The organism is Brachybacterium sp., assembly GCF_052095815.1.
Taxonomy (GTDB): Bacteria; Actinomycetota; Actinomycetes; order Actinomycetales; family Dermabacteraceae; genus Brachybacterium.
In genome coordinates this window covers 1-57,347 of the sequence record NZ_JBQDLF010000022.1, presented here as the reverse complement: position 1 = coordinate 57,347, position 57,347 = coordinate 1, and the positions used below count along the sequence as shown (strand labels likewise).

47 protein-coding genes and 1 pseudogene (1 of these 48 running past the window's edge) are annotated in these 57,347 nt (G+C 69.8%); 10 read left to right on the top strand and 38 right to left on the bottom strand.

Going from position 1 to position 57,347, the window contains the following annotated elements:
- The 3 genes in view from nirB to cobA are tightly spaced (each overlapping or abutting the next) and all read left to right on the top strand, a layout consistent with a single transcriptional unit that may run on beyond the window.
- On the top strand, positions 1-2,309 hold the 3' portion of the coding sequence (gene nirB, locus ACTH43_RS10315) for a nitrite reductase large subunit NirB (RefSeq protein ID WP_441444810.1). Its footprint begins 376 nt before the window's first position; only the last 2,309 of its 2,685 coding nucleotides appear in the window; its start codon lies beyond the left edge, outside the window; the stop codon is at positions 2,307-2,309.
- Positions 2,309-2,725: a nitrite reductase small subunit NirD gene (gene nirD, locus ACTH43_RS10310; RefSeq protein ID WP_441444809.1), complete on the top strand. Its 417-nt coding sequence runs from the start codon at positions 2,309-2,311 to the stop codon at positions 2,723-2,725. Before nirB ends, nirD begins: the two co-directional genes overlap by 1 nt.
- Complete coding sequence (cobA, locus tag ACTH43_RS10305) at positions 2,722-4,332, top strand: uroporphyrinogen-III C-methyltransferase (protein WP_441444808.1); 1,611 nt, start codon at positions 2,722-2,724, stop codon at positions 4,330-4,332. The genes nirD and cobA overlap by 4 nt, the downstream gene beginning before the upstream one ends.
- Before the next feature lie 231 nt (positions 4,333-4,563).
- On the opposite strand, the gene ilvD is transcribed toward cobA, so the two are convergent.
- The 7 genes from ilvD to ACTH43_RS10270 form a co-directional block, all read right to left on the bottom strand.
- The gene (gene ilvD, locus ACTH43_RS10300; protein WP_441444807.1) at positions 4,564-6,396 is read right to left on the bottom strand and encodes a dihydroxy-acid dehydratase; all 1,833 of its coding nucleotides are present in this window, start codon (positions 6,394-6,396) and stop codon (positions 4,564-4,566) included.
- A 73-nt stretch (positions 6,397-6,469) separates the two neighbouring features.
- A complete protein-coding gene (locus tag ACTH43_RS10295) occupies positions 6,470-7,333 on the bottom strand; it encodes a hypothetical protein (protein WP_441444806.1) in 864 nt (287 codons plus the stop codon).
- 139 nt (positions 7,334-7,472) lie between these two features.
- Entirely contained in the window at positions 7,473-9,194 is a 1,722-nt protein-coding gene (locus tag ACTH43_RS10290) for an alanine/glycine:cation symporter family protein (protein ID WP_441444805.1), read from the bottom strand.
- A 436-nt stretch (positions 9,195-9,630) separates the two neighbouring features.
- The gene (gene gatB, locus ACTH43_RS10285) at positions 9,631-11,145 is read right to left on the bottom strand and encodes an Asp-tRNA(Asn)/Glu-tRNA(Gln) amidotransferase subunit GatB (RefSeq protein ID WP_441444804.1); all 1,515 of its coding nucleotides are present in this window, start codon (positions 11,143-11,145) and stop codon (positions 9,631-9,633) included.
- Positions 11,145-12,665, bottom strand: coding sequence for an Asp-tRNA(Asn)/Glu-tRNA(Gln) amidotransferase subunit GatA (gatA, locus tag ACTH43_RS10280; protein ID WP_441444803.1), 1,521 nt, complete (start codon positions 12,663-12,665; stop codon positions 11,145-11,147). Before gatA ends, gatB begins: the two co-directional genes overlap by 1 nt.
- A gap of 8 nt (positions 12,666-12,673) precedes the next feature.
- A complete protein-coding gene (gene gatC / locus ACTH43_RS10275) occupies positions 12,674-12,970 on the bottom strand; it encodes an Asp-tRNA(Asn)/Glu-tRNA(Gln) amidotransferase subunit GatC (RefSeq protein ID WP_193116046.1) in 297 nt (98 codons plus the stop codon).
- Between the two features lie 198 nt (positions 12,971-13,168).
- On the bottom strand, positions 13,169-14,008 hold the full coding sequence (locus ACTH43_RS10270; protein WP_441444802.1) for a GNAT family N-acetyltransferase: 840 nt from the start codon (positions 14,006-14,008) through the stop codon (positions 13,169-13,171).
- Between the two features lie 110 nt (positions 14,009-14,118).
- Between ACTH43_RS10270 and ACTH43_RS10265 the strand changes: the two genes are divergently transcribed.
- Complete coding sequence (locus ACTH43_RS10265) at positions 14,119-14,337, top strand: hypothetical protein (protein WP_441444801.1); 219 nt, start codon at positions 14,119-14,121, stop codon at positions 14,335-14,337.
- 71 nt (positions 14,338-14,408) lie between these two features.
- Positions 14,409-16,646, top strand: a complete 2,238-nt coding sequence (locus ACTH43_RS10260; RefSeq protein WP_441444800.1) for a RecQ family ATP-dependent DNA helicase — start codon at positions 14,409-14,411, stop codon at positions 16,644-16,646.
- A gap of 33 nt (positions 16,647-16,679) precedes the next feature.
- Here ACTH43_RS10260 and ACTH43_RS10255 read toward each other — a convergent pair whose 3' ends face one another.
- The 10 genes from ACTH43_RS10255 to ACTH43_RS10210 all read right to left on the bottom strand — a co-directional run bounded on the left by ACTH43_RS10255 (position 16,680) and on the right by ACTH43_RS10210 (position 28,371).
- A complete protein-coding gene (locus ACTH43_RS10255; protein WP_441444799.1) occupies positions 16,680-19,229 on the bottom strand; it encodes an NAD-dependent DNA ligase LigA in 2,550 nt (849 codons plus the stop codon).
- 35 nt (positions 19,230-19,264) lie between these two features.
- The gene (locus ACTH43_RS10250) at positions 19,265-20,389 is read right to left on the bottom strand and encodes a hypothetical protein (RefSeq protein WP_441444798.1); all 1,125 of its coding nucleotides are present in this window, start codon (positions 20,387-20,389) and stop codon (positions 19,265-19,267) included.
- A complete protein-coding gene (mnmA, locus tag ACTH43_RS10245) occupies positions 20,386-21,471 on the bottom strand; it encodes a tRNA 2-thiouridine(34) synthase MnmA (protein WP_441444797.1) in 1,086 nt (361 codons plus the stop codon). The genes ACTH43_RS10250 and mnmA overlap by 4 nt, the downstream gene beginning before the upstream one ends.
- Before the next feature lie 188 nt (positions 21,472-21,659).
- Positions 21,660-22,850 (bottom strand): cysteine desulfurase family protein, encoded by a 1,191-nt coding sequence (locus ACTH43_RS10240; RefSeq protein ID WP_441444796.1) that lies wholly within the window; start codon positions 22,848-22,850, stop codon positions 21,660-21,662.
- Entirely contained in the window at positions 22,844-23,785 is a 942-nt protein-coding gene (locus tag ACTH43_RS10235; RefSeq protein WP_441444795.1) for a hypothetical protein, read from the bottom strand. The genes ACTH43_RS10240 and ACTH43_RS10235 overlap by 7 nt, the downstream gene beginning before the upstream one ends.
- Positions 23,782-24,777, bottom strand: a complete 996-nt coding sequence (locus ACTH43_RS10230) for a vWA domain-containing protein (protein WP_441444794.1) — start codon at positions 24,775-24,777, stop codon at positions 23,782-23,784. Before ACTH43_RS10230 ends, ACTH43_RS10235 begins: the two co-directional genes overlap by 4 nt.
- Complete coding sequence (locus ACTH43_RS10225) at positions 24,777-25,793, bottom strand: vWA domain-containing protein (RefSeq protein ID WP_441444815.1); 1,017 nt, start codon at positions 25,791-25,793, stop codon at positions 24,777-24,779. The genes ACTH43_RS10230 and ACTH43_RS10225 overlap by 1 nt, the downstream gene beginning before the upstream one ends.
- Entirely contained in the window at positions 25,790-26,296 is a 507-nt protein-coding gene (locus ACTH43_RS10220; RefSeq protein WP_441444793.1) for a hypothetical protein, read from the bottom strand. The genes ACTH43_RS10225 and ACTH43_RS10220 overlap by 4 nt, the downstream gene beginning before the upstream one ends.
- Positions 26,283-27,179 (bottom strand): DUF58 domain-containing protein, encoded by an 897-nt coding sequence (locus ACTH43_RS10215; protein WP_441444792.1) that lies wholly within the window; start codon positions 27,177-27,179, stop codon positions 26,283-26,285. Before ACTH43_RS10215 ends, ACTH43_RS10220 begins: the two co-directional genes overlap by 14 nt.
- A gap of 55 nt (positions 27,180-27,234) precedes the next feature.
- Complete coding sequence (locus ACTH43_RS10210; RefSeq protein ID WP_441444791.1) at positions 27,235-28,371, bottom strand: AAA family ATPase; 1,137 nt, start codon at positions 28,369-28,371, stop codon at positions 27,235-27,237.
- A 239-nt stretch (positions 28,372-28,610) separates the two neighbouring features.
- Here ACTH43_RS10210 and glgX point away from each other — a divergent pair, with 239 nt between their 5' ends.
- The 3 genes from glgX to glgB all read left to right on the top strand — a co-directional run bounded on the left by glgX (position 28,611) and on the right by glgB (position 35,259).
- Positions 28,611-30,857, top strand: coding sequence for a glycogen debranching protein GlgX (gene glgX / locus ACTH43_RS10205; RefSeq protein ID WP_441444790.1), 2,247 nt, complete (start codon positions 28,611-28,613; stop codon positions 30,855-30,857).
- A gap of 63 nt (positions 30,858-30,920) precedes the next feature.
- Positions 30,921-32,948, top strand: coding sequence for a maltotransferase domain-containing protein (locus ACTH43_RS10200; RefSeq protein ID WP_441444789.1), 2,028 nt, complete (start codon positions 30,921-30,923; stop codon positions 32,946-32,948).
- A 130-nt stretch (positions 32,949-33,078) separates the two neighbouring features.
- Positions 33,079-35,259 (top strand): 1,4-alpha-glucan branching protein GlgB, encoded by a 2,181-nt coding sequence (glgB, locus tag ACTH43_RS10195; RefSeq protein WP_441444814.1) that lies wholly within the window; start codon positions 33,079-33,081, stop codon positions 35,257-35,259.
- Between the two features lie 166 nt (positions 35,260-35,425).
- Here glgB and ACTH43_RS10190 read toward each other — a convergent pair whose 3' ends face one another.
- The 3 genes from ACTH43_RS10190 to ACTH43_RS10180 form a co-directional block, all read right to left on the bottom strand.
- Positions 35,426-36,331, bottom strand: a complete 906-nt coding sequence (locus ACTH43_RS10190; RefSeq protein WP_441444788.1) for a tetratricopeptide repeat protein — start codon at positions 36,329-36,331, stop codon at positions 35,426-35,428.
- A gap of 75 nt (positions 36,332-36,406) precedes the next feature.
- The gene (locus tag ACTH43_RS10185) at positions 36,407-37,498 is read right to left on the bottom strand and encodes a hypothetical protein (RefSeq protein ID WP_441444787.1); all 1,092 of its coding nucleotides are present in this window, start codon (positions 37,496-37,498) and stop codon (positions 36,407-36,409) included.
- Positions 37,495-38,505 carry a hypothetical protein gene (locus tag ACTH43_RS10180; protein WP_441444786.1) on the bottom strand — a complete coding sequence of 337 codons (1,011 nt, stop codon included), beginning with the start codon at positions 38,503-38,505 and terminating at the stop codon, positions 37,495-37,497. The genes ACTH43_RS10185 and ACTH43_RS10180 overlap by 4 nt, the downstream gene beginning before the upstream one ends.
- Before the next feature lie 196 nt (positions 38,506-38,701).
- On the opposite strand from ACTH43_RS10180, the gene nucS reads away from it, so the two are divergent.
- On the top strand, positions 38,702-39,409 hold the full coding sequence (gene nucS, locus ACTH43_RS10175; RefSeq protein WP_441444785.1) for an endonuclease NucS: 708 nt from the start codon (positions 38,702-38,704) through the stop codon (positions 39,407-39,409).
- Positions 39,410-39,555: 146 nt separating this feature from the next.
- Positions 39,556-40,785, top strand: coding sequence for an N-acetylglucosamine-6-phosphate deacetylase (locus ACTH43_RS10170; protein WP_441444784.1), 1,230 nt, complete (start codon positions 39,556-39,558; stop codon positions 40,783-40,785).
- Positions 40,786-40,943: 158 nt separating this feature from the next.
- Here the strand turns inward: ACTH43_RS10170 and ACTH43_RS10165 are convergent, their stop codons facing one another.
- From ACTH43_RS10165 to ACTH43_RS10080, 18 genes and pseudogenes are all read right to left on the bottom strand, one after another.
- Positions 40,944-41,384, bottom strand: coding sequence for a DUF2550 family protein (locus ACTH43_RS10165; protein WP_441444783.1), 441 nt, complete (start codon positions 41,382-41,384; stop codon positions 40,944-40,946).
- A 16-nt stretch (positions 41,385-41,400) separates the two neighbouring features.
- On the bottom strand, positions 41,401-41,682 hold the full coding sequence (locus ACTH43_RS10160) for a F0F1 ATP synthase subunit epsilon (RefSeq protein ID WP_441444782.1): 282 nt from the start codon (positions 41,680-41,682) through the stop codon (positions 41,401-41,403).
- Positions 41,679-43,136 carry a F0F1 ATP synthase subunit beta gene (gene atpD / locus ACTH43_RS10155; RefSeq protein ID WP_441444781.1) on the bottom strand — a complete coding sequence of 486 codons (1,458 nt, stop codon included), beginning with the start codon at positions 43,134-43,136 and terminating at the stop codon, positions 41,679-41,681. Before atpD ends, ACTH43_RS10160 begins: the two co-directional genes overlap by 4 nt.
- A gap of 51 nt (positions 43,137-43,187) precedes the next feature.
- Positions 43,188-44,102, bottom strand: coding sequence for a F0F1 ATP synthase subunit gamma (locus ACTH43_RS10150; RefSeq protein WP_441444780.1), 915 nt, complete (start codon positions 44,100-44,102; stop codon positions 43,188-43,190).
- Between the two features lie 70 nt (positions 44,103-44,172).
- The gene (gene atpA, locus ACTH43_RS10145) at positions 44,173-45,798 is read right to left on the bottom strand and encodes a F0F1 ATP synthase subunit alpha (protein WP_441444779.1); all 1,626 of its coding nucleotides are present in this window, start codon (positions 45,796-45,798) and stop codon (positions 44,173-44,175) included.
- An 85-nt stretch (positions 45,799-45,883) separates the two neighbouring features.
- On the bottom strand, positions 45,884-46,699 hold the full coding sequence (locus tag ACTH43_RS10140) for a F0F1 ATP synthase subunit delta (protein WP_441444778.1): 816 nt from the start codon (positions 46,697-46,699) through the stop codon (positions 45,884-45,886).
- A gap of 9 nt (positions 46,700-46,708) precedes the next feature.
- Positions 46,709-47,254: a F0F1 ATP synthase subunit B gene (locus ACTH43_RS10135; protein ID WP_441444777.1), complete on the bottom strand. Its 546-nt coding sequence runs from the start codon at positions 47,252-47,254 to the stop codon at positions 46,709-46,711.
- 10 nt (positions 47,255-47,264) lie between these two features.
- Entirely contained in the window at positions 47,265-47,492 is a 228-nt protein-coding gene (atpE, locus tag ACTH43_RS10130; protein WP_087485484.1) for an ATP synthase F0 subunit C, read from the bottom strand.
- A gap of 108 nt (positions 47,493-47,600) precedes the next feature.
- Positions 47,601-48,344 carry a F0F1 ATP synthase subunit A gene (gene atpB, locus ACTH43_RS10125; RefSeq protein WP_441444813.1) on the bottom strand — a complete coding sequence of 248 codons (744 nt, stop codon included), beginning with the start codon at positions 48,342-48,344 and terminating at the stop codon, positions 47,601-47,603.
- Positions 48,345-48,603: 259 nt separating this feature from the next.
- Positions 48,604-49,113, bottom strand: coding sequence for a hypothetical protein (locus ACTH43_RS10120; RefSeq protein WP_441444776.1), 510 nt, complete (start codon positions 49,111-49,113; stop codon positions 48,604-48,606).
- Positions 49,097-50,221: an MraY family glycosyltransferase gene (locus tag ACTH43_RS10115; RefSeq protein ID WP_441444775.1), complete on the bottom strand. Its 1,125-nt coding sequence runs from the start codon at positions 50,219-50,221 to the stop codon at positions 49,097-49,099. Before ACTH43_RS10115 ends, ACTH43_RS10120 begins: the two co-directional genes overlap by 17 nt.
- Entirely contained in the window at positions 50,218-51,228 is a 1,011-nt protein-coding gene (locus ACTH43_RS10110; RefSeq protein WP_441444774.1) for an L-threonylcarbamoyladenylate synthase, read from the bottom strand. The genes ACTH43_RS10115 and ACTH43_RS10110 overlap by 4 nt, the downstream gene beginning before the upstream one ends.
- A complete protein-coding gene (locus tag ACTH43_RS10105; RefSeq protein ID WP_441444773.1) occupies positions 51,225-52,130 on the bottom strand; it encodes a N5-glutamine methyltransferase family protein in 906 nt (301 codons plus the stop codon). The genes ACTH43_RS10110 and ACTH43_RS10105 overlap by 4 nt, the downstream gene beginning before the upstream one ends.
- The gene (prfA, locus tag ACTH43_RS10100) at positions 52,130-53,266 is read right to left on the bottom strand and encodes a peptide chain release factor 1 (RefSeq protein WP_441444772.1); all 1,137 of its coding nucleotides are present in this window, start codon (positions 53,264-53,266) and stop codon (positions 52,130-52,132) included. The genes ACTH43_RS10105 and prfA overlap by 1 nt, the downstream gene beginning before the upstream one ends.
- A gap of 94 nt (positions 53,267-53,360) precedes the next feature.
- Positions 53,361-53,570: a 50S ribosomal protein L31 gene (gene rpmE / locus ACTH43_RS10095; RefSeq protein WP_345079107.1), complete on the bottom strand. Its 210-nt coding sequence runs from the start codon at positions 53,568-53,570 to the stop codon at positions 53,361-53,363.
- A gap of 131 nt (positions 53,571-53,701) precedes the next feature.
- The gene (locus ACTH43_RS10090) at positions 53,702-54,676 is read right to left on the bottom strand and encodes a LacI family DNA-binding transcriptional regulator (RefSeq protein ID WP_441444771.1); all 975 of its coding nucleotides are present in this window, start codon (positions 54,674-54,676) and stop codon (positions 53,702-53,704) included.
- A gap of 5 nt (positions 54,677-54,681) precedes the next feature.
- A complete protein-coding gene (locus ACTH43_RS10085; RefSeq protein ID WP_441444770.1) occupies positions 54,682-56,697 on the bottom strand; it encodes an aldo/keto reductase in 2,016 nt (671 codons plus the stop codon).
- 206 nt (positions 56,698-56,903) lie between these two features.
- Positions 56,904-57,347: pseudogene (locus ACTH43_RS10080) on the bottom strand (transcription termination factor Rho); the annotation flags it as partial.

Here is a 57,347-nt window from a genome sequence, read left to right as displayed (position 1 = left end):
GCTCCTGGGCCTGGGCGCCGCGTGCCGACGGAAGCGAGCTGCCGGGGATCTTCTCCTATCGCACCGTGGGCGACGTCGAGCAGATCGCCGAATGGGTGGCGCTCCGCGAGAAGACGCTGGGACGCCAGGTCCGCGGCGTTGTGGTCGGCGGCGGCGTGCTGGGCCTCGAGGCCGCGGCCGCGCTGCAGGATCTCGGTGCCGCCTCGACCGTGGTCGAGTTCGCCGACCGGGTGATGGCGGTCCAGCTCGACCAGGGCGGCGGGGAGATGCTGCGCCTGCTGATCCAGGACAAGGGCATCGACGTGCGCACCGGGGTCGGCGCCTCCCGCTTCCAGCCCGCCGGGGACGGACAGGTCGGCACCGCAGTGCTCTCCGACGACTCCACCCTCGACGCGGACGTGGTCATCTTCTCCACCGGCATCCGCCCCCGGGACCGGCTCGCCCGCGAGGCGGGGCTCGCGATCGGCGAGCGCGGCGGCGTGGTCGTCGGCGATTCCTGCCAGACCTCCGACCCCGCGATCTGGGCGATCGGCGAATGCGCCTCCTTCCAGGAGGCCTGCGCCGGGCTCATCGCCCCGGGCAACGACATGGCCGATGTGGTCGTGGACCGCTTCCTGGGCGGCACCCGCACCCATCAGCGCAAGGACGACGGCACCAAGCTCAAGGGAGTGGGGGTGGACGCCGCCGCCTTCGGCGACGTCAACGCCGTCACCGCCGGAGCCCTCGAGGTCGCCTTCGTTGACCCCGTGAACCGCAAGTACCGCAAGCTGGTGATGTCCGATGATGCGAAGGTGCTGCTGGGCGGCGTGTTCGTGGGAGACATCGAGCTGTTCTCCCAGCTGCGCCCTCTGATCGGCCGCGCCCTGGGCGCGGACCCGTCGGCCGTGATCGCCCCCGAGGGCGGGGACGCGATGGCCGATGCCGAGCTGCCCGACGATGCGGTGGTCTGCTCCTGCAACAACGTCTCCGCAGGCACCATCCGCGCCTCGGTGACCGAGCATGGCTGCACCACGCTCGGCGAGGTCAAGGAGTGCACGACCGCGGGCACGGTGTGCGGCTCGTGCGTGCCCACCCTGACGAAGCTGCTGAACAAGGAGCTCGAGCGCTCTGGCATCGCGGTCTCCACCGCGATGTGCGAGCACTTCGCCCATTCCCGCGCCGAGCTGTACCAGCTGGTCAAGGAGGGCGGTCAGCAGACCTTCACCGAGATCGTCACCGCCTTCGGCCGGGGCCGCGGCTGCGCGGTGTGCAAGCCGGTCGTCGCCTCGCTGCTGTCGAGCCTCGGCACCACCTCCGGGCGCCTGCACTCGCCTGTCGGCGAGCAGCTGGGATCGCTCCAGGACACCAACGACCACGTGATGGCGAACATCCAGAAGAACGGCACCTATTCGGTGATCCCCCGGATGCCCGCCGGAGAGGTCACGCCCGAGCAGCTGCTGGTCCTCGCCCAGGTCGCCATCGACTACGGCCTGTACCTCAAGCTCAACGGCGCCCAGCGGATCGGCATGTTCGGGGCGCGGCTGGATCAGCTGCCCGAGATCTGGCGGCGCCTGGTCGATGCTGGCTTCGAATCCGGCCACGCCTACGGGAAGTCGCTGCGGATGGTGAAGTCCTGTGTGGGCTCCACCTGGTGCCGCTACGGCGTGCAGGACTCCACCTCGATGGCCGTCGCGCTCGAGCGGCGATACCGCGGCCTGCGCTCCCCGCACAAGCTCAAGGTCGGGGTCTCCGGCTGTGCACGCGAGTGTGCCGAGGCCCGCGCGAAGGACGTCGGCGTGATCGCGACGACCAAGGGCTGGAACCTGTACGTCGGCGGCAACGGCGGCGCCCAGCCTGCCCACGCCCAGCTGCTCATCGAGGACCTCGATGACGAGACCCTCGTCAAGTGCATAGACCGCTTCCTGATGCTGTACATCCAAGAGGCCGACAAGGTCCAGCGCACCGCGCGCTGGGTCGAGGACCGCGCGGGCGGGATCGAGGAGCTGCGCCGGGTGATCGTCGAGGACTCCCTCGGCATCGGCGAGGAGCTCGAGGCGCAGATGGCCAACCACGTCGCGACCTATGAGGATGAGTGGACCGCCACCCTCGACGACCCGCAGCGCATGGCCAAGTTCGTCTCCTTCATCAACGCCCCCGGAGTGGCCGATCCGGATCTCGCCTGGGTGCCCGAGCGCGGTCAGATGCGACCGGCGAACGAGATGGACCAGCACACCGCGCCCGACCCTGTCCGGGCACGGGCACTGGCCTCACTCAGCCTGGGGGCGACCAGCCCGCTGGGCGATTCCGTCGACGGCGAGGAGATCCGCTGATGACCACCCAGGACCAGACCATGATCGATGTCTGCGCACTCAGCGACCTCTCGGTCGAGCGCGGTGCCGCGGCGCTGCTCGGAGACGACCAGGTGGCGGTGTTCCGCCTGGTCGACGACTCTGTACGCGCCTGCCAGCAACGCGACCCGTACTCCGGGACCAACGTGCTCTCACGCGGGCTGATCGGCTCGCATGAGGTCAGCAGTGACGGTGAGGAGCCCGGGGAACTGGTGCCCACGATCGCCTCACCGATGTACAAGCAGGCCTGGAACCTCGACACCGGTGAGGTGCTCGACGCCGGCGGCGGCGAAAAGCTCCCGATCGCAGTGCACGAGGCGCAGGTGCGGGACGGCCGGGTGCTGGTCTCCGCCACGCCCCGACCTCTCGCAGCCGGCGCCACCGGGATCGCCCCATGACCGCCGCCCTCCCCTCATTCGACGGGGTGCTGGGCGACGCGACGCTCTCCCCCGGTGCCGTGGCGCTGGTGGGCGGCGGGCCCGGCGCCCTCGACCTGATCACCGTGCGCGGGCTGCACCTGCTGCAGCAGGCGGACGTGGTGGTCGTGGACCGGCTGGGACCGCGCGGCCTCACCGAGCGGCTGGGCACGGAGGTGACGCTGATCGACGTGGGCAAGACCCCCGGGCATCCCTCCCGCGCTCAGGAGCAGATCGGGGCGCTGCTGGTCGAGCACGCCCGGGCCGGCCGTCGCGTGGTGCGGCTCAAGGGCGGGGACCCGTTCCTGCTGGGCCGCGGCGGCGAGGAGGTCCTGGCCTGCCGCGCCGCCGGCATCGAGGTGCAGGTGGTGCCCGGCGTGACCTCCGCCATCGCCGGCCCCGCGGCCGGGGATGTCCCGGTCACCCATCGCGGTGCCGCGGTCGCTCTGCACGTGGTCAACGCCCACGGAGATCTCGGTCCCGCGGATCTCGCGGCGCTCCGGGATCCCGGCACCACCACCGTGCTGATGATGGGCGTGGGGTGGCTGCCCCGGCTGGTCTCCCAAGCGCTGCTGAACGGCGTCGCCCCCGAGACCCCGGTCGCGGTGATCCAGAGCGCGACCCTGCCCGAGCAGCGGAGCGTGCGCGGCACCCTGGCCACGATCGAGAAGACGGTGCGGGAGGCCGGCATCGGCTATCCCGCGGTGATCACGGTGGGCCGCACCTCGGCCGAGGGGTTCCTGGGGGCTCACTCCCCCGGCTCCCCCGGATCCCCCGACTTCCCTGCCGCTCCCGGCGCCACCGACTCCCCTGCCGCTCCGGTACGCGGGGCGGGGCGGGAGGCGCTGCCTGCGACCGAGCTGGCGGACCGCGCCGCGGTGCCCGTGCTCATCGGCTGCGCGCACGGCACCCGGCTGCGCGAGGGCCGTGACGTGATCCGGGCGATCCTGCGCCGGATCGCCGAGCAGCTCCCCTCCGTCGCCGTGCGGGAGGCGTACGTGGATGTGCAGAGCCCGGAGGTCGCCGAGGTCGTGACCCAACTGGCGCCGGCGAGCACCACCGTGCGCACCCGCGAGGAGGACACCCCGCCGGCCGCGGTGGTGGTGCCGCTGCTGCTATCCACCGGTTTCCACGTGGGCGAGGACATCGCCGGCGCTGTCGCCGGTCACGAAGCGCTGGCCGCAGCGCCTCTCGGCCCTGATCCCCGGCTCGCCGAGGTGATGGCCCAGCGACTTCAGGAGGCAGGGGCCCAGCCTGATGACGCAGTGGTGATGGCGGTCGCCGGCACCCGCGACCGGGCGGGGCAGGAGATGGCCGCGCAGATGGGCGCGCTGCTCTCCGCACGGCTCCAGCGCGAGGTGACCGTCGGCTTCATCGCCGCGGCGCAGCCCACGGTCGCCGATGCCGTGACCCAGGCTCGGAAGCGCACCGGAGCCCGGGTGGTGGTCGCCACCTATCTGCTGGCTCCCGGCTACTTCCATGCCCAGCTGCGGCAGGTCGGCGCGGATCTGGTGGCGGCGCCGCTGGGAGACCACCCGTTGATCGCCGAGATCGCGGTGGACCGCTACCGCTCCGTGCTGGGCGCCTGAGGGATGGGATAGCGGGCAGGAGCTGGCGTCCCGCAACGCCGTAGCCCACGCCGTCCACGCTTCCCGCGCCGCACCCCACGCAGCACACGCAACTCACGCAACTCACGCAACTCACGCAACTCACGCAACTCACGAGCATCCCCTCTGAGCTGTCGCCACGGCATGTGCCAGGCGACAGCTCAGAGGGGATGGAGACCTGCTCGGCTCAGTCCAGAGCCTCAGTCCAGAGCCTCAGTCCAGGTGCCGGCGGGTGGCGCCGTAGGTCGCCGAGCGCACCAGGTGGGCGTAGACCTTGAGCGCCTGGGAGACCTTGCGGTCGCGGTTCTCAGGGCGCCACGGCAGCGGGCCCTTCGCCGCGCGGCGGCGCTCGAGCTCGTCCTCGGGCACATCCAGCTCGAGCAGGCGCTTGTCGACATCCATGATGATCTTGTCGCCGTCCTCGATCAGACCGATCAGCCCGCCCTCGGCCGCCTCCGGCGAGATGTGGCCGATGGAGACGCCGCTGGTGCCGCCGGAGAAGCGGCCGTCGGTGATCAGGGCACAGGTCTTACCCAGGCCCCGCCCCTTGAGGAACGAGGTCGGGTAGAGCATCTCCTGCATGCCGGGACCGCCCTGCGGACCCTCGTAGCGGATCACCACGACGTCGCCGGCCTTGACCGTCTTGTCGAGGATCTTCTGGACGGCCACCTCCTGGGAGTCGCAGACCACCGCGGTGCCCTCGAAGTGGAAGAGATCCTCGGTGATGCCGGCGGTCTTGAACACCGCACCGTCCCGCGCGAGGTTGCCCTTGAGCACGGCGAGGCCGCCGTCCTTGGTGTAGGCGTGCGGGACGGAGCGGACCACGCCGTTCTCCCCGTCGGTGTCCAACTCGTCCCAGGTGTTCGTGGTCGAGAAGGCCTGGGTGGTGCGCACTCCGCCGGGGGCGGCGTGGAAGAGCGCCTCGGCCTTCTTCGAGGCGGTGCCGCCGCGGATATCCCACTCCGCGAGCCAGCTGGCGAGGTCCGGGGAGTGGACGGTGTGGATGGAGTGGTCCAGCAGTCCGGCCCGGTCCAACTCGCCGAGGATCGCGGGGATCCCCCCGGCGCGGTGGACGTCCTCCACGTGCGCGGTGCCGTTCGGGGCGACCTTGGACAGGGTGGGCACCAGGCGCGAGATGCGGTCGATGTCGTCCAGGCCGAAGTCGACGCCGCCCTCGATCGCGACGGCGAGTATGTGCAGGATGGTGTTTGTCGAGCCGCCCATCGCCACGTCCATCGCCATGGCGTTCCCGAACGCGGCCTTGGTCGCGATCGAGCGCGGCAGCACCGACTCGTCGCCGTCCTCGTAGTAGCGCTTGGAGAGCTCGACGATCTTCCGCCCGGCCTCGAGGAAGAGCTCCTTGCGGAAGGCGTGCGTGGCGAGCGTGGTGCCGTTGCCCGGCAGGGAGAGGCCGAGCACCTCGGTGAGGCAGTTCATCGAGTTCGCGGTGAACATGCCGGAGCAGGAGCCGCAGGTGGGGCAGGCGTTCTCCTCCACCTCCGCCAGCTGTGCGTCGGTGATGGAGTCATCGGCCGACAGCGACATCGCATCGACCAGGTCGATGCGGTGCTCGGTGACGCCCTCGATCGGCTTGCCGGACTCCGAGGGGCCGCCAGAGACGAACACGACGGGGATGTTCAGCCGCATCGCGGCCATCATGTGGCCCGGGGTGATCTTGTCGCAGTTGGAGATGCACACCAGCGCGTCCGCGGTGTGGGCGTTGACCATGTACTCGATGGAGTCAGCGATGATGTCGCGGCTGGGCAGCGAGTAGAGCATGCCGCCGTGGCCCATGGCGATGCCGTCATCCACGGCGATGGTGTTGAACTCCTTGGAGACACCGCCGGCCTCCTCGATCGCCCCGGCGACCAGGTCCCCCATGTTCTTGAGGTGGACGTGGCCCGGCACGAACTGGGTGTAGGAGTTCGCGATCGCGATGATCGGTTTGCCGAAGTCGCCGCTCTTCATGCCGGTGGCGCGCCACAGGGCGCGAGCGCCGGCCATATTGCGGCCGTGGGTCGAGGTGCGGGAACGGAGCTGAACCATGCAGGCATGCTACGCCGCCATGCGAGATGCCGGTGTCACCATCCGGACAGCGGACGGTGAGGTCTCTGGTCGTCTAACGTCCCGTCTGCTCCACGAAGAGGTAGACCGCCGAGTCCTCGATGAAGCTGTCGTGGCCGATCCCGAACCAGGTGCCCGCGGCGTCGGCGGGTCGCTCGCCCTCGACCTCGCAGACCATCGAGCGCTCGAACTCCTCGCCCTCGTCGCAGGCTGCGGTGATCTCCACATCGGAGGGCCCGTCGCTGACCTGGGTCGCGCGGAAGCCCTCCTCGGTCGCGGCGGCGATCGTCTCGGGGGTCTCGTCCTGGCCCACCAGATAGGCGAAGTGGAAAGTCTGGTCTGCCTGCAGCCGGAGCTCCCCGGCGTCCTCGGCGGCGGCGCGCACGATCAGGGCGGTGTTCCCGTTGGTGGTTCGCACCAGGGCCACATCCCAGGTTTCGGAGACATCCTCAAGGGCGTCTCCTTCGATGCTGCCCCCGGTGCACCTGATCTGCTCCCCGAGGAGAACGTCACCGGGACAGTCCGGGTTGCTCACCGTGGCCTCCAGGAAGGTGCTGACCTGGCTGCCGACCTCCTCGGCGGGGACCTTCTCGGCGCCGTCGAGGAGGGGCAGGAAGAGGTAGTGGCTGCCGGGGTCGGTGGGATCGGCGGTGTGTGCTCCTCCCCCGTCGCTCGCCGCAGGGTCAGCGCCCTCCGCGCCGGGCGCGGTCTCCTCGGACTCGGACGGGGCCGGAGTCGTCGCACCGGGCTGCTGCGTGGTCGTCGGACTCGGCGCGGACGGCTGCGTCGGCTCATCGCCGCCGCGCGTGCAGCCCGCCAGCGCGAGAGCTGCGACAGCGACCAGCGCAGCCCCCCGGGTGGTGCTCCGGCACAGACTGCGCGCAGCTCTGCGCACGCCCCTGGTCCCCTGCATGCTCATGACGGCCGTTCCCCCAGTGCAACGCTGCCGGCCCGTGCTCGTCCCGGACGGTTCCGGGTGGACCTCCGGATGACGGTAATCGGCGTCGCTCGGCGGGTCCACCCGGCAGGGGCCGGCTCAGCACCTCCCCTGCCCGAGGTCACCTCCCGGCCGGGTCCTTCGCGAGAGCATCGCCGTCGAGGTCCGGCGCTGCGTCGAGGTCCTGCGCTGCGTCGGGATCGATCGCCAGGCCCCACCCCTCCGGTGCGCCCATCGGAGAGGTGAGCTCTTCGTCGTGGTGGTCCGCACGAACCGGGAAGTCCGGGTCCTCGGCGAGCTGTCGATGCAGATCCGACAGCCGCAGCTCCTCGGTCAGGGTCCGCACGCGCTCAGCCGCAACCTGCTCGGGGGTGGGCTCATGGTCGCCCATGCCCACCTGGAGCGCGGGTTCGACCTCTTCCAACGCGCCGATGCTCACGCGGTACTTGTGACGCAGGATCTCCAGCCGCAGCACGCGGGCGAGGAAGTAGATGCCGAGCAGGTTCGGGAGGGCCATGAGGAAGAACATGGCGTCGGAGAAGGCGATCACCGAGTCCAGCGAGATCGCTGCACCGACCACGATGGCCAGCACCCAGATGATGCGGAACCCGGTCTTCACGCCGTTGCTGCTGCCGAAGAGGAACATCGCGTTCAGCTCGCCGTAGTAGGCGTAGGCGAGGATCGTCGAGAAGCCGAACAGCGTCACCGCGATGGTGAGCAGGATGGGGAACCAGCCGGTCACCGTCGCGAAGGCGCTCGCGGTGAGGGCCACTCCGTCGGCGTCTCCGGTGGTGTACACGCCGGTGACCACGATCGCGAGGGCGGTAAGCATGCAGATGCCGATCGAGTCGACCAGCGGCTCCCACATCGCGGTGAAGCCCTCGGTGGCGGGCTCCTTGGTCTTCGAGGCGCTGTGCGCCATCCCGGCAGATCCGACACCCGCCGCGTTGGAGAACAGGGCTCGCTGGATGCCGATCACGGCGACGCCGATGATGCCGCCGGTGACTCCGTCCGCCGTGAAGGCACCGGTGAAGATCTGACCGAAGGCCTGCGGGACGGCAGTGATGTTGACAGCCAGGATGATCAGGATGCAGGCGGTGTAGAGCACGGCCATGGCAGGTGTGAGTGCGGAGGTCCAGCGCGCGATCGACTTCACGCCGCCGAGCACCACGGCGCCAGCGAGCACCGCGAGCACCACCCCGATGACCCAGCTGTTCCCCTGCAGGAAGCCGCTGCCCGTCGCGCCGGAGATGATGGCTGCGACCTGATTGGCCTGGAAGAGGTTTCCGGCACCGAACACACCGACCAGGGCGAAGACCGCATACAGGACCGCCAGCACGCCGCCCAGGCGCTTGCGGCCGATCGAGGCGAGGCCATCCCGCAGGTAGTACATGGGGCCGCCCTCGGTGGTCCCGTCCTCGTTGACCTTGCGGAACAGCACTCCAAGGGTGGCTTCGGCCATCTTCACGCTCATCGCGAAGAAGCCGAAGATCGCGATCCACAGCGCCGCACCCGGCCCTCCCGCGCTGATCGCCACCGCGACGCCGGCGATGTTGCCCAGCCCCACCGTGCCCGAGAGCTCGGTGGCCAGCGCCTGGTAGCTCGAGACCTCCCCCGGATCGGTCTTGGCGGTGTATCGCCCGCGGATCACCCGGATCGAGTGCTTGAGCCCGGTGATCGGCTGGAAGCGCAGCCAGACCGTGAGGAACACCGCGGCGGCCATCAGCCAGACCACGATGACGGGCACTCCGCCGAAGACCGGGACCTCGAAGAACACGACGGCGCTGAGCCAGTCCGCGATCGGGCCGAAGTATCGTTCCACGGCTGCGTCTATGCCTGTCATCGGGCGCGTTCTCCTCCGGCGGGATGGTCCGCCTGTGGTGTCGGTGTCATGGCGCCGCTGCCGTCACCCGACGATCCGGGGAGGCGCTGGCGCACGGGCATCGACGACTGTACAGACGCTGAGATACCGGTGAGTCAGTGCTGTGGGCGGCGCAGGAGAGGTGGGTTCTCGCTGGCCACATGGCCGAAGCGTGGCCGGAGGCTCCCCTTTGTCGGACAATCTGGCACCGAGACAATTTACCAAGTCTTGACCTTTGGTATGCGGTCGTTCACAACGACGCCGCCCGTCGGCGGTGCCGGTGCCCGCCACCGCCCCAGAGCCCGAGCCCGAGCCCGAGCCCGAGCAGAGCCCGCACCTGTACCCGGGCCTGGACCCGGAACGGCGGACGGCCCGGCCCCGCCTGAGGCGGGGTCGGGCCGTCCACAGATCACGGACCTCAGCTCACGCCGAGCTTCTCCATGATGATCTCGCGCACGCGGCCGGCGTCGGCCTGGCCGCGGGTGGCCTTCATGATCGGGCCGATGAGGGCGCCGATGGCCTGGACCTTGCCGCTGCGGATCTTCGCGACCACATCGGGGTTGTCGGCGATCGCCTGATCCACGGCGCCGGTGAGCACCGAGTCGTCGGAGACCACTGCGAGGCCCTCGGCCTCGACGATCGCGGTCGGGTCGCCCTGGCCCTCGAGCACCTTGGTGAGGACCTGCTTGGCGATCTTGTCGTTGATCTTCTTCCCGTCGACCAGGCTCTGCAGCTCGGCGACCTGGGCAGGAGTGACGTCGAGGGCTGTGATGTCGAGGTCGCGGTCCTTCGCGATGCGGGCCAGCTCACCCATCCACCACTTGCGGGCGCTCTGCGCACTCGCACCGGCGGCGACGGTCGCCTCGATGAGATCGAGGGCGTCGGCATTGATGACGTCCCGCATCTCGAGGTCGCTGAAGCCCCATTCGCCTCGCAGACGACGCCGACGCGCGGCGGGCAGCTCGGGCAGGCTCGTGCGAATCTCCTCGACCCACTCCCGGCTCGGCGCGACCGGCACGAGGTCCGGCTCGGGGAAGTAGCGGTAGTCCTCCGCATCGGACTTCGGGCGACCCGAGGAGGTGCCGCCGGTGTCCTCGTGGAAGTGGCGCGTCTCCTGGATGACCTTCTGGCCGGCATCGAGCACGCCCGCCTGGCGGGAGATCTCGTAGCGGACCGTGCGCTCGATCGAGCGGAAGGAGTTCACGTTCTTCGTCTCGGTGCGGGTGCCCAGCTCCGCCTCGGGGCTGTCCCGCAGGGAGACGTTGATGTCGGCGCGCACATTGCCGCGCTCCATCTTCGCCTCGGAGACGTCCAGCGCCCGGAAGATGTCGCGCAGGGTGCGCACGTAGGCCGCGGCGACCTCGGGGGCGCGCCCCTTGGTGTTCGGGATCGGCTTGGTGACGATCTCGACCAGCGGCACACCGGCGCGGTTGTAATCGACCTGCGAGTGAGTCGCTCCGTGGATGCGCCCGGTGGAGCCCCCGACGTGGGTGTTCTTGCCGGCGTCCTCCTCCATGTGGGCGCGCTCGATCTCGACCCGGATGATCTCGCCATCCTCCAGCTCGATGTCGACCCAGCCCTCATAGGCGATGGGCTCGTCGTACTGCGAGGTCTGGAAGTTCTTCGTGAGGTCGGGGTAGAAGTACTGCTTGCGCGAGAAGCGGCAGGTCTCGGCGATCGAGCAGTTCAGCGCCAGACCGATCTTGATCGCGTACTCGACGGCCTTGTGGTTCACGACCGGCAGCGCGCCGGGCAGGCCGAGCGAGGTGGGGGTGATCGCCGTGTTCGGCTCGGCCGCGAAGATGTTCGGCGCGCCGTCGAACATCTTGGTGGCGGTGCCCAGCTCGACGTGGACCTCGATGCCGAGCACGGGGTCGAAGCGCGAGATGGCCTCGTCGTAGTCGACGAGTTCGATATCGGATGCAGTGCTCATCAGTTCGCTCCTCCGGTGAGCTCGGGGGCCTTGGCCAGCAGGGGTCCGCCCCAGGAGTCCTCGAGCAGTGCCTCCAGGGCGCCGCCCACGCGGTACAGGCGCTCGTCGGCGCGGGCCGGGGCGAGGAACTGGATGCCGGCGGGCAGGCCGTCCTCGGCGAGGCCGCTGGGCAGCGAGATGCCCGGCACGCCGGCGAGGTTGGCGGGGATGGTGGCGATGTCGTTCATGTACATCGCGGTGGGATCGTCGACCTTCTCGCCGAGGCGGAAGGCGACCGTCGGGGCGGTCGGCGAGGCGAGCACGTCGACCTGTTCGAAGGCGGCGGCGAAGTCGCGCTGGACGAGCGTGCGCACCTTCTGGGCGCTGCCGTAGTAGGCGTCGAAGTAGCCGGCCGACAGGGCGTAGGTGCCCAGCAGGATGCGGCGCTTGACCTCGTCGCCGAAGCCGGCGCCGCGCGTCGCCTTCATGACGTTCTCGGCGGTGGGGTGGTCCTCGGGGACCACGCGCAGGCCGAAGCGCATGCCATCGAACTTCGCGAGGTTGCTCGACGCCTCCGAGGGCATGATCAGGTAGTAGGCGCCCAGCGCGTAGCGGAAGTTCGGGCACGAGACGCGCACGATCTCCGCTCCGGCGCGCTCGAGCTGCTCGAGCGACTCGGCGAAGCGGGCGCTGACCTCGGGGGCGAAGCCCTCGCCCTCGAGCTCCTCGATGACACCCACGCGCAGGCCCTTGACGTCCTTGCTGCGGGCGGCCGCGGCGAAGGGGCCGACGGCATCGGTGAGGGAGGTCGAGTCATGCGGGTCGTGCCCGGCGATCAGCTCATGCAGCAGCGCCGAATCCTCGACGGTGCGGGTCACGGGGCCGGCCTGGTCCAGCGAGCTGGCCATGGCGATCAGCCCGTAGCGGGAGACGGAGCCGTAGGTGGGCTTGACGCCCACGGTGCCGGTGACGGCGCCAGGCTGACGGATCGAGCCGCCGGTGTCGGTGCCGATCGCGAGCGGGGCCTCGTAGGCGCCCACTGCCGCGGCGGAGCCGCCGCCGGAGCCGCCGGGGATCCGGTCGCGGTCCCAAGGGTTGCGGGTGGGGCCGTAGGCGCTGGTCTCGGTGGACGAGCCCATCGCGAACTCGTCCATGTTGGTCTTGCCGAGGATCGGCAGACCGGCCTTGCGCAGGGCCGTGACCAGGGTCGCGTCGTAGGGAGGGATCCACCCCTCGAGGATCTTGGAGCCCGCGGTGGTGGGCTGGCCCTCGGTGACCACGACGTCCTTGACGGCGATGGGGACGCCGGCCAGACCGTGCAGCTGCTCGCCGGCTGCGCGGCGGGTGTCGACCTCGCGGGCGGCGTCGAGGGCCTCGTCGGTGTTGACGTGGAGGAAAGCGTTCAGATCGCCGTCGACGGCGGCGATGCGGTCCAGGTGGGCGCGGGTGAGCTCCTCGGAGGAGATCTCACCGGCGGTCAGCGCGGCGGCCTGGGCGGCGGCGCTGCGGCGGATGATGTCGGTCTGGTTCTGGGGGGTCATCTGTGGGGTCACTCCTCGCCCAGGATCTGCGGGACGGCGAAGCGGCCGTCCTGCGCCTCAGGAGCGCCGGCGAGCGCCTGCTCCTGGGTCAAGGTGGTCTCGACGACGTCCTCACGGAAGACGTTCGTCATGGCAATGGGGTGGGACGTCGCGGGAACATCCTCGGTGGCGACCTCGGACACGGAGGCGACAGCATCCATGATGGAGTCGAACTCGCCGGCGAAGCGGTCGATCTCCTCATCGGTGAGCTGGATCCGTGCGAGGTCGGCGAGGCGTGCGACGTCATCTCGTCCGATCGAAGGCATGTGGGTCATTCTAGGTCGACGCAGTGACCTCGCGGGCCGACGGGCCCCGGCGCACGGGAAGGGAGAGCGGGATCATGGCCCCCGATCCCACCGCGATCCCACCGCCCGGCGCATCCGGCGTGGCGCCGCTGAGCGCCGCTGAGCGCCACGGAGCAGCTGCGACCTGCCACAGAGCTCCGTGAACGAGCCTTCACCCGTTCACTCGCTGAGCGGCGCCCCCGGAACGGCTGCCGCTGCCGGCACCCGGTAGTGATAGCCGCCGATCCGGCGGAAGCCGAGGTCCCGGTACAGGGTGCGGGCAGGGGTGTTGTCCGACTCGACCTCGAGCAGGACCCGCTGCGCTCCCTGGACCGCGGCGAAGGCGAGGAGCGTGCCGGACAGGGCGCGGCCCAGGCCCCGGCGTCGTTGCGCGGGGTCGACCGCGACCATGTTGAGCACCGCGACGGTCTCCTTCCCCACCTCGACCAGGGCGGCGCGGCCCACGGCGGCGTCCGGCGTCTGCCCGGCGGGAAGGCGCACCTGGACCGCGGGAGTGCCGGCGAGGATGTCGTGCATCGTGCGGCGGGAGTCCTCTCCTTCGCGCGGAGCGAGCCGCCAGGCGGCCGCGAACCAGTCCTCGTCGAGTCCGCCGGTGGCGATCACTGCCGAGGGGTGCGGGCGGGGCAGAGCGCCGGACAGCGCCAGCTCCAGGATCTCGCTGCCGCCGACGCTGCGGTCCCCGCGGGCGGCGAGCAGCTCATCCAGCTCCTCCGGGGTGACGCCCTCGATGATCCGGTGGACAGGATGCTCTCCCGCCATCGTGACCAGTGACTCCACCCGGTCCAGCGCTGCGGCGAGCGCTTCGGGGGAGGTCGGGGGGTCGAGCGCGATGATGCTGTGTGCACGCTTGGTGACGCCGCGTGAGCGCAGCAGCGCGAAGCCGTCGACGTCGAGCCGCTGCAACGGCCGCCAGCCGGCGATGAGCGCCTCGCCGAGTCGGGAGCCCGTGAGCGGGCGGGGGGCCGAGGAACGGGAGCTGGAGCGGGTACGTCGGGTCACCGGGCAGAGCCTACCTATCCTGCCGCGGAGCCGCCGGGCTCCCCGCGCGGTGCCGCCCCGTCGCTTCGGTAGACTCCTGCTTCCCCCACCGACCATGAAGGGACCTCGACATGTCCGTCGACCCGAACATCGATTACCACGCCCACGACCCTGAGGACGGCGAGCAGCGGTCGGATGATCCCGTGCTCCGTGAGGCTCAGGAGCTCGAGGCACGGATGCGCCGCGCGCTGGCCACCAAGGAGGATCCGCTGCGCGATGGCGAGTCGACCTCGGAGCGTCTGCGTCGCCTCGAGCAGGAGCAGGCCGCCCAGAGCCCCTCGGAGGACTGACGGCGCGGTGCCGCAGCTCCTCAGCGGAGCGCCGCGACTCATCCGTCGTGCGGACTTGTCACACTGAGGGCATGACTGCCGGCATCGACTCCCCCACCTCCCCTGCACTCTCCCTCCGCGAGGAGGCCCGCGAGGCGCTCGAAGCGCTGACCGGTCACGTGGGGGCAGACTTCCACGACGGGCAGTTCGAGGCGATCTCCGCGCTGGTCCAGGACCGGCGTCGGGTGCTGGTGGTCCAGCGCACCGGCTGGGGCAAGTCCGCGGTGTACTTCCTGGCCGCGCTGCTGCAGCGCCGTCGGGGTGCTGGTCCGGCCCTGATCGTCTCGCCGCTGATCGCCCTCATGCGCGACCAGGTCGCCGCCGCCCGCCGCGCCGGGGTGCGGGCGGAGGCGATCAGCTCCGCGAACCCCACCGAGTGGTCCGATATCGAGCAGGCTCTGGCCGCGGACCAGATCGATGTGCTGCTGGTCTCCCCCGAGCGGCTGGTCAATCCCCGCTTCCGGGAGGAGCAGCTGCCTCGCCTGGTGGAGCGCTGCGGCCTGCTGGTGATCGATGAGGCCCACTGCATCTCCGACTGGGGCCATGACTTCCGGCCCGACTACCGCCGGCTGCGGGATCTGGTCGCCGAGCTCGGCCCGGACGTGCCGGTGCTCGCGACCACCGCGACCGCGAACTCGCGGGTGGTCGCGGATGTCGCCGAGCAGCTGGGCGTCCAGGCACCGCAGGGCACCGACGCCGAGAGCGAGGTGCTCACCCTGCGCGGCCCGCTGACCCGCGCGTCGCTGCGCCTGGGGTCGCTCTCGCTCGATGACGATCGGGCCCGCCTGTCCTATCTGGTGGAGCATCTGGACCAGCTGCCGGGCTCGGGCATCATCTACACCCTCACGGTTTCCGCGGCGGAGGACCTCGCTGAGCTGCTGGACCGCCCGGACCGCCGGGTGCGCGCCTACACCGGCCGCACCGATCCGGAGGAGCGAGCCGAGCTGGAACGGGCGCTGAAGGACAACGAGGTCAAAGCGCTCGCGGCCACCAGCGCGCTGGGCATGGGGTTCGACAAGCCGGATCTGGGGTTCGTGGTCCACCTCGGCGCACCGAGCTCGCCCGTCGCCTACTACCAGCAGGTGGGCCGTGCCGGTCGTGCCACCGAGACCGCGGACGTGCTGCTGCTGCCCGGCCGGGAGGATCGCGCGATCTGGGAGTACTTCGCGACTGCATCGATGCCCTCCCAGGAGAACGCGAGCGCGGTGCTCAGCGCCCTGGCCTCCTCGGAGCGACCGCTGTCCACCCCGGCGCTCGAAGCACGAGTGGACGTGCGCCGCACCGCACTCGAGCTGCTGCTGAAGGTGCTCGCGGTCGACGGAGCGGTGCAGAACGTCAAGGGCGGCTGGATCGCGACCGGAACGCCCTGGACCTACGACGGGCCGCGCTACGAGAACGTCGCCCGAGCACGCCGCGAGGAGCAGCAGGCGATGCTCGAGTACGAGCGGCTGCGCAGCGGGGATCCGCAGCAGTGCCGGATGCTGTTCCTCGCCCGGCAGCTCGATGATGACACCGCGACCCCCTGCGGTCGCTGCGATATCTGCGCGGGCCCCTGGTACCCGGGGCCGGGCACGGGATCAGCGCTGCCCTCCCCGGAGCAGGGCAGCGCTGCGGAGCAGGTCTCCGCGCTGCTGGAGCGGGTCGGGGTGCCGGTGGCTCCGCGCGCGCAGTGGCCCCAGGGGCTGGACCGCCTGGGCGTGGTCGACGAGAACGGGCGCACCCCGCGCGGGAACATCCCGGCGGGACTGCGCGCCGAGGAGGGACGGGCGCTGGCGCGTTCCTCCGACCTCGGCTGGGCTGCTCTGCTGCGTCAGGTGCTGCGCACCGACGAGGAGGGCCGTCCGGTGGACTCCGAGGTGCCGGAGGCGCTGGGACGTCGCATCGTCGAGGTGCTCGCCGCCTGGGACTGGGAGCAGCGCCCGGCGGCCGTGGTCGCGGTCCCGTCGCTGACCCGTCCGCATCTGGTGAGCTCCCTCGCCGCTGGCATCGCGTCCGTGGGCCGGCTCGCCGACCTCGGGCAGCTCGGGCTCGCCCCGGGCGCCGCGCCCCTGCGCGCGGGCGGGAACAGTGCCTTCCGGCTGGCAGACCTCTGGGACCGCTTCGTGGTCACCGAGGAGCTGCAGCAGCAGCTCGAGGCGCAGGAGGGGGCTCCGCTGCTGCTGGTGGACGACACCATCTCCTCGCGCTGGACGATGACCGTCGCCGCCCGCGCGCTGCGACGTGCCGGGTCCGGACCGGTGCTGCCCCTCGCCCTCGCTCTGGAGGCGTGAGCCGCCGGGCGGCGACCCCGTCCGACGGCGCGATCACTCCCCCGGAGTCTCCTCCGCCGCAGAATCATGGAGCTGCTCGGGCTCGAGGGCGACCGCCTCGGCGCCGCCGGCGAGTAGGGCCACAAATCCGGCCTCGTCGAGGATCCGCAGCCCGAGGTCCCGAGCCTTGGTCTCCTTCGTCCCGGCGTTCTCCCCGACCACCACGAAGTCGGTCTTCTTCGAGACCGAGCCGGAGGCCTTCCCGCCCCGGGAGATGATCGCCTCCTTCGCCCCGTCGCGCGTGAATCCCTCGAGGCCGCCGGTGACCACCACGGTCAGGCCCTCGAGGGTCCTCACGAATCCCTCGGCGACCTCATCGGCCATCCGCACGCCCGAGTTCGCCCAGCCGTCGACCAGCTCGCGATGCCAGTCCACGGCGAACCATTCGACGACTGCCTCGGCGATGATCCCGCCGACCCCGTCGGTGTCCGAGAGCTGCTCGACGCTCGCCGCCCGGATCGCCTCCATCGAGCCGTAGGCCGTGGCGAGGGACCGCGCGGCCGCAGGTCCCACATGGCGGATCGAGAGCGCGACCAGCACCCGCCACAGCGGCTGCTCCTTCGCCTTCTCGAGCTCGTTCATCAGCGTCTCGGTGGACTTCAGCACTGCCGGCTGCTTCTGCTGCTTCCAGAGCGCCTCGCGCTTGTAATGGCGGAACTGGGGGCGGGACCAGAAGGCGGGCTGGATCCTCCAATCGCCGGTCGGCTCCCCGTCCCGGCGCTCCGGCTGCCAGACGTACACGTCCTGCAGGGCTGCGGGGGTGAGGTCGAAGAGGTCGGAGCCGGTGGTGATCACGGGCTGCTGGAGGGCGGGCAGCAGCGGATCGTCGACCGCGGTGATCCGCAGCAGCGGCACTCCGTCGGTGCCGTCGGTGACCTCACCGTTCTTGATCACCACGAAGTTGTGCTGCTCGGTGTCCGCGGCATCGCGGATCGGCAGGTGGACGGCATGCCCTGCGGCGAGCGCGGCGAGTGCCTCACCACGGCGCTTGTCGGGATCGGTCAGCGCGATCGCGCTCTCCTCGCCGAGCGACTCGATGTCGAAGGCCCCGCGGGAGCCTGCGTGCTCGACCCTGCCGGCGACCTGGGCGGGGCAGTCCTTCTGATTGGGGCAGCGCCAGTCCTTGTCCCCCTCCTTCTCGGGGCGGATCTCGGTGCCGCAGGCCGGGCAGTGGGTGGGCATCACGAAGAGGCGCTCGCTGCCATCTCGCAGTGACTCGACCGGGCCGAGGATCTCGGGGATCACGTCTCCTGCCTTGCGCAGGATGATGGTGTCGCCGATCAGCACCCCCTTGCGCTCGACGTCGAACTGGTTGTGCAGCGTCGCCTTCTCGACGGTCGATCCCGCCACGGTGACCGGCTCCATCACGCCGAACGGCGTCACCCTGCCGGTACGGCCCACCTGCACCTGGATGTCCAGCAGCTTGGTGGTGACCTCCTCGGGCGGGTACTTGAAAGCCGTCGCCCAGCGCGGGGCACGGGAGGTGGAGCCCAGTGCGCGCTGCTGGGCGAAGGTATCGATCTTGACGACGATCCCGTCGATCTCGTGCTCGACGTCGTGGCGGTGCTCGCCGTGGTGCTCGACGTAGCTGACCACCTCATCGATCGACTCGGTGACGGCCATGTAGCGGCTGGTGGGCAGCCCCCACGAGGCGAGCAGCTCGTACATCTCGCTCTGAGAGGCCACCGGCGGGTCCGGCCAGGCCCCGAGCCCGTGCACCGTGAGCCTCAGCGCGGCCAGCCTGGCCTCCCCGGCCTCTCGCTCCAGGCCGTCCTTCTTCTCCAGCTGCTGGCGCAGTCCGCCGGCAGCTGTGTTCCGCGGATTGGCGAAGCTGGGGAACCGCCGGGTGGCGGCGAGCAGCTCGCGCTGCTCATCGAAGGGCCGACGGCCGCTGGCCTGCCGGGATTCCCAGCGGGTGCGGGACTCCTCGACGGCGCGCTCGCGCAGCTCGAGCTGGAACTCGTTCAGGCGCGTGAAGTCCTCCGTGGGCATGAACACCTCGCCGCGCACCTCGACCAGCGCCGGATGGCCGGTGCCCTCGAGCCGCTGCGGGATCTGGACGATGCGCAGAGCATTTGCGGTGACGTCTTCGCCGGTGCGCCCGTCGCCGCGGGTCGCCGCGGTGATCAGCTCGCCGTGCTCGTAGCGGAGGTTGATGGCGAGTCCGTCGATCTTGAGCTCGGTGAGATAACGGGCCTGTCCACCGAGCTCCGCGGCGGCGTGCGTGCACCACTCCCGCAGCTCGTCGATCGAGAACACGTTGTCCAGGCTCTGCATCCGCTCGGCATGGTCGATCGTGGGCAGGCCCGCGGCGGCGGCCCCGCCGACGGTGCGGGTGGGAGAATCCTCGGCCGCCAGCTGCGGATTCGCCTCCTCGAGCGAGCGCAGCTCCTGCTCGAGCCGGTCGTACTCGGCATCGGCCATGGTGGGCGAATCATGCTCGTAGTAGTCCGCGCGCGCCTGCTCGATCTGCGCGGTGAGAGAGGCGATGCGCTGCTGCGCGGTCTCATCGGCGGTGCGGGGTCCTTGCTCGTTCGTGGTCACCAGAACATTGTGACGCACGGGTGCGACTGTCAGGCTCAGGCGGCCAGGCGCTCCGCCCAGGACGGTGCGACCCGCAGCAACGCCTCGAGAGCCGGTTCGTCGAGCAGGGTCGATGCCTCCGGCTGTGCGGAGGGGTCGACCAGACCGCTGTGCATCGCATGGGAGGCTCCCGTATGGGCGATCACGGCGACCCCCGCGGCATCGGCGTCGCTGTGGCCCAGGCGTCGCCAGGTCTCGAACATCATCTCCAGCTCGGGGCCGAGCAGCCCGCCGGGCCGAGGGTCGACGACCAGTTCGAAGGCGCAGCCGTCATCGCAGGCTTCCGCGATGCCCTCCCAGAGGGCGCGGCCCTCGGGGGTGGTCAGTGCGGGAAGTCGGCGCGGGGCGATCGCCATCCGGCGTGCACCGGCGTCGCGGGCGGCGCGCAGCAGCGAGATGTCAGCGCCGGCCCCGAGGGTGACGGAGCTCGCGTCCAGACCGTATTCCTCGAGCGCGACGAACAAGCAGCGCCAGAGCACCCCGATCTCCGGGGCCGGGATCGGCGCGTAGCGACGTCGGCCGGAGGGGGTCGGGATCCGGCCCTGATGAACCGCCGCCACAGCATCCTCGCGCAGCAGCACGTGCAGCTGCGCGCCGGGGACCCGGTCGTGCAGCGAGGTCAGATGGTCGACCAGCCCTTCGGCCAGCAGCATCGGCAGGTCACGCACGGCCCCGGGGTCGCCCAGGGTCCGCTCCCCCGACTGCAGGAAGGTGGCGCCGGAGAGGGTGGCCGGGCCCAGCGCGGTCGTCATCAGCGGACCCTCATAGCCCAGCAGCGCGATGCGTGCCGCATCGAGCATCCGCTCTCTCAGCTCGCGAGCATGCTGCCAGGCTCGTCCGGTGCCGGAGCCCAGGCGCCAGCCGTAGCTGACGAGATCGCCGGTGGTCTCGGCGAGCAGGGCCAGGCTTGCCGGCAGCAGGTGGTCGGTCTCGTCACGGCCGAGGGCCGAGGGCAGGTAGAGCCGGGTCGCGATCTGCTCCTCGAGGTCATCACCGAGCAGGGCGCGCAGGCGCATCAGCGCCGCGAGCGGCGGGTCGGCCGGAAGTTCGAGCCGATCAGCCTGCTCGGCGGTGGGAGCACGGTAGGTGCCGTCTCCGGTGAGGGTGACCAGGGGCTTCATCGGCGGCGCTCCAGGGTGGCGGCGGCGAGGACTCGGTCCCCGTCATAGAGGACGAGGGTCTGTCCGGGGGCGACGCCGCGGATCGGGGTGCTGAGCCGCACCCGCAGGCCGGTGCCCGTCGCAGGGGTCTCGAGGACCTCGGCGGGGGTCGCCTCGCCGTGGGCACGGATCTGGGCATGGACCTGGCGTCCCACCTCGAGCGGCTCGAAGGAGACCACGTCGGTCGCGAGCAGCTCTCGCGTGGACAGCAGCTCGCCGGCTCCGATCACCACCTGGCGGGAGGCGGGGTCGATGTCCACTACGTAGCGGGGAGCGCCGTCGGGTGCGGGCTGCTGGATCCCCAGACCCTTGCGCTGTCCGATCGTGAAGCCGTGGGTGCCGCGGTGGGCGCCGAGCACCTTCCCCTGATCATCGAGGACCTCACCGGGTGCCTCTCCCAGATGGCGCTCGAGGAAGCCGCGGGTGTCCCCGTCGGCGACGAAGCAGATGTCGTAGCTGTCGGGCTTGGTGGAGACGCCGAGCCCGCGGGCTCGGGCCTCTGCTCGCACCTCGGCCTTGGTCTCGTACTCGCCGAGGGGGAACAGGGAGCGGCCCACGGCCTCCGGTCCCATCACCGCCAACACATAGGACTGGTCTTTCGCCATATTGCGCGAGCGGTGCAGGGACGGCGCACCGTCCGGGCCGTCGGTGCGGATCGAGGCGTAGTGGCCCGTGCACACGGCATCGAAGCCCAGCAGGGTGGCGCGCTCCATGAGTGAAGCGAACTTGATCCGCTCGTTGCAGCGCACGCAGGGGTTCGGGGTGCGGCCTGCCGCGTATTCGGACAGGAAATCCTCGACCACCAGGTCGTGGAAGTCATCGGAGAGGTCCCAGACGTAGTACGGGATGCCGATGCGATCGGCGGCACGGCGGGCGTCCGAGGCATCCTCCACCGTGCAGCAGCCGCGGGAGCCGGTGCGGGTCTGGTCGCGGTTCTTCGACAGCGCCATGTGCACGCCGACCACCTCGTGCCCGGCCTCGGCGGCGCGCGCCGCGGCGACCGCGGAATCCACCCCGCCGCTCATCGCTGCCAGCACCTTCACCCCGTCCACCTTCCCTCGTCCGATTCTCCAGTCTACGGAGACGAGGCTGTTCGGCCGAGGGGTGGGGAACGTGATGTTCGCCCCGGATCGCGCGTCGGAGATGGCGTCGGGGCAACGCCGGAGGCGGCGTCGCAGGCAGCGTCGGGGGCAACGCCGGAACCAGACCGTGCCGGCAGCGGCTGGTGCCCTCAGCCCATCAGCGCGCCGACGGCGCGGGCCCTGGTGAGAGCTTCGGGAAGCGCTGCCAGCAGGATCTCGATATCTCGCTCAGTGCTGGTCCAGCCCAAGGAGAGGCGCAGCGCACCGCGCGCCTGCTGATCGGTGACGCCCATCGCAGCGAGCACCGGGCTGGCCTGGGTCACCCCGGCGGAGCAGGCGGAGCCCGCCGCTGAGTCCACGCCGCGCTCATCGAGCAGGAACAGCAGGGAGTCCGAGTCCGCGCCGGGGAACACCACATGCACGATGTGGCCCGACTGCGGGGTGCCGTCGGCGAGGGTGAAGCGGGCCTGCGGATCGATCGCGCGGATTCCTGCCCGCAGCGTTCCCGCCAGCGCCCGCAGCCGCGCGGACTGCTCCTCGCGCTCGGTGAGGGCCTCTCCCAGAGCTGCCGCGAAGGCGGCGGTGTGAGCCGCGTCCAGCGTTCCCGAGCGCACGCCCCGCTGCTGCCCGCCGCCGGTGCTGAACGCAGCGAAGGGCACTCCGGGCCTGGCCACCAGCACCCCCACCCCCACGGGCGCGCCGAGCTTGTGCCCGGACAGGGACATCAGATCCACGTCGTCCCAGCTCGGCAGCGGGACGTGTCCTGCTGCCTGCACCGCATCGGTGTGCACCAGGGTGCCGTGCTCCCGGGCGGCCGCGGCGAGTGCGGCGAGGTCCTGCAGCGCGCCGGTCTCATTGTTGACCAGGGCTGCGCTGACCACGCCCACAGCACCATCGGCCAGCGCCTCGGCGACGCCCTGGGCACGCAGAGCACCCTGGTGGTCCACCGGGAGCTCGCGCACCTCGATCCCGGGATCGCCGGCGGTCAGGGAGCGTGCCGTGGCGAGCACGGCGGGATGGTCGGTCGCGGCGACGGCGACCGCGGTACGTGCCGGATCCTTCTGCTGGGCGCCGAGGCCGACGGAGCGGATCGCGAGATTGTCCGCCTCGGTGCCGCCGGAGGTCATGATCAGCCAGCTGCGAGGCACGTCGAGTAGCGCGGCGATCCGGGCCAGGGACTCGTCGAGCACACCGCGCGCCCGTCGGCCCGAGGCGTGCACGGAGGAGGGGTTGCCCCGCACCGCGGAGGCCTCGAGGAAGGCGTCCCGGGCTGCGGGGCGCAGCACCGTGGTCGCGGCGTGGTCGAGGTAGGCGCGCTCCTCCGTCCCGAGGGTCACCATGGCTTCACCGGATCGTCCTGCGAGCCGCCGGGCTCTTCCTCGCCGTCCCCGCCCTGCGCATCGCGATTGCGTTCCTCGAGCTCGTCGTCCTTCTGGTCCTCCTCCGAGTTGCCGCTGGTGGGCGCCTCCTCCTCGGGGCCGTCCCCTTCGGGGTCCTCACGGGAGGGATCGCCGGGATCCGTCTGTCCCGGCGACCCGCGCTGCTCCTCGCCGCGTGCGTCGGGGTCGTTGCCGGCCTCTTCATCGGCCTCGCGCCGCTTCTCCTCGACGCGTTCGCCGTTGCCCTCGGTGGTCTCGGAGTCCTCGTTCCCGGCTCCTCCGCCGCCCTGGCCCTCGCCCTCGCCCTCGCCGCCCCCGCCTCCGCCGGCGCAGGGCGCGAGCAGCTCCTCAGCCTCGAAAAGTCGATCAGCGCGCTGCTGCGGGTCCTCGAGCAGATCGGCCTGGCGCTCGATCGAGATCGCGAGGTTGTTGAGGATCTTGCACTGGGCGTGCATCGGCGAGTTCAGGTCGCTGTGACCATTCCATTCCTCCAGGGCCTGGCGCAGCTCCTCCTCGGCGGCGGCGTCCTCGCCCTGCTGCAGCAGGGCGGTGCCCTGGGACAGATGAGGCAGATACGGCTCGAACCAGTTGGCGAACTCCACCGGTCCCAGGCGCTCGATGGCCGCGGGATAGTCCCCGTCCTCGTAGGCGCTCAGAGAGGTCGCCTGGGTGATCGGCATGGAGACGAACTTGACCGTCAACAGGGCCAGCGCCAGGATCAGCGGGGAGAGGATCGCGAACACGATGATGCGGGTCAGGCGCAGCCGCTTCACGTTCAGACCGAAGTCCTTGGGGCTGCCGCTCTGGTCCTGCGCGAGCGTGGTCCCGGGACCACCGGTGGCTGCCGTGCCCGCAGCCTCCGCGCTGCGGGGATGCTCTGCCAGTGGTGTGCTCATCGCTGCGCTCCTGAGATGTCGTAGCGGTCGAGCCGGCGGGGCAGCCGGTAGGTCATCTCGCCGAGCTCCCAGATCAGCAGGGCGGCCAGCGGGATCGCGGCCACCCAGTACCAGTCCTCGAAGCTCGCGACCCCCCGTGTGGACTCGATCGGGATCGGCCGGAGGGTGATCCCCTCCATCGTGCCCTCGATCGGTGCTGCCGGGTCCGTGCGGTGCAGGTACGGCACTCCGATCTCTCCGGCGATCGTCTGCAGCTGCTGCTCGTCGATGCTCGAGATGCCCTGCTGGCCATCCGGTCCGGTGATGTATTCGCCGTGGTCCTGGCCGCCTTCGGCCTTCATGGGCCCGCCCTCGGGGGTGCCATAGCCGAGCACCGCCCCGCCGTCCACGAAGCCCGCGGCCTGGCTGAAGGACTCGGAGTCGCGTTCGTCGGTGTTCTCCCCGTCGGAGAGGAAGTACACCAGCACGCTCGAGTCGGGATCCTCGGACCGGGCCTCGGAGATCTCCACCAGCAGCGGGGTCAGCGCACGGTCGACGTTCGACCCCGTCGAATAGGAGGTGGGCTCGGTGGTCAGGGTGTCGATCCACGCGCGGGCGGCACCGGCATCCGTGGTCAGCGGCAGCTGCTGGGTGGCCGTGGAGTCGAAGGCGATGATCGAGTACCTCGCGCCCTCGGTGAGGCCCATGATCTGCTCCATATCCGCCTTCACCCCCTCCAGCCGCGGCTGCTCGCCCGCATAGTCCTCGGCGTTCATCGAGCCGGTGCGATCCACCACGAAGAACACGTTCGCGTTCATCCGCTGGGTCTGCTCACCCTCGATCGGGGTGACCGGGCGCAGCGCGACCACCAGCAGCAGCAGGACCATCAGCAGGCGGCGCAGCCAGGCGGTGCGCTGGCGCGGCCGCCGCACCAGCAGCACTGTGCACAGGACCAGCATCACGCCGAACAGGGGGATCGTCGCCCACAGCGGCATCAGGTGCTCGAAATACATCAGCGGGCCCTCCATCCCAGGATCAGGATCCCGACGAGCGAGAGGAAGGTGAGGACGAATCCGAGCGCGGGATGGTCCGTGCGGACCACGGTCGGGGTCGCCCCCAGCACCTCCGCCTGCGTCTTCTGGATCTGGTTGATGATCGAGGGGATGGCCTCCGGGTCCGAGGACTCGTACAGCTCGCCGTCCTGGTCCTCGGTGGCCGTCTCCAGCTCCTCGAAGCACTGGGGACCGCACTCGTAGGCCCCGGGGTAGAAGGTGTACAGATCGATGTCACGTGAGGCGACCCTCTCGGTCGCCTCGTCGAGGGTGAAGATCGGCTCGCCGTTGACCTCGTTGTCCGTCGCGAAGATGATCGAGCGGGATCGATCCTGCTCCGCCTGGTCGAAGACCTGCGCGCAGGAGGCGAGGCCGTCCGGGACGATCGACGCCTCATCGGCGATCCCTCGGGTGCCGTCGACGAAGTCCACGTACTGACGCACCTTGTCGTCGGAGTAGTCCTGAGTGCCCAGGCGGTAGCCGAACTCGTCGAAGTCGATCGCCTCGGCCCCGGCCTCGAGCTCACGCTTGATCAGGTCGTAGTCATTGGTCAGCGGGAACACGGTGCGACTGGTCGAGTTGAAGATCGACAGCGCCACCCGCTCCCCCTCGAAGCCGTCCACCATCTCGGCGAAGGTCGAGAGGATCTCGGTGTCGTACTCATACATCGACCCCGAGACGTCCAGGCACAGCACGATGTCCCGCGACGAGAACTCCGGGGTCTCGATCCGCTCGCTCGCGATCCGCCCGGACAGCAGCGACGCCGCGATCACGGCGAACACCGCGATCCCCACCTGGAGCACGCGCACCACCCGGGCCGTGCGCTGCGCCCGCACGAAGCTCGGGATCCGATCCATGTACTGCGAATTCGCCACCAGCACCGGGGAGCGGCGCATCGCGCGCCGGTTCCAGAAGGTGATCGCCCAGACAGCGATCGCTGCCAGCAGCAGCAGCGCGGTGACCCACCAGAAGATCATGACCACGCGCGGATCACCTCCCGCGCGCGACGCACGGATTCGCGCAGGTCGCGGTCCGAGGACATCGCGAAGTCCGGCTCGTACAGGTCGGCGATGAGCTCGCCGACCGCGCGGGTGCGCTGATCGGCCAGCAGGGTCGCCAGATCCTGGCTGGTGACGTCGTGCCCAGTCGTGCGCCGCACGAAGCGGCGCATCACACCGGTGAGCTCGTGATGGCCGTCCCGCGCCTCGAGCTCGCCCGCCTCATGGCGATCGGCGATGTCGTTCACGGCGCGCAGGAACTCCGCCTTCAGGGTCTCGACGTCGCTGGGGCGGCGACGGTAGGCGATGCGCTTCTCGATCGCCCGCGTGATCTTCAGGGTGCCCACGATCAGCGCCGTGATCACCAGGACGCACAGCACCGCGAGGATCACCCAGGCGATCGAGTACTGCGGAGGGGCGATGATCTCCGGGGGCGCGGGTTCGGCCAGCAGCACGCCGGCGACCAGCTCAGGAACGGCCATGGCGATACTCCCTCGACCGCAGCAGCGAGACCATGTCGTCCACCACGGTGCTCTCCCCCTGCGTGAGCATGTGGCTGATGTGCAGGCGGTCCAGCATCTCCTCGATGCCCTCGTTGCGCGCCTGCCGGTACGCCGCGACGTCATGGGCGACCCGTTTCGAGGTGCGTGCCATGGCGCCGATCTCACGGGGCGAGTCCACGTCGATCACATCGTGGTCCAGCGCGGCGCCCTGCAGCGGGTCCGCATCGGCGATGCGGATCACGATCAGATCGTGGCGCGTCTTCAGTCGCCGCAGCAGCGTGAAGTCCTCGACGGTGGGGTGGGCCTCGTCGGTGATGATCGTCATCAGGGTCGAGTGCGTGGTGACCCGGAAGGCGCGTTCGAGCAGCCAGGAGGTGTTCGCGGCACCGGCCGCCGTGGTGGTCGCCTGCTGCGCGGTGCGCAGCAGCAGCTCGAGATGCCCATCGCTCGAGCGGGAGGGCAGCTGGATCGGGCGGCTCTCCTGACCCGCGACCATTCCCACCAGATCGCCGTTCTTCTGGGCCAGGAAGCAGACCATCCCGGCGGCCATGATCATCGCGTCCCGCTTGGAGCTGCCGTCGGCGGCGGTGGCCGCCATCGCCGCGGAGGTGTCGACGACGATCGAGAGATGGCGCACCCGCTCCTCGTTGAACTGCCGGATCAGCGGCTCTCCCGAGCGGGCGGTGGCCTTCCAGTCGATATCGGAGATCTTGTCGCCGGGCTGGTAGTACTTCAGGTCGTCGAAGTCCTCGCCGCTGCCCTTGAACAGCGACCGCCCCCGGCCCTGGATGAGTCCACGTGCCCGGTTCGAGGTGTGCAGATCCACCCGTGCCTTGACACGGGTCAGCAGCGACGTGGCCATCGAGTCGTCCGGTCCCCCTCAGTCGTTCTCGGTCGTTCTCAGTCGTCTGGGCCGCTCAGGGCATCGGCACGGCGTGGAACACCGCGTCGATGATCTGTTCCGGCTTGATGCCGCTGGCGAGTGCGTCGAAGGTGAGCACCAGGCGGTGGCGCAGCACCCCGTGCCGCATCGCCCGCACGTCATCAGGGGTGACGTAGTCGCGTCCGTTGAGCAGCGCGTGCGCCTGGCCCACCTTCATCAGCGCGAGCGAGCCGCGAGGGCTGGCCCCGACCCGCACGGACTGGGTGAGGTTCGGGACCGGGCGCGGGCCGGATCCTCGGGTGGTGAAGATCAGATCGATGATGTACCGCTTGACCGCGGGATCGACGTACACCTGATCCACCATCTCCTGGAGGAAGCGGACGTCCTGGAGGGTCACGGTGCCCACCGCCTCGCGCGGGCCGGTGAGGCTCCCGGCGGTCGAGCGGTCGAGGATCTCATGCTCCTCGGCCGGTCGCGGGTAGGTCAGGATCTCCTTCATCAGGAAGCGGTCCATCTGCGCCTCGGGGAGGACATAGGTGCCCTCCTCCTCGATCGGGTTCTGGGTCGCGAGCACCATGAACGGCTCCGGCAGGCGGTACACCTCGCCACCGATGGAGGTCTGCCGCTCCTGCATCGCCTCCAGCATCGCGGACTGCGTCTTGGCGCTCGAGCGGTTGATCTCGTCCAGCAGCACCACGTTCGCGTGCACGGGGCCCAGCTGAGTGGTGAAGGTCCCCGTGCCCGAGGAGTAGATCTGGGTGCCGATGATGTCATTGGGCATCAGGTCGGGGGTGCACTGGATGCGCGCGAAGGAGCCGGTGATCGAGGAGGCCAGGGCGCTCGCGGCGGTGGTCTTGGCCAGACCCGGCACGGACTCCAGCAGCACGTGCCCTCCCGCCGCCAGGGCGGCGATCAGCGTCGTGCGCAGGTTCTCCTGGCCCACCACGCGGGAGTGGAAGACCCCGGAGATGGTGGAGATGATCGCTCCGGCGCGCTCGAGGTCGCCGGGCGCGATGGCAGCGCTCGAGGGCGCGAACCCGCCGGGCCGCTGCGCGGCCCCCGGCGCAGGCCGGCCCGGTCCCGAGGCAGAGGACTCCGACAGTCCGGGCGGCGGACCCGGCACCATGGGACGCGCCTGATTCCCGGCGTGCTGGCTGGGTGGATTGCTCATGCGCTGCGGCTCCCCCGTCATGCGTTCGACTCGTGCGACTGGTACTGCTCATGCTCGGCGACCACGACCCGAGGCCCTGCTCCTCCCCCGAGGAGGCCGGAGGCCGGACCGGTCGCGGCCATGCTGAGGACCCGCCGGCCGCCGGCAGCGGATCACGGATCACCTCGCCGATCCTAGCGGCACCGGTCACCCCGGGTGCGAGTCGGTCTCGTCCCGGGCGTCGGTGGTGGGACAATGCCATGGTGCAAGCAGACCACTTCGATCGCGCGACACCCCCCGTCGCCCCCACCTCACCGGGGCTGCTGGTGGACGCGCAGGGTCGGGGCACCTTCGCCGTCGCGGCTCCGAGGGCGGAATCGATCGACCTCTGCATCCGCCAGGGTTCCACCGAGCACCGTCAGCGGCTGCGGCACTTCGACGGAGGTCTGCGCTGGGACCGGGTCAGCGGGATGACGCCCGGCACCCGCTACGGGCTCCGCGTCGATGGGCCCTGGGATCCCGGCGCCGGGCTGCTGTGCAACCCTCGAAAGCTCCTGTTGGACCCCTGGGCCCGCGGGGTCTCGCACTCCTCGTCGCTGCTGAGCTCGTTCTTCCCCTTCGAGGTCGATGCGATGCTCGACCGAGTGGGTGAGACGCCGATCCGCAGCGAGGTCGACAACGGTGACGACGCGATCTGGTCCGTGGTCGTCGCCGACGACTTCGACTGGCAGGGGGATCTGCGCCCGCTCGTGGACTGGGACTCCACAGTGCTCTACGAGCTGCACGTCAAGGGGTTCACCCAGCTGCATCCCGAGCTCCCGCCCGAGCAGCGCGGCACCTATGCCGGGTTGGGCCATCCCGCGGTGACCAGCTACCTGCGCAGCCTCGGGGTGACCACCGTGGAGCTGCTCCCCCTGCACGCTGCGATGGACGAGCCGCACCTGACCCGGCTGGGTCTGACCAACTACTGGGGCTACTCGACCCTGTCGTACTTCGCCCCGGACCCCTCTCTCGCCACCCCGGCAGCCCAGCACGCCGGCGCCCAGGCGGTGCTCGACGAGGTCAAGACCATGGTGCGGAACCTGCACGCGGCCGGTTTCGAGGTCATCCTGGACGTGGTCTACAACCACACCGCCGAGGGCGGTGCCGATGGACCTGCGCTCTCGCTGCGCGGACTGGACAACCTCGAGTACTACTGGATCGACCACGGCACCTTCTTCGACGTCACCGGGACCGGCGGCACCCTGGACCCGCGCTCACGGCATGTGATGGACCTGATCCTCGCCTCGCTGCGCTACTGGGTGCAGGAGGTCCACGTAGACGGCTTCCGCTTCGATCTGGCGGCCACGCTGGGCCGGGACGACCACGGCTTCAACCCCGACCATCCGCTGCTGCGCGCGATCCTCACCGATCCCGTGCTGCGCGGCGTCAAGCTCATCGCCGAACCCTGGGACGTGGGCACCGGCGGCTGGCAGACCGGGAACTTCCCCGCCCCCTTCACGGAATGGAACGACGCCTTCCGCGATGACGTGCGTGCCTTCTGGCTCTCGGACCGGGCGATGCGCGAGCGCTCGGGCAATGACGCGATCGGCGGCATCCGCGACCTCGCCACCCGCCTGGCCGGTTCCTCCGACCTGCTCACCGGGCAGGATCCCCTCGAGCTCCCGGCCGGACGCAGCCTCCGCTCCCCCTGGGCATCGGTCAACTACGTCACCGCCCATGACGGCTTCACGCTGCGGGACCTCACCGTCTACGAGACCAAGCGCAATGAGGCCAACGGCGAGGACAACCGCGACGGCACCTCCGACAACCGCTCCTTCCATCACGGATATGAGGGGGAGGTCGGCTCGGGCATCGAGGGGGCGGCAGAGGTCGAGGAGGCACGGCGTCGCACCACCCGCAGCATCCTGGCCACACTGCTGCTGGCCTCGGGCACCCCGATGCTCACCGCCGGGGACGAGCGCTATCGCACCCAGCAGGGCAACAACAACGCCTACTGCCAGGACAACGAGATCTCCTGGATGGACTGGAGCCGCAGCCGCCGCAGCGACCAGCTGCGCGAGACCGTCTCCCGACTGCTGCAGCTGCGCGGCGAGCATCCGCAGCTGCGCGCGCCGCACTTCCTGCGCCCCGCCGACCCGGCGGCGCTCGATGCCGGGCAGGTCGCCTGGTTCGGTGCCGAGGGTCTGCCGATCGCGCACGAGGAGTGGATGGATCCCTCCCAGCACCTGCTCGCCATGCTGCGGCCGGCGATCCCGGGTCGGGAGGGTTCCGAGCACCTGCTCGTGATCCTCTCCACCGAGGCCGAGGAGGTCGCGCTGCGCCTGCCCAGGGCTCCCTGGCCGCAGGGCACCGCACGGATCCTCCTGGACACCGCCCTGGAGACCCCCGAGGGTCTTCCGCTCACACCGCTGGTGGAGCGGAGCGTCATGGTGGAGCCCGGCAGCGTGGTGGTCATCGGGATCAGCCCCGACGGCGCAGAGGGGACGCCCGAGCGGCTATCGTGAGGACCGTCACCGCGACCGTCGCAGAGCACCTCGTCAAGGACGAGAGCTCAGGCAGGAGAGGCCATGTCCGAGACCACTGACCGCACGGGGCTGGACGCCGGCATCGGCCGTATCCCGATCATGGCGGTGCAACCCGTCGTCGACGGCGGGAGGTACCCGGCACGCTGCGTCGAGGGCGAGACCGTCACGGTCAGCGCCAACACGTTCCGCGAGGGGCACGATGCGATGGGCGTGCAGCTCGTGCTGATCTCCCCCGAGGGGAAGGAGCAGCGACGCGCACTCGACCTCGTCGAACCCGGTCTGGACCGCTGGGAGACCTCCATCCGCCCCGAGCAGATCGGTCGCTGGAGCTTCCGGATCGAGGCGTATTCCGCACCGTTCAGCACCTGGGCGCACGTCGCCGAGGTGAAGATCCCGGCGGGGATGGACGTGGACCTGGTCTGCGCCGAGGGTGCGCTGGTGCTGCAGCGGGTGCTCGCCGAGATCGAGGACGGGAGCCGGCCTGCCGCCGACGGCCCGGTGCTCCGCGCCGCGCTGGAGAGCCTGCGCGCCCCCGGCCTGTCGGCCGCCGCGCGCGTCGCCCCGGCACTCGCCGCAGACCTGCGGGGCATCCTCACGGAGCGTCCGCTGCGCGAGGGGGTGACCGTCGCGGGACCGTTCCCGCTCGAGGTCCAGCGCCGTCGGGCCCTGTACGGCTCCTGGTACGAGTTCTTCCCCCGCTCGGAGGGAGCCCGCTTCGACCCCGAGCACGGCTGGACCTCCGGCACCTTCCGCACCGCGGCCGAGTCCCTGGACCGGATCGCCGAGATGGGCTTCGACGTCGCCTACCTGACGCCGATCCACCCGATCGGCTCGACCTTCCGCAAGGGCCGCAACAACACCCTCGACCCGCTGCCCGGAGACCCGGGCTCCCCCTACGCGATCGGTGCTGCGGAGGGCGGGCATGATGCGCTCCACCCTGAGCTGGGCACCATGGAGGACTTCGACGCCTTCATCTCCCGGGCGAAGGAGCTCGACCTCGAGGTCGCGATGGACATCGCACTGCAGTGCTCCCCGGATCATCCCTGGGTGAAGGAGCATCCTGAGTGGTTCACGGTGCAGGCGGACGGCACGATCGCCTATGCCGAGAACCCGCCGAAGAAGTACCAGGACATCTACCCGCTCAGCTTCGACACCGACTACGAGGGTCTCTACGCCGCGATCCGCGACATGCTCGAGCTGTGGGTGGCGCACGGGGTGACGCTGTTCCGGGTCGACAACCCCCACACCAAACCGGTGCGCTTCTGGGAAGAGCTCCTGGCCGAGTTCGCCCAGACGCATCCCGAGGTCATCTTCCTGGCCGAGGCCTTCACCCGGCCCACCATGATGCACACCCTGGGCAAGGTCGGCTTCCACCAGAGCTACACCTACTACACCTGGCGCGAGAGCGCCGAAGAGCTGCGCGAATACCTCGAGGAGCTGGTCGAGACCGCCCCCTTCATGCGGCCGAGCTTCTGGCCCACCACGCATGACATCCTCACCCCGTTCATGAGCGAGGGCGGTCGGCGGGCCTTCGTGCTGCGCGCCATCCTGGCCGCGACGCTGGTCCCGACCTGGGGCATCTACAGCGGCTATGAGCTCGTGGAGGACGTCCCCCGGCCCGGCGCCCAGGAGCAGATCGACAACGAGAAGTACGAGTTCAAGCCGCGCGACTACGCCGGCGCGCTGGCCCGGGGCGAGAGCCTCGAGCCGCTGCTGGGGACCCTGAACCGGATCCGCCGCGAGCACCCCTCGCTGCAGACCCTCACCACGATCCGCTTCCATGAGGCCGACGACGAACAGGTGCTGGTCTTTTCCAAGCACCTCGACGCCGCAGGCAGCGGGACCGGTGCCCCGGACACAGTGCTGGTGGTCTCGCTGACCGCGCACGACCGCGATGCCTGGACCACTCTGAGCCTGGATCTCGATGCGCTCGGGGTGGGCGAGAGCTTCGAGGTCGAAGATCTGCTGACCGGTGAACGGTTCCGCTGGGGACGCGATCCCTACGTGATCCTGAGCGCCGAAGACCGTCCCGCGCACGTCCTGCGGATCATCCACCCCGAGGAGAGCTGACATGTCCGACACTCCCGCCCGCGCTGACACTCCCGCCCGCGCTGCGACGCCGACGCCCCCTGATGCGGGAGCGGCGTCCCTCCCTACTCAGGGTTCCCGCTCCGCTCAGGGTTCCCGCTCCACGCCGGTGATGCCGCTGGGTGAGCATGAGCTGGGCGCCACCGCGACCGGCAGCTACCACGAGCCCCACTCGGTGCTCGGTGCCCACGAGTACGAGGGGGCGACCACTGTGCGCACCCTCAAGCCGCTCGCGCACGAGGTCTCGGTGCTGCTCCCGGACGGCGCCGTCCACGCCATGGAGCACGAGTACGACGGCATCTGGGTGGCGACCCTGCCGCTGCCCGAGCTGCCCTCCTACCGGATCCGGGTGACCTGGTCCGAGGGCACCGCCGCGGTGGACATCGAGGAGCCGTATCGCTTCCTGCCGACCGTCGGCGAGCTGGATCTGCACCTCATCCAGGAGGGTCGCCACGAGGAGCTGTGGCGCGCGCTGGGCTCGCATGTGCGCACCGTCGAGGAGGGCCCGGACACGATCGCGGGAACCTCCTTCACCGTCTGGGCCCCGAACGCGCGCGCCGTGCAGGTGGTGGGCTCGTTCAACGGCTGGGATGGTCGGATGCACGCGATGCGTTCGCTGGGCTCGGCCGGGGTGTGGGAGATCTTCATCCCCGGTGCCGGCGACGGCGAGACGTACAAGTATCGGATCCTCGGCGCCGACGGGACCTGGCGCGACAAGGCGGACCCGATGGCCCGCTTCGCGGAGGTGCCACCGGCCACCGGCTCCGTGATCACCACCAGCAGCTTCGAGTGGACCGACGAGCACTGGCTGGCCGAGCGCGCCGCCCATGATGCGGTCGCCTCGCGGATGTCCATCTACGAGGTGCATCTGGCCAGCTGGAGGCCGGGCCTGGGCTATCGGGAGCTGGCCGTCGAGCTGACCGACTATGTGCGCGACATGGGCTTCACCCATGTCGAGTTCATGCCGGTGGCCGAGCATCCCTTCGGAGGCTCCTGGGGATACCAGGTGACCGGGTACTACGCCCCCACCTCACGGCTGGGCACGCCTGATGAGCTGCGCCATCTGATCGACACCCTCCATGGAGCCGGCATCGGCGTGATCCTGGACTGGGTCCCGGCGCACTTCCCGAAGGACGAGTGGGCGCTGGGCCGTTTCGACGGCACACCGCTGTACGAGCATGCCGATCCACGTCGCGGGGAGCATCCGGACTGGGGCACCTACGTGTTCGACACCGGCCGCAATGAGGTGCGCAACTTCCTGGTCGCCAATGCGTGCTACTGGCTCGAGGAGTTCCATGTCGACGGCCTGCGGGTCGATGCCGTCGCCTCGATGCTGTACCGGGACTACTCCCGTGAGGAAGGGCAGTGGCTGCCCAACCACCACGGCGGCCGTGAGGATCTCGAGAACATCGCCTTCCTCCAGGAGACCACCGCCACCGCCTACAAGCGGGCCCCGGGCATCATGATGATCGCCGAGGAGTCCACCTCCTTCCCCGGTGTCACCCGCCCCACCGACACCGGCGGGCTCGGCTTCGGGTTCAAGTGGAACATGGGCTGGATGCACGACACCCTCGAGTACCTCGGGCAGGATCCCGTGCATCGCCAGTACCACCACGGCGAGCTGACCTTCTCGATGGTCTACCAGTACTCCGAGAACTTCGTGCTCCCGCTGAGCCATGACGAGGTCGTGCATGGCAAGGGGTCGCTGCTGCGCAAGGCTCCGGGCGATGACTGGCAGCAGGCGGCGAACCTGCGCGCCTATCTTGCCTTCCAGTGGTCGCATCCGGGCAAGCAGCTGGTGTTCATGGGCATCGAGTTCGCCCAGGGCACCGAGTGGTCGGAGCAGGCCGGACTGCCCTGGTGGCTGTTGGAGTACCCGTTGCACCGGGGTGTCCAGCAGCTGGTGAAGGATCTCAACGCCCTCCAGGCGGAGTTCCCCGCCTTCTACGAGCGCGACCAGGACCCGGGCGGCTTCGAATGGCTGATCGGTGACGATGCGAGCCACAACTCGCTGTCCTTCGTGCGTCGCGATCAGGCCGGCGATCCGGTGGTGGTGGTCCTGAACCTCTCGGCGGAGCCCTGGCACGAGTACCGGATCCCGTTGCCCGAGGGCGGGAGCTGGCTCGAGGTGCTGAACACCGACGCTCCGGTCTACGGCGGCGGCGGCGTGGGGAACCTCGGCCGGGTGCACGCGGAGCCGCTGCCGCAGCATGGCCGCGACTACTCGGTGCGGCTGTCGGTGCCGCCGCTGGGCGCGGTGGTGCTGGTCCCCGAACGGCTGCGGGCGGGCTGACCGCGCACCGCCGGGTCACACCGCCGGATCACTCCGCCAGGTCCGCCCCGGCTGACTGCAGATGGACGATGCGCGGCCCGCTCCCCCGAGGGAACGGGCCGCGCATCGCGTGGGGCCGGGCATGTCAGAACAGACCTGTCAGAAGAGACCTGTCAGAAGGGACCTGTCAGAACAGCAGGTTCGCCATGCGCTTGCGTGCCGGCGCCACCCGCGGGTCCTCTGCACCCGCCACCTCGAACAGCTCCAGCAGACGTGTCCGCACGATGTCCTTGGTCTCCTGATCGGCGCCGCGCAACAGGTCCAGCAGACGCGCGAAGGCGTCCTCCACATGACCACCGAGCATGTCGAGATCCGCGGTCAGCAGCTGGGCTCCCAGATCGGTGGGGCGCTGCGCAGATGCTTCCCGGGCTGCGGCGAGCTCGGTGCCCTGAGTGCGCCGCATCAGGTTCACCATCGCCAGGCCGGCCTTCGCCTCAGCATCTGCCGGCGCTTCCTGCAGCTGCTTCTGGTAAGCGGCCACGGCCGCGTCGAGATCGCCACGCTCGATCGCCGCATAGGCCTCGGCGATCAGCGGCGGCAGCGGCTCTTCGGCGGGAGCCTCTTGCGCGCCGTCGCCGGCGGGGATATCCATGCCCTGCTGGCGGGCCACTTCGAGCACCTGGGCGAGGAGATTGTCGATCTCTGCATCCGGGAGCACGGCCTGCACGATCGGCTGGATCTGGCCCATGATCAGCAGCAGCAGGGTGGGAAGCTGCTCGACGCGCAGCGCGGTGGCGACCCGCTGCTGGGTGTCGGCGTCGACGAGCGCGAGCCTGATCGCCCCGCCCCGCCCGTCGACCGAACGGCGCAGAGAGGCGAGGAACTGCTCTCCCTCGGGGACCCGCGAGCTGGTCACCAGCAGCAGGGTGGGCACCTGCTGGGAGTCCGTGATCAGCTGTTCGAGACCCTGCTCGGTGACAGCGACCTCGTGCGCCGACGGGGTGCCGGCACCGGGTGCTGCGCCGGCGGAGGCGGCGCCTCCGGCGGGCTGCTTCAGCGCTGCCAGATCGATGATTCCGTACGGATCGGTCACAGGTGTACTCCTTCGACGACTGCAGGACGGACCCAGTCTAGGGAGTCGTGCCGGGCATGCGCTGAGCCTGCCCGGTCACTTCCCGCTGGCATTCAGCGCGGTCTGCGTGGCGCCGATCGGCTGGACCTGTCCACCTGCGTCCTGAGACGGGATGTAGAGCGCGACATGGGTGCCGTACTCCCGGATGTACTCGGAGGTGAACTCCTTCTTCCCGATCACCTTGGTGTACTTGTTGTCCTCGGCGTAGCGCATCGTGGCGCCGTCCTTGATGGTGACCTTCCGGGTGGACATCAGCGTGCCCATCACGATCGCCCCGCCGTCATCGGTGCGCAGCCCGAGCAGCTCGCCGTCCTTGACGGTGTAGCTCTCCCGCACGGTCGCAGCCTCGTCCCACTCGACCCCGGCGTTGAGCTCGGAGCGCTCGGTCTGGATGCGCTCATGGGTGCCGGCCTGGAAAGGGTTGGGAGCGAGCAGGTCCTCGGCGTCGTCGGCATCGCCGCCGGTGAGCACCTTGGCGTAGAGCGCGAGCGCCTCGGCCGGAGTCATCACCAGGCCTTCGGTGTCCGCGGTGACCTGCTCCGCACCGATCAGCTCGTTGGCGACCACGGGCATCTCGATCCCCACGGCCTGCTGAGCCCAGCCCCAGGAGCTGTAGGGCGATTTCGCATCGGCCTGCTGCAGCGCCATGAAGTACGGGACCCCGTCCTCCGCCACCGAGTCCTGGACCAGCGCGATCGCGACCCGGGGGAACTCTGCGGTCACGGAGGTCATCGGGACGATCAGTTCGGTGCCGGGGACCTTGAGGTCCTCGGCCCACTCCTCTGCCTTGGCGATCATGGCGTAGGCGGCAGTGCGGAACTCGGCGGCGGATCCGGAGACACGCGGGGCGAGCAGCGCCGCGTCCCGCGCCTCATCGGCGGCGACCACTGCGGCATTGACCTCGGGCACGATGGTCGCGAACTGCTCCGTGGTCTGGACCGGAGCGGGCTCCTCTCGCGGCTCGCCGGTGGGCGGGGCCTCCGGCGGTGCGAGCTCGGCCGTGCAGGCGGCGAGGAGTCCGCTCGCCATGAGGGTTCCGGCACCGAGGAAGAGGCCGCGGCGACCGACGGATCGGCTGTTCATGGTGGTGTCCTTCGATGCAGGGTAGGGCAGGTCGTGGCGGCTCATCGGCGCTCCTCGTCATCGCCGAAGAGCCGGACCGGTCCGGCAGGATCCGAGTCGTCGTCCTCGGTGCCGGGCGTGCCGGGCGTTCCGAGCGACCAGACGCTCTCCTCCGGCACCGGATCCGTACCGGCGGTCTCGGTGCCTGCAGCCACGTCGTCAGCGGGTGCGGCGCCAGCGGCCGCGCCATCAGCAGGTGCGGCGTCAGCAGGTGCGGCGTCAGCGGAGGTGAGGTCCGCGGAATCGACGTCGGGCTCGTCGGCGTCGGACTCATCGACGGTCGCAACAGCTTCGCTCCCGCCGGCTGCGGCACCGGCCAGGGCCGGAGCGGCCTGGTCCGCGACGCCGGGCTCCCCGTCCTCGACGCTCCAGTCCTCGTCCTCATCGCGTCGGCGGCCGCCGATCGAGACCACCAGCAGCACCAGTCCGATCACGGCGATCGCGGCGCCACCGGCGTAGGCGAAGGGCACCCATTCGTTCTCGGCGTCGACGGGCCAGGTGATGGAGACCTTGTCCGCGCCGGGGGCGGTGCCGTCGGTGACGATCAGCAATGGCCGATAGGCCTGCGCGTTCTCTCCGTTCTCGCCCGCCCAGAAGTCCGCGACATCGATCGTGTAGGGACTCGGCTTCGTCTCCACGGACCGCCAGAGGTCAGACGTGGTGGGATCGGTCAGCTCCGCGGCACCCTCGGGGTTGACCTCCAGGGTGCTCAGGGTGGTCCAGTCATCGGCGCCGGTGATCCGGGTGTAGCGGACGTCTTCGAGGTAGGCATCGATGTCGCCGTTCGCGGCGGTGATCACCGAGACGTCAGAGGCGCCTTCGATGACGACCTTCCCCTCCTCGCCGCCCACATAGAGCACACCCGGGTCGATCACCACGGCAGAGCCGGGATCGTCCAGGGCGACCGTCGCGGTGGTCTCGGTCTCGGGCGCCCAGGTGGTCTCCCCCAGGCGGCCCAGCACGAGTCCGATGATTCCGATGAGGATCAACAGGACTGCCAGGGGTCGTTGCACGGTAGGAAGCTCCTTCGGGGTGGCCCGGGATCGGGACCGGTGCGGGGACCTGTTCACGATACGAGCGGCGCGGATCCCAGACCAGGCCCTAGTGAGCATCTGCACCTGGGTAAAGCCCTTCTCATGAACGTCTCATCGAACTCTCATCCTCCGGCCCGGGACCAGACCGCCACGGCCGGTGACGTACCCTGGATGGGTGCGTCTCGTCGTTGCCCGTTGCTCTGTCGACTACACCGGTCGGCTCACCGCCCATCTCCCGCTGGCCCCTCGGCTGCTGATCATCAAAGCCGATGGCAGCGTCCTCATCCATTCCGATGGGGGAAGCTACAAGCCCCTGAACTGGATGAGCCCTCCCTGCACGCTGTCGACCACGCGTCGCAGCGACGAGGAGGCTGCCGACGATCCCGAGGGCGGCTGGTTCGAGCAGTGGGACGTGGTCCACGGGAAGACGGGCGACCGGTTGCGGGTGCGGCTCCACGAGGTCTTCGAGGACTCCTCCCATGAGCTCGGCGTGGATCCCGGCCTGCAGAAGGACGGGGTCGAAGCCCATCTCCAGGCTCTGCTGGCGGACAACATCGAGACCCTGGGCACGGGCTGGTCCCTGGTGCGCCGCGAGTACTTCACCGCGATCGGCCCGGTGGACATCCTCGCCCGCGACCAGGACGGCGGCTCTGTCGCGATCGAGATCAAGCGACGGGGCGAGATCGACGGCGTCGAGCAGCTCACTCGCTATCTCGAGCTGCTCAATCGTGACCCGCTGCTGGCTCCCGTGCGCGGCATCTTCGCCGCCCAGGCGATCAAGCCGCAGGCCCGGGTGCTCGCCGGTGACCGCGGCATCGACTGCGTGACCCTCGACTATGACGCGCTGCGCGGCATCGACGACGCCGAATCCCGTCTGTTCTGACTGCCTCTGTTCTGGCAGTCTCTGTTCTGACCGTCGCTGTTTCGACCGTCGCTGTTTCGACCGTCGCTGTTTCGACCGTCACTGTTCTGACCGTCGCGCCTGATCCGATGGCGCCGTCGGCATCCACCGCCTGACCAGGAGCGACCATGAGCACGTCCGAGCCTGAGCGGTCCCCCGCACTCACCGCCGATCTGGTCCTGCGCGGAACTGCCGTGCTCGAGCAGGGGCTGGTGCCGGACGCGCTGGTGCTGATCGGAGGAGGCGACATCCTCTGGGCCGGGCCCGCCGCACTGGCTCCGGAGCATGGGGCGGCGAAGGTCCTCTCCCACGACGGCATCATCCTTCCCGGGCTGGTGGACCTGCACTGCCACGGCGGTGGCGGGGCGTCGTTCCCCGATGCGAGTGATCCTCGCGAGCTGCTCACTGCGGTGCACGAGCATCGTCGACATGGCACGACCAGCCTGGTCGCCTCTCTGGTGACCGCCGATGCGCAGACGCTGCGCTCTCGCGTCGCGGATCTCGCCCAGCTCGCCGCCGACGGCGAGATCGCGGCGATCCATCTCGAGGGCCCGTTCATCTCCGTCGCCCGGCGCGGGGCCCAGAATCCCGAGCACATCACCGGCGGCGATGCCGATCTGGTCCGCGAGCTCGCCCAGATCGCCGGCGGCGCTCTCGTCACCATGACGGTGGCCCCGGAAGCAGAAGACGCCGACGCGGTGATCGAGGCGCTGGCCGAGGTCGGGGCACTCCCCTCGCTCGGTCACACCGACGGCAGCAGCGCCCAGATGACACGGGCGATCGAACTCTCCCGCACCGAGCTGCGGCGGGAGCACGGTCGTTCCGCGCTGCCCACCGCGACCCATCTGTTCAACGGAATGCGTCCGATCCATCATCGGGATCCCGGCCCCGCACTCGCCGCTCTGGATGCCGCCGCGCGCGGGGAGCTGGTGGTCGAGGTGATCGCGGATGGCGTCCACCTCGATGCCCGCACCGTGGCCCACGTCTTCACGATCGCTCACGAGGACAGCGTGGCATTGGTGACCGACGCGATGGCGGCGGCCGGGATGCCGGACGGCCAGTACCGGCTCGGCGCGCTCGACGTCACGGTCGATGCGGGGGTGGCGACCCTCACCGGCGGCACGTCGATCGCCGGTGGCACTGCGCATCTGCTCGACGTGGTCCGCTTCGCGGTCACCGAAGCCGGGGTGGACCTGGTCCGCGCCGTGCGTGCGGCCTCCACAGTGCCGGCCACGGTGCTCGGCATGCAGGATCGGATCGGGATGCTGGCCGCAGGCCGCCGTGCCGATGTGGTGCTGGCAGATGCGCAGCTGAGGCCCATGACCGTGCTGCGTAGCGGCGAGACCGTGAGCGTCTGAGGCTCTGAGCGTCTGAGGCTCTGAACCTCTGCTCTGAGGCTCTGGGCCTCTGGGCCTCTGGGCCTCTGGGCCTCTGGGCCTCTGGGCCTCTGGCGAGCCTTAGGGAGCTCGCGTGCTAAGGCCTTGGGGCTCCAGAGCCGCATGATGGGGTGAGGGTCTCAGTCGGCGTCGCCGAGGACCATCCCCGTCGGTGCGGCCTCGAGCCAGGAGTTCAGCGCCGCCCCGGAGACCAGGTCCACGATCGCGCTGACCTCACGCCCGCCGCGCAGGTCGAACTCGAGGAGATAGGAGTCCTCCCCGCCCTCGATCGGGGACGGGAGGCGACGCCGCGAGACGTCCAGGATGTCGATCCGGCGGATCACCACCTCGGGGCGCACCCGCAGCGAGAAGGCCCGGAACCAGCGCAGCCGGTCGTTGCCGAAGCGCATCAGGCCGTGCTGCCAGCTGGTGCCGCCCACCAGCCCCCGGCGCCGCAGCGTGCACTCGAAGGCACCTCGGCGGCGAGAGACCAGCACCTGGCGCAGCACCACGAGCAACGCGGCCACGACGACGAGCATCCCGACCCCCAGCAGGAGGATCGGGATGCTCAGCTCTGTCATGGTCGGAGGGCGCGGATCAGAACCGGGAGTCCTGCGACGGAACGCTCGTCGCGTCGTCCACGCCGATGGTCACGACATCGGAGTCGACCGAGACGAAGCCGCCGTCCACGGCAAGCTGCTCGACGTGGCCGTCCTGGTCGATGATCCGCACCGTGCCGGTGCCGAGGATCGCCAGGGTGGGCTGCATCTGGGGCAGGATGCCCATCGAGCCGTCCACGGCAGGCACGACGACCTGCGCGGCCTCTCCGGTCCAGACGGTCCGGTCCGCGGTGACGAAGGTGACGTCGAGCGCACTCACGCGCCGAGCTCCTTGTCGATGCGGTGCTGGTTCTCGAGCACCATGTCGATCCCGCCGACGTTGAAGAAGGCGGACTCGGTGATGTGGTCGAACTCGCCGTCGCAGATGCCGCGGAAACCCTCGATGGTGTCGCGCAGCGGGACGTCCGAGCCGTCGACGCCGGTGAACTGCTTCGCGAGGTGCGTGTTCTGGGAGAGGAACTGCTGGATGCGGCGCGCACGCGAGACGATGACCTTGTCCTCCTCGGACAGCTCATCGACGCCGAGCATAGCGATGATGTCCTGCAGCTCCTTGTTGCGCTGGAGGATCTGCTTCACGCGCACCGCGGTGTCGTAGTGGTCCTGGCCCACGTAGCGCGGGTCGAGGATCCGCGAGGTCGAGGTCAGCGGATCGATCGCCGGGTAGAGGCCGCGCGAGGCGATCTCACGCGAGAGCTCGGTGGTGGCGTCGAGGTGGGCGAAGGTGGTCGCCGGAGCCGGGTCGGTGTAGTCGTCGGCCGGGACGTAGATCGCCTGCATCGAGGTGATCGAGTGGCCGCGGGTCGAGGTGATGCGCTCCTGGAGCACACCCATCTCGTCGGCCAGGTTGGGCTGGTAGCCCACTGCAGAGGGCATACGGCCCAGCAGGGTCGAGACCTCGGAGCCCGCCTGGGTGAAGCGGAAGATGTTGTCGATGAACAGCAGCACGTCCTGGCTCTGCACATCGCGGAAGTACTCCGCCATGGTCAGTGCCGAGAGCGCGACGCGCAGGCGGGTGCCCGGCGGCTCGTCCATCTGGCCGAAGACGAGGGCCGTCTTCTCGATGACGCCGGATTCGGTCATCTCCTCGATGAGGTCCCAGCCCTCACGGGTGCGCTCGCCCACGCCGGCGAAGACGGAGACGCCGTCGTGGTTGTTCGCCACGCGGTAGATCATCTCCTGGATGAGGACCGTCTTGCCCACGCCCGCGCCGCCGAACAGGCCGATCTTTCCGCCCTGCACGTAGGGGGTGAGCAGGTCGATCGACTTGATGCCGGTCTCGAACATCGTGGTCGCCGATTCGAGCTGGTCGAAGTTCGGTGCCTTGCGGTGGATCGGCCAGCGCTCGGAGATCTCGAGCTCGGAAGCCGGCTTGTTCAGCGGGTTCCCGACCACGTCGAAGACCGTACCGAGCGTCGCATCGCCCACGGGCACGGAGATCGGGGCGCCGGTGTCGGTCACGGCCTGACCGCGCACGAGGCCATCGGTCGGCTTCAGAGCGATCGCACGGATCATGCCGTCGCCCAGGTGCTGGGCGGTCTCGAGCGTCAGGGTCGAGGCCTCGAGGCCCGAGCCTTCCGCCGAGATCTCGATGGTCAGCGCGTTGTAGAGGTTCGGGATGTTCCCCGGGGGGAACTCGATGTCGACGACGGCGCCGGTGACGCGGGCGACGCGCCCGGTGGCGGTCGCGGTCGGAACGGGGGCGGTGGTGGTCATGTGCGTTCTCTCCATGTCGGGCCGACGCGCGGGGCGCTGTCGGCCAGGGTCTCAGCGTTCGGTGCGGCCAGATCCCGAGAGGGCGTCGGCGCCGCCGACGATCTCCGTGATCTCCTGGGTGATCTCCGCCTGACGGGCGGAGTTCGCCAGTCGGGTGAACTTTCGGATCTGGGTCTCCGCGTTGTCGGTAGCGGACTTCATGGCGCGCTGCGTGGAAGCGTGCTCCGAAGCCATCGCCTGCAGCAGGATGTTGATGATCCTCGACTCGACGTATCGCGGCATCAGCTCCGCGACGACGGTGTCGGCGTCGGGAGCGAACTCGTACAGCGGGAACGCCGGTCGAGTCTCGACTGCCCCGGGCGCCACAAGACCCATCGGCACCATCCGGATGGACTTGGTGTCCTGGACGAACCGGGTCTTGAACTGGGTGCCCACGACATACAGCTCGTCGAGGTGCACGGCCGGGTCCTCGCTGAGGAGATCCCCGGTGAGGACTCCCGCGATCTCCCGACCGAGGTTCGGCAGCTCGTTCTCCTTGTACGGAGTCCACGCGCGATGCGGGGGACGATTTCGGAAGCGGTAGTACGACTCGCCCTTGCGGCCGACGACGTACATCACCGGTTCCTTGCCCTCGTCGCGGAGCGTGTTCGCGAGCTGCTCCGCCGCCCGGATCACGTTGTGTGAGTACGGACCGGTCATGCCGCGGTCCGCCGTGATCATCAGGATTCCCGCACGGCCCGTCTGCTGGCGCTCGCTGTCCAGGAACGGGTGCGTGATCTCATCGGAGTGGGTGGCCACCGAGCCGATGGCGCGCGTGAGCGCATCGGCGTACGGCGTCGTCGCCAACACCCGGGCGTGGGCCTTGGCGATGCGCGACGCGGCGACCATCTCCTTGGCCTTGAAGATCTTCTTCATCCCTTGGGCTGAACGGATCTTCTGCTTGTAAACCCTCTGCTGGGCTCCCATGTCTCTCCTCGTGCGGGGTGGATGCGTCCGGCGGATGCCGCCGCCTCCTCAGAGGCGGCGGCAGCTCGCATCAGCCGCGGACGATCTGCTCCTGCTCGATCTGATCGGCTGCCAGTCGGCCGCTCTCGTCGTTGCGCACCGCACCGTCGCCCTTGCCGGCGAGGTAGTCCTGCTTGACCTGGTCGAGGATGCTCGAGAGCTCCTCTTCGGTGGCGGACTCGAACTTGCCGGTGGTGCGGATCGCCTCGAGCACGCCGCCGTTGTGGCGGAGATGCTCGAGCAGCTGACCCTCGAACTCGCGCACGTCCTCGACCTCGAGGTCGTCGAACTTGCCCTTGGTGCCGGCCCAGATCGAGACGACCTGCTCCTCCATCGGGAACGGCGAGTACTGGGACTGCTTGAGCAGCTCCATGAGGCGAGCGCCGCGGCTCAGCTGCTGCTTCGAGGCGGCGTCGAGATCCGAGGCGAACATCGCGAAGGCTTCGAGGTCCCGGTACTGGGCGAGGTCGATCTTCAGCGTGCCCGAGACCGACTTCATGGCCTTGGTCTGGGCGGAGCCGCCGACGCGGGACACCGAGATGCCGACGTCGACCGCAGGGCGCTGGTTCGAGTTGAACAGGTCCGACTGCAGGAAGCACTGGCCGTCGGTGATCGAGATGACGTTGGTCGGGATGTACGCCGAGACGTCATTCGCCTTGGTCTCGATGATCGGCAGGCCGGTCATCGAACCGCCGCCCATCTCGTCCGAGAGCTTCGCACAGCGCTCGAGAAGGCGCGAGTGCAGGTAGAAGACGTCACCCGGGTAGGCCTCACGGCCCGGCGGGCGGCGCAGCAGCAGCGACACGGCGCGGTACGCCTCGGCCTGCTTCGAGAGGTCATCGAAGATGATGAGGACGTGCTTGCCCTCGTACATCCAGTGCTGGCCGATGGCCGAACCGGTGTAGGGAGCGATGTACTTGAAGCCCGCGGGGTCAGAGGCCGGGGCGGCGACGATGGTGGTGTACTCCATCGCGCCGTTCTCCTCGAGCGTCGCGCGCACCGAGGCGATGGTCGAGCCCTTCTGGCCGATGGCGACGTAGATGCAGCGCACCTGCTTGTCCGGATCGCCCGACTCCCAGTTCGCCTTCTGGTTCAGGATCGTGTCGATCCCGATGGCGGTCTTGCCGGTCTGCCGGTCACCGATGATCAGCTGACGCTGGCCACGGCCGATCGGGGTCATCGCATCGATCGCCTTGAGGCCCGTCTGCATGGGCTCCTTGACGGCCTTGCGCTGCATGACGCCGGGAGCCTGGAGCTCGAGGGCGCGGCGGCCCACGGTCTCGATCTCGCCGAGGCCGTCGATCGGGGTGCCGACCGGGTCGACCACGCGGCCGAGGTAGCCGTCACCGACGGGCACGGAGAGGACCTGGCCGGTGCGACGCACCTGCTGGCCCTCCTCGATGCCGGTGAACTCGCCGAGCACGACGACGCCGATCTCGCGCAGCTCGAGGTTCAGCGCGAGGCCGAGGGTGCCGTCCTCGAAGCGGACGAGCTCGTTCGCCATGACGTTCGACAGGCCCTCGACACGCGCGATGCCATCGGCGGCTTCGCTGACGCGGCCGATCTCCTCGCGCTCGGTGGCGCCTGCCTGATAGGTGGACACCGCAGTGTCCAGGGCGTTCCGGATCTCCTCCGGGCTGATCGTGAGCTCCGCCATCTGGTGCTTCGCTTCCTCTCGGTCTCCCCGCTGGGGGGGGATGGTCTTCACAAAGTGCTGGGGACGCCGGGGCGTCGGGACTAAGTCAGGCCACCAGCTGCGACCGGGCTCGGGAGAGCCGGGCCAGCACGGTGGCGTCGTAGAGGTCGTCGCCGACCTGGATCCGGAGACCGCCCACGACATCAGGGTCGACCTGGAGGTTCATCTGAACCTCGCGGCCGTAGATCCCGGCGAGGACCGCGCCGAGTCGGGACTGCTGTGCCTCGTTCAGGGGCACCGCGCTCGATACTGCAGCGAAGACGCGCCGACGACGATCGGAGGCGAAGCGTGCGAACTCCTCGACCCGCCGGGCCGGCTTGGTCGCGGTGCGACGTCCGACAGCTCTGGCCGCGAGGGCGAGAGCGAGCCGGTGGGTGCGACCCTCCAGCAGCGAGCGCAGGATGGTGGCGCGCTGCGCGGGATCCTCCCGAGAGCCGTCGAGCGCCGCAGTGAGATCACCGCTGTCGTCGATCAGCCGGGAGATCTCGAACAGCTCTCCTTCGACCTGCTCGAGCACGCCCTCGGACTGCGCCTGGGCAAGCAGCGCCGAGACGCCGAGCAGCTCGAGAGCGTCGAGGATGTCCTCCTGCTCGGACCAGCGCCGCTGCACGATCTCGAGCGTCAGCTCGAGGCTCTGCGGGCTGACCCGGCTGTTCAGCAGCGCACGCACGGTGGCCTCCTTGACCGCGGCCGGTCGGCCGGGGTCGGAGAGCGTGCGCACGAGCTGGTTGCTGGAGTCGATGGCATCTGCCACCGAGAACAGCTCCTGGGCTTCGGACTCCAGTGCACCGTTGCCGCCTGCGAAAGCGGCTTCGGCCTGCCGGAGCACCTCGGCGAAGGAGGTGGAGGAGGTTCCTCGCATCACGGTTCCTTATCGGGTGGTGGTCTGGCTCGACTCGAGGTCGTCCAGGAACCGGTCGATCACACGGCGGGAGCGCTCATCGTCGGTGAGTGACTCGCCGACGATCTTGGACGCCAGATCGCTTGCGAGCGATCCGACCTCCCCGCGCAGCTCGGTCGAGGCGGCGATCCGCTCGGCACTCAGCTGCTGACGGCCGTTGGCGAGCACGCGCTCGTTCTCGGCGTCGGCACGGGTACGGGCCTCGTCGACGATCTTCTGACCGTCGGCGCGGGCCTTCTCGCGGATCGAAGCGGCCTCCTGCCGAGCGGCAGCGAGCTCCTGCTCCTGATCGCTCTTGAGCTGGTCGACCTGCTCCTGGACCTTCTCCGCGTTGCGGATGCCGCCCTCGATCTTCTCTGAGCGTTCGTCCAGCACGGCGTTCATGCGCGGGAGCACGAACTTCATGAAGACGAGCACGAAGATCAGCAGGAAGATCGCCGACCAGGCGATCTCCTGCGGGAGCGGGATGAGCAGCCGCCAGCCGGGGACTTCTCCCCCTGCTTCTGCCAGAATCATCTGCTCCGCCTCAGAAGATCAGGCCGGTGACGATCGCCAGCAGCGCGAGGATCTCGGTGAAGGCGACGCCGATCAGCATCGTGGTCTGCAGCTGCGAGCGCATCTCGGGCTGACGAGCCTGAGCCTCAGCGGTCTTGCCGACCAGGATGCCGAGGCCGATGCCCGGGCCGATGGCGGCGAGGCCGTAGCCGATGGTCGCAATGTTGCCGGACACCTCAGCGAGGATCGTGGGCTCCATGGGGGTTTCCTTTCGTTGTGCCGCGTGGGGGCGACGATCAGGTTCTTGGGGGTCAGGCGGGAAAGCACCGCTCGGCGGTGGCCGCGAGGCCGCCCGCCGTGGCGGGGGTCAGTGCTCGTCGGAGGTCGCGAGCTGGATGTACACGGCGGTCAGCATCGTGAAGATGAAGGCCTGCAGTGCGCCGACGAAGATCTCGAAGCCGTAGATGCCGATGGCCATCGCTCCGGCGAAGGGGCTGATCGCGATCAGCCAGTCTCCCGAGAACAGCAGCGCGTGGGTCATGCCGATGAACACGACGATCATCATGTGTCCGGCGACCATGTTCGCGAGCAGTCGGATGGTGAGCGATGCCCAGCGAATCACGACGACCTGCAGCAGCTCGATCGGGATCAGCAGGATGTAGATCGGCCACGGGATGCCGGGGGGCATGGTCTCGGACTTCAGGTAGCCCAGGAAGCCATGCTTCTTGATGCCGGCGCCGACGTAGGTGACGAAGGTCCACAGGGCCAGCAGCAGAGGCAGCCCGATCACCGAGGTGCCGGCGAGGTTCAGGCCGGGGATCACACCGGCCAGGTTCATCGAGAGGATGAAGAAGAACATCGTGATCAGCATCGGGGCGAAACGCTTGCCATCCTTGAGGCCCAGCGTGTTCGCGATGATGTTGTTGTTCACGAAGTCGATCACGAGCTCGACGACGCTCTGGACGCGTCCGGGAACGAGCTTGGCCCGCGAGGCGATGATGCACATGGCGATCAGCACGACGGCGAGGACGATGAGCCGCACCAGCTGGACGCGGTTGAACTCGAACCAGGTCCCCTCGAAGAGGAGCGCCTCCGGGAAGAACTCCCCCAGCGTGGGGATATGGAAGAAGGAGTCCTCTGCATAGAGTGCGGGACTGAGGTCTGCGGTGTTCAGCTCGATCTCCCAGATTCGTTCGACCGTCGAGGACGGCCTGGATGGTCATGCCAGATCGAGTCCACTCGCGGTGCGGCCACCGTGCGTACGGCGATGGACGACGCCATGGCGGCCCGGGTGGTCGATCAGCCCTCGTCTGGTTCACAGTTCTATGCCGTGATCAGCGGTCGAGCGCCTCCGGAAGCATAACAGAGACTCATACTCCGGCAGTGGCCTCGGGCTCCTCCTCGGCGCCCTGATGGGGCTCCACATCCAGGGGCTGGCGGGTGCGGGCCAGCAGCACGGCCTCGACGAGCACCGCCGAGACCGCGCCGACCAGCAGTGCGAGCCCGATCCACGGCGTGGACACACTCGCCAGGTCCTTCACGGCGATCAGGACGAGGATCACAATGAACATCTTGACGGCCCAGCTGCCGAGCACGGTCGCGGCCATCGAGATCGGGGTGAGCCGTTTTCCGAGGAAGGTGATGCCCACTGTCGGCAGCACCATCACGAGGGTGAGCGCCGAGCCGACGAGCGCACCCCAGAGGGCTGCGGGGTCCGGGCGCGTGGCGGCGATGACGACCACGACCGCTGCCAGGAGGACACCCACGGCGAGTGCGATCAGCGTGGCGCGCTGCATGGCCCGGTCGCCAGCGGTGCGGGGCGGCGAGGTCCTGCGGCTGGCCTGCTCGGGAGCGTCGGGGGTCTCAGGGTGAGGGGACATCGGATTCCTTCCGGTGACGGCCGGAGCGCCATCTGAGGGGGTCGAAGGTGAGTAGGACGGCGAACAGCAGACCGATCACCCAGAAGATGACGACCGTGCGCATCGGGAGCACCAGTGGGAGCAGCAGCCCCACCGAGATGACCACGGTCCAGGTGTACATGATCAGCACAGCGGTGCGCTTGCTGTGCCCGAGGCTGAGCAGGCGGTGGTGCAGATGCGCCTTGTCCGCGTGGAAGGGCGACTTGCCGGAGCCGATCCGTCGCACGACCGCGAGGGCGAAGTCCAGGAACGGGACCACCATCACCCCGATCGGGAGCAGGATCGGCAGGAACTGGCCGAAGAAGTCCGCGCCCGAGAGTCTGCCGGGGTCGACCTGGCCGGTCACCGCGATGGTGCTCGCCGCGAGCAGCAGGCCCAGCAGCATCGACCCCGAGTCCCCCATGAAGATGCGGGCGCGGGTGAGGTTATGGGGCAGGAAGCCGAGGCACGCCCCGATCATCACTGCGGTCAGCAGCGCGGCCAGCGAGGAGTAGTCCGTGGCCGAGGAGCTGCGGGTGAGCGTGTAGGCGTAGACGAAGAAGGCGGAGCCGCCGATCGCCATCACTCCGGCGGCAAGGCCGTCGAGGCCGTCCACGAAGTTGACCGCATTCATGCTCACCACCACCACCAGCACGGTGAGGATCAGAGCAGTTCGCCCCGAGAGGACGGTGACGCCGTTGATCGGCAGGGTCACCAGGCTCACGCCCTGCCAGGCCAGCAGCAGCGCCGCCAGCACCTGGCCGGCGAGCTTGGTCACCCAGTCCAGATCCCATTTGTCGTCAGCGGCGCCGAGCAGGCACACGAGGCCTGCTGCGGCGAGGATCGCCCAGGGCTGCCGAGAATCGCGGAAGAGCCCTTCGAGGAAGGGCACGTTGCTCGCGACCAGCATCGCGCAGACCACGGCCACAAGCATCGCGAGGCCGCCGAGCCGGGGCGTGACGGCATCATGCACGTCACGGTCCCGCACCGCTGTCATCGCCCCTGCGCGCCGAGCCAGCAGCCTCACAGCAGGGGTTACCAGGTAGGCGACCGCCGCTGCGAGCAGCAGGAGGAAGAGATAGATCCTCACCCGGGCGTGTTCTCCGCGGGACCGTCCTCCGCGCCGCTGTCCCCGGGTGCGGCAGGGGCCTCACCGATCCCGTCCAGCGGAGTCTCGGCGAGCGGCAGCTCGGCACTGGCCGCGGACTGCTCCGGCTCGGAGGGGAGGTCCAGGACGGAGTCGTCCGACGACGCCGGGGGGTTGGCCGGGGGGTTGGGCGGGGTGTTGGGCGGGGTATTGCCGGCCTCGTCTGCATCGCCCGGGGTGATGCCGGCCGACCCCTCATCGGTGGCCTCCAGCTCCCCCGCCGCTGCGGCGTCGGTCGCTGCGGCCTCCTCCCCGGGCTGCTCGGCATCCTCGGGATCCGTCTCCGGCTCCGCCTCGGGCTCGGGCTCGGGGGCGGTGAAGATGTCCCCGACCGCCTCGATGATCCGCTCCTTGCTGATGGCGCCTTCGCGGACGATCTCCGCAGGGGTCACGGTGGTGTCCAGGATGGTGGAGCTCGAGCCGATCCGGGCCGGTCCCCCATCGAGGTAGATCGCCACCGAATCACCGAGCTGGGTCGCCGCGTCCAGGACGCTCTTCGCAGCGGGCTTGCCGTGGCGGTTGGCGCTCGAGACGGCGAGCGGGCCGGTGCGACGCAGCAGCTCGAGCGCCACCTCGTCCTCAGGCATCCGCAACGCCACGGTGCCGCGCGTTTCGCCCAGGTCCCAGGTGAGCGAGGGCTGGGCGGTGAGGATCAGGGTCAGCGCACCGGGCCACAGCTCCTCGGCGAGCTCCTCGACATAGTCGGGGAGGTCCGCGGCCAGTGCCAGCAGCACGGCGTGGTCGCCGATCAGCACCGGCGGCGGGGTGTCCCGGCCGCGGCCCTTGGCCTCGAGCAGCGCTTCGACCGCCTCCGGCGTGAAGGCGTCCGCGCCGATGCCGTAGACGGTGTCCGTCGGCAGGACGATCAGCTCACCTCCGCGGACGGCGTCGACGGCGGCGGCGAGGGCTTCCTCGCGGTTCTCTGGGTTCTGTGTGTCGTGCACGCTCACCGGGACAGTCTCTCACTTCCGAGGTTCGGTGCCCCCTGGGAGCGGCGCGCGATGAGGAAACGGTCGCGGCCGGTCAGGTCGGGGGCGGTGGTCAGCAGGTCGAAGCCGTCGAGCTCGGCGGCGAGGGCGCGGGTCGCTGCGCCCTGGACGTCCGCGTGCTCCATGATCAGCACTCCGCCGGGTCGCAGCAGGCGTCCGGCCCAAGCGATGACCGCTCGCGGCACCTCCAGGCCGTCGTCCCCGCCGCCGAAGAGTGCGCGGTGCGGGTCATGGTCGATGACCTCCACGTCACGGGGCACGGCGTCGGGCGGGATATAGGGAGGGTTGGAGAGGATCGCGTCGAAGGGTGCAGCGGCGACCAGTTCCGGGATCGCCGCTCTGAGGTCCGCCTGCACGACCCGACCACGGCCGGGTCCCGCCAGCTCGAGGTTCTCGGTGCTCAGCGCCGCCGCAGCGGCATCGACCTCGATGGCCAGCACGGCGGCGCCGGGGATCTCGTCGAGCACCGCAGCGCCCAGCGCACCGGAGCCCGAGCAGAGGTCCGCCACCTGGGTGGGAGCATCCGGGAGGTGCTCGCGCAGGAGGTCGAGGGCCAGCTCGGTCTCCGGCCTCGGGATGAAGATTCCGGGACGCACCGTGAGCATCAGTCGGCGGAAAGGCGCGCGCCCGAGGATCAGCTGCAGCGGCTCCCGCCGCTCGCGGCGGAGGGTGAGCCGCTCGAGGTCTGCGGAGAAGTCCGCCGGGAGCTCATCGAGCATCACCAGCGGCTGCTCGGTCCGCGCCGCATGGGCGATCAGTGCCCGGGCATCGACGCTCGGGGAAGGCACCCCGGCCGCTCCGAGCCGCTGGGTGGTCTCGGCCAGTGCAGTGCGCAGCCGGGCGCGCAGGTCTCGGGCGTCCATCAGAGCCGTTCCTCGGGGGTGCCCGCGCGGGCATCGGCCAGGCGGGCGTCCCGCTCGGCGGTCCGGGAAGAGGCGATCAGGTCGTCGAGGTCCCCGGCGAGGACCTGGGAGAGGTTGCCGGCCTTGTACCCGGTGCGGTGATCCGCGACCCGGGATTCGGGGAAGTTGTAGGTGCGGATGCGCTCGCTGCGGTCAACGCTGCGGACCTGCAGGCGGCGGGTCGCCGAGGACTGCGCCTCCTGCTCGGCGCGGCGGGCGTCCAGCAGGCGGGTGCGGAGGATCCGCAGCGCCTGATCGCGGTTCTGCAGCTGGCTCTTCTGGTCCTGGCAGGAGACCACCACTCCAGTGGGCAGGTGGGTGATCCGCACTGCGGAGTCGGTGGTGTTGACGCTCTGCCCGCCCGGGCCGCTCGAGCGGAAGACATCGATGCGGAGGTTCGCGGGGGCCATCGCCTCGGCCAGCAGCTCCGATTCATCGGCCTCGTCCGCTTCGGGCAGCACCAGCACGCCGACGGCGGAGGTATGGATCCGCCCCTGGGACTCCGTGACCGGGACCCGCTGGACGCGGTGCACGCCCGCCTCATGCTTGAGATGCGCGTAGACGCCGTCACCCGGCCCGGTCGCCGTGCGAGCCGTGATCGCGACGGTGACGTCCTTGAGGCCTCCGAGGTCGGACTCCGCGGAGGTCAGCACCTCCAGGCGCCATCCCTTGGACTCGGCATAGGCGCGGTACATGCGCAGCATCTCGGTGGCGAACAGAGCGGACTCCTCGCCGCCCGCTCCTGCCTTGATCTCGAGGATCACGTCGCGTGCGTCGTCGGGATCGCGAGGGGCGAGCAGGTCGTCGAGATGCTCGTGCTCGTGCTCGAGGCGGGCGGCGAGCTGCTCGGCCTCTGCGATCAGCTCCTCGTCCCCGTCCTCCAGGGCGATGAGCTCGCGGGCGGTCGCGAGATCCGCGGCAGTGCTCTCCATCCGCGCGGAGGCGGCGAGCACGCTCTCCAGCTCCGCATAGCGCCGACCGACTCGTCGGGCACGGGCCGGGTCATCATGCAGGGCGGGATCGGCCATCGACTCCTGGAGTCGGGCATGCTCGAGGCGCAGCGGAGCGAGGCGATCTGCAGCGTCTTGCTCGCTCATCGGTGCATCTTCCTCTGCGGCCCGGGCTCCGAACCCTCACATGCGACGACGCCGGTGCACGCCCGCAGGCGCGCACCGGCGTCGGAGACGTCGATCAGTTCTTCTTGCCGTAGCGGGCCTGGAAGCGAGCGACGCGGCCGCCGGTGTCCAGGATCTTCTGCTTGCCGGTGTAGAACGGGTGGCACTCGGAGCAGACCTCGGTGCTGATGGCACCGTTGCTCTTGGTGCTGCGGGTGGTGAACGAGTTACCGCAGGTGCAGGTCACCGTGGTCTCGCCGTAAGCGGGGTGGATATCAGCCTTCATGACTCTCCTTGCTCGGGGTCGCTGGGTCGGCGCCCGGCGGGCACCGTGAACCAGAACCGACGTCACAGTCTGCCACGACCAGCCCCTCCCGGGCGAGGGCTGTGGGTGCGGCGTGCGCAACATCGCGCTGCTCAGGTGGAGGCACGCACCTCCAGGCGGTACGGCACCACCCGGTGGGCGCCCTCCCCCTGCAGCGGGACGGAGCCGTCGAGCATCCCGGCGACGAGCGAGACCGTCTCCCGGGCCACCGCCTCGATGTCGATGCTCAAGGTGGTCAGCTCGGGGGTGACCAGCGAGCCGATCTCGAGGCCGTCGATGCCCACCAGGCGCACCTGGTCCGGCACGGTGATCCCGAGCTCGCGCAGGGCCCGCAGCAGACGGACGGCGAGTTCGTCGTTGAAGGCGACGAGCGTATCGACCCCGTCGGCGAGGACCTCCTCGAGGAGCTCCCTGTGTCCCTCCCTCGCATCCACCTCGCGCACCGGCACCTCACCCTCTGGGACCAGCGGCGAGAGTGCGGCGGCGAGCGCGAGGCAGCGTGAGCGGCCGAGCCCGCCGGTGAGGTCGAGCACCAGGGGTCGGCGAGCACCGGACCGGCCCAGGTGCTCGGCAAGCTCCGCCATGGCGGTGCCCTGCGCCAGCTCGACCACCCCACCCTCATCGAGATGGGAGCGATGAGAATCCAGCTGGACCACCGGCATCCCGCCCCGGCCACGGATGTCGTCGGTGAGCACCCCGTAGCCGACGAGCGCGTCGACCCGTCGCGCCAGATCCCCTGCCACCTGCTGAGGGTTCGGGGCGTTCATCGCCTCGGCGAGCACCACGTTCCAGCCATGGGGTGCGCAGGCGCGGACCACTGCGGCGCCGAGCTCTGCGAAGTACGAGTTCGAGAGATCCTCCACCACCAGGCCGAGAGTGATCGGGCCCTGCTCGACGAGTCCGCGGCCGAACCGCGAGGGCCGGTAGCTCAGCTCCTTCGCGGCCGCGAGCACCCGCTCCCGGGTCCCCGCGCTGATGCCGGGCAGATCGTTCATCGCGCGCGAGACGGTCTGCCGGGAGACCCCGGCCCGCTCGGCGACGTCGACGATCGTGGCCCGGCGTGGCATGCCGCTCATCGTACCGGCGACTTGAGATCCAACCAGGCCATCTCCTCCGTGGTCAGCTCGACGCCCAGTCCCAGGGTGGACGAGCGCATCTCGGCGATGCTGCGGGGGCCGAACAGGGCGAAGGTCGGGAACTTCTGGTGCAGCACGAAGGCCAGCGCGATCGCCGTGGCCGGAACCCCCCGCTCGGCGCCGAGCTGCTCTGCGCGGGCGAGGCGTTCGAAGTTCTCGTCGCTGTAATAGCAGCGCACCAGCTCTGCATCCGAGCGGTCCTCCGGATGGGCGCGGCCGGTGAAGAAGCCGCGTGCCTGCGAGGACCACGGCAGCAGGGCGATGCCGCGCTCCTCGAACCAGGCCTTGGACTCGGGGTCGGTGGCGTGGACGCAGCCTGCCCACGGCACGTCCAGCGCCTCGGCGAGGCCGAAGTGGTTGGAGACGCCGACGAACCCGGTGCGTCCGTTGGCACGGGCGTACTCGTTGGCCTCGTCCACGCGGGCCGGGGTCCAGTTGGATCCGCCGTAGGCGCGGATCCGGCCGGCGCGCAGGTGCTCGTCCATCGCGTCCACGAACTCCCCGACGGGGATCTCGGGATTGTCGCGGTGCATCATGTAGAGGTCCGCATAGTCCGTGCCCTGACGCTCGAGGGACTCCTCGAGCTGGCGCGTGATCGACTCCGGGTCGCAGTGAGGGGTGTGCGCTCCCTTCGTGATCACGACGACGTCCTCGCGGACCCCGCGGTTGCGCACCCACTGGCCGAAGAGCTTCTCGATGTATCCGCCGCCGTAGATGTAGGCGGTGTCGAAGGTCGTTCCGCCGATCTCGTAGAAGGCGTCGAACATCGCCGATGCCTGGGGCAGGGTCATCTGGTTGTCACAGCCCATCACCAGGCGGGAGATCTGCTTCTCGATCCCCGGGATGCTGCCGTAGGTCATGGCCGGGCCCGTCTGGGCCGAGCCGTGCTCGATCGGGCGTCCGGTGAGGGTCGGGATATCTGCGTCCTCCGCTTCGAAGGGGTACTGCAGCCCGATCTGCTCGCGCCAGGAGTCCAGCGCCCGTGCCTGGCCTAGCGAGTTGTCCGCGGTGAGCTCGGGGACCTCTCCTGCTCCGCGTGCTGCCGCGGCGAGCGCATCGGCCTCGAGGGCATATGGAGCGGCGGCCGGCACCTCGATCCGCTGCGGCTGCTCCCCGACCACGTCGAGCTCGATCACCGTCGGCTCCTGGCCGAGAGCCCAGGGATCGGACAGCCGGATCACGCCGCGGGAGCCCGTGATGGTCGCGGACTGCGGATCGGCCAGACGCACCCCGGTGCGCAGGCTCGCGGTGATGTCGCCGGGCAGTGTGAGCTCGGCGGTGGCCCATTCGTCCACCCCCGTCTGGCCGATGGTCCCGTGGCCGGTGACGGTGAGCGGATCGGCGAAGGCTCGGCCCTGTGCGGCTCCGGCGACGAAACGGGCCAGGGACATCGGGTAGCAGCCCACGTCGAGGATGCCGCCTCCGGCGATGGCCGGGTCGAACAGGCGCCCGCTGCGGCCGCCGGTGTCGAAGGCGAAGGACGCATCGACATGGGCGACATCGCCGATCGCGCCCTCGGCGACGAGGTCGAGCACGCGCTGGGTCTGGGGGTGGAAGCGGTACATGTATGCCTCCAGCAGCACCCGGCCGGTGCGTGCGGCCAGATCGAGGAGGGCCATCGAGGTGGCGGCGTTCGGGGTGAGCGGCTTCTCGCACAGCACGTGCTTGCCCGCTTCCAGGGCCATCGCGGCCAGCCGGGCGTGACCGGTATGCACGGTCGAGATGTACACGGCATCGACCTGTTCGGAGGCGAGCACCTCGGCGTAGTCACCGATCAGCGCGGGCTCCGCGAGGGGGAACTCGTCGGCGAAGCTCTGCGCCCGCTCCTTGGAGCTGCTGCCGACGGCGACCAGGACACCGTCCTGGGAGGCGGGCAGCTGGGAGGCGAAGCGACGAGCGATCGAGCCGGGGCCAAGAACAGCCCAGCGGAAAGGGGAGGAATCGCGATGCATGGAGGGGTTCATCCTTCTGAAGGGGTCCGACACTGGACGTGAACGTTCACGAGGGATCACGCTATCCCCTCTTCCCCGTCCTCACAAGCGTTGCCGGGAAGCAGGCCCGGAAGCTCCCGGCCGCAGACGCCGCAGGGCCTGCCCACCATGGTCGGTGGGCAGGCCCTGCGGCGTCTGCGACCTGCGCAGTGACGGGTGACGCCGGGTCAGTCGCCGCTGCGCCCGTTCACGCTCGGGGTGTTCTTCTGGACCGTCATGAGGAACTCGGTGTTCGACTGAGTCTTCTTGACCCGCTCCATGAGTATCTCGAGCGCCTGCTGCTGCTCGAGCGAGCCCAGGACACGACGGAGCTTCCACATGATGGCCAGCTCCTCCTTGCCCATCAGCGCCTCCTCGCGGCGGGTGCCGGAGGCGTTGACATCCACTGCCGGGAAGATGCGCTTGTCCGCCAGATGGCGGGACAGTCGCAGCTCCATGTTGCCGGTGCCCTTGAACTCCTCGAAGATGACCTCGTCCATCTTGGAGCCGGTCTCCACCAGGGCCGAGGCCAGGATGGTCAGCGAGCCGCCGTGCTCGATGTTCCGCGCCGCGCCGAAGAATCGCTTCGGCGGGTACAGCGCCGAGGCGTCCACACCACCGGAGAGGATGCG

What these genes read in the sequence shown, in the direction of transcription:
- nirD (WP_441444809.1), top strand. Translation starts at nt 2,309, where the DNA reads ATGACCACCCAGGACCAGACCATGATCGATGTCTGCGCACTCAGCGAC.
- cobA (WP_441444808.1), top strand. Translation starts at nt 2,722, where the DNA reads ATGACCGCCGCCCTCCCCTCATTCGACGGGGTGCTGGGCGACGCGACG.
- ilvD (WP_441444807.1), bottom strand. Translation starts at nt 6,396, where the DNA reads ATGGTTCAGCTCCGTTCCCGCACCTCGACCCACGGCCGCAATATGGCC.
- ACTH43_RS10295 (WP_441444806.1), bottom strand. Translation starts at nt 7,333, where the DNA reads ATGAGCATGCAGGGGACCAGGGGCGTGCGCAGAGCTGCGCGCAGTCTG.
- ACTH43_RS10290 (WP_441444805.1), bottom strand. Translation starts at nt 9,194, where the DNA reads ATGACAGGCATAGACGCAGCCGTGGAACGATACTTCGGCCCGATCGCG.
- gatB (WP_441444804.1), bottom strand. Translation starts at nt 11,145, where the DNA reads ATGAGCACTGCATCCGATATCGAACTCGTCGACTACGACGAGGCCATC.
- gatA (WP_441444803.1), bottom strand. Translation starts at nt 12,665, where the DNA reads ATGACCCCCCAGAACCAGACCGACATCATCCGCCGCAGCGCCGCCGCC.
- gatC (WP_193116046.1), bottom strand. Translation starts at nt 12,970, where the DNA reads ATGCCTTCGATCGGACGAGATGACGTCGCACGCCTCGCCGACCTCGCA.
- ACTH43_RS10265 (WP_441444801.1), top strand. Translation starts at nt 14,119, where the DNA reads ATGTCCGTCGACCCGAACATCGATTACCACGCCCACGACCCTGAGGAC.
- ACTH43_RS10260 (WP_441444800.1), top strand. Translation starts at nt 14,409, where the DNA reads ATGACTGCCGGCATCGACTCCCCCACCTCCCCTGCACTCTCCCTCCGC.
- ACTH43_RS10250 (WP_441444798.1), bottom strand. Translation starts at nt 20,389, where the DNA reads ATGAAGCCCCTGGTCACCCTCACCGGAGACGGCACCTACCGTGCTCCC.
- ACTH43_RS10240 (WP_441444796.1), bottom strand. Translation starts at nt 22,850, where the DNA reads ATGGTGACCCTCGGGACGGAGGAGCGCGCCTACCTCGACCACGCCGCG.
- ACTH43_RS10235 (WP_441444795.1), bottom strand. Translation starts at nt 23,785, where the DNA reads ATGAGCACACCACTGGCAGAGCATCCCCGCAGCGCGGAGGCTGCGGGC.
- ACTH43_RS10230 (WP_441444794.1), bottom strand. Translation starts at nt 24,777, where the DNA reads ATGTATTTCGAGCACCTGATGCCGCTGTGGGCGACGATCCCCCTGTTC.
- ACTH43_RS10225 (WP_441444815.1), bottom strand. Translation starts at nt 25,793, where the DNA reads ATGATCTTCTGGTGGGTCACCGCGCTGCTGCTGCTGGCAGCGATCGCT.
- ACTH43_RS10220 (WP_441444793.1), bottom strand. Translation starts at nt 26,296, where the DNA reads ATGGCCGTTCCTGAGCTGGTCGCCGGCGTGCTGCTGGCCGAACCCGCG.
- ACTH43_RS10215 (WP_441444792.1), bottom strand. Translation starts at nt 27,179, where the DNA reads ATGGCCACGTCGCTGCTGACCCGTGTCAAGGCACGGGTGGATCTGCAC.
- ACTH43_RS10210 (WP_441444791.1), bottom strand. Translation starts at nt 28,371, where the DNA reads ATGAGCAATCCACCCAGCCAGCACGCCGGGAATCAGGCGCGTCCCATG.
- glgX (WP_441444790.1), top strand. Translation starts at nt 28,611, where the DNA reads ATGGTGCAAGCAGACCACTTCGATCGCGCGACACCCCCCGTCGCCCCC.
- ACTH43_RS10200 (WP_441444789.1), top strand. Translation starts at nt 30,921, where the DNA reads ATGTCCGAGACCACTGACCGCACGGGGCTGGACGCCGGCATCGGCCGT.
- glgB (WP_441444814.1), top strand. Translation starts at nt 33,079, where the DNA reads ATGCCGCTGGGTGAGCATGAGCTGGGCGCCACCGCGACCGGCAGCTAC.
- ACTH43_RS10185 (WP_441444787.1), bottom strand. Translation starts at nt 37,498, where the DNA reads ATGAGCCGCCACGACCTGCCCTACCCTGCATCGAAGGACACCACCATG.
- ACTH43_RS10170 (WP_441444784.1), top strand. Translation starts at nt 39,556, where the DNA reads ATGAGCACGTCCGAGCCTGAGCGGTCCCCCGCACTCACCGCCGATCTG.
- ACTH43_RS10165 (WP_441444783.1), bottom strand. Translation starts at nt 41,384, where the DNA reads ATGACAGAGCTGAGCATCCCGATCCTCCTGCTGGGGGTCGGGATGCTC.
- atpD (WP_441444781.1), bottom strand. Translation starts at nt 43,136, where the DNA reads ATGACCACCACCGCCCCCGTTCCGACCGCGACCGCCACCGGGCGCGTC.
- ACTH43_RS10150 (WP_441444780.1), bottom strand. Translation starts at nt 44,102, where the DNA reads ATGGGAGCCCAGCAGAGGGTTTACAAGCAGAAGATCCGTTCAGCCCAA.
- atpA (WP_441444779.1), bottom strand. Translation starts at nt 45,798, where the DNA reads ATGGCGGAGCTCACGATCAGCCCGGAGGAGATCCGGAACGCCCTGGAC.
- ACTH43_RS10140 (WP_441444778.1), bottom strand. Translation starts at nt 46,699, where the DNA reads ATGCGAGGAACCTCCTCCACCTCCTTCGCCGAGGTGCTCCGGCAGGCC.
- ACTH43_RS10135 (WP_441444777.1), bottom strand. Translation starts at nt 47,254, where the DNA reads ATGATTCTGGCAGAAGCAGGGGGAGAAGTCCCCGGCTGGCGGCTGCTC.
- atpE (WP_087485484.1), bottom strand. Translation starts at nt 47,492, where the DNA reads ATGGAGCCCACGATCCTCGCTGAGGTGTCCGGCAACATTGCGACCATC.
- ACTH43_RS10120 (WP_441444776.1), bottom strand. Translation starts at nt 49,113, where the DNA reads ATGTCCCCTCACCCTGAGACCCCCGACGCTCCCGAGCAGGCCAGCCGC.
- ACTH43_RS10105 (WP_441444773.1), bottom strand. Translation starts at nt 52,130, where the DNA reads ATGGACGCCCGAGACCTGCGCGCCCGGCTGCGCACTGCACTGGCCGAG.
- prfA (WP_441444772.1), bottom strand. Translation starts at nt 53,266, where the DNA reads ATGAGCGAGCAAGACGCTGCAGATCGCCTCGCTCCGCTGCGCCTCGAG.
- rpmE (WP_345079107.1), bottom strand. Translation starts at nt 53,570, where the DNA reads ATGAAGGCTGATATCCACCCCGCTTACGGCGAGACCACGGTGACCTGC.
- ACTH43_RS10090 (WP_441444771.1), bottom strand. Translation starts at nt 54,676, where the DNA reads ATGCCACGCCGGGCCACGATCGTCGACGTCGCCGAGCGGGCCGGGGTC.
- ACTH43_RS10085 (WP_441444770.1), bottom strand. Translation starts at nt 56,697, where the DNA reads ATGCATCGCGATTCCTCCCCTTTCCGCTGGGCTGTTCTTGGCCCCGGC.